Source organism: Agromyces sp. CCNWLW203, from assembly GCF_036576125.1.
In the GTDB taxonomy this organism is placed as follows: Bacteria; Actinomycetota; Actinomycetes; order Actinomycetales; family Microbacteriaceae; genus Agromyces.
Map to the genome: position 1 here is coordinate 511,245 of NZ_JAZHYX010000001.1, position 57,416 is coordinate 568,660.

At 71.2% G+C, this 57,416-nt stretch carries 50 protein-coding genes (2 of these 50 cut by a window edge); 25 read left to right on the forward strand and 25 right to left on the reverse strand.

The features are described 5' to 3' along the window. Positions 1 to 436, forward strand: partial view of a dGTP triphosphohydrolase gene (gene dgt, locus VPH61_RS02315; protein WP_332061905.1) — the final stretch only. The gene continues 1,082 nt to the left of window position 1, outside the view; only the last 436 of its 1,518 coding nucleotides appear in the window; its start codon lies beyond the left edge, outside the window; its stop codon occupies positions 434 to 436. Here dgt and VPH61_RS02320 read toward each other — a convergent pair. Continuing rightward, positions 364 to 3,447, reverse strand: a complete 3,084-nt coding sequence (locus VPH61_RS02320) for a hypothetical protein (RefSeq protein WP_332061906.1) — start codon at positions 3,445 to 3,447, stop codon at positions 364 to 366. The genes dgt and VPH61_RS02320 overlap by 73 nt on opposite strands. 136 nt (positions 3,448 to 3,583) lie before the next feature. Further along, positions 3,584 to 4,729 (reverse strand): LPXTG cell wall anchor domain-containing protein, encoded by a 1,146-nt coding sequence (locus VPH61_RS02325; RefSeq protein WP_332061907.1) that lies wholly within the window; start codon positions 4,727 to 4,729, stop codon positions 3,584 to 3,586. A 190-nt stretch (positions 4,730 to 4,919) separates the two neighbouring features. On the opposite strand from VPH61_RS02325, the gene VPH61_RS02330 reads away from it, so the two are divergent. Continuing rightward, positions 4,920 to 6,137 (forward strand): pyridoxal phosphate-dependent aminotransferase, encoded by a 1,218-nt coding sequence (locus VPH61_RS02330; RefSeq protein WP_332061908.1) that lies wholly within the window; start codon positions 4,920 to 4,922, stop codon positions 6,135 to 6,137. Positions 6,138 to 6,220: 83 nt separating this feature from the next. On the opposite strand, the gene VPH61_RS02335 is transcribed toward VPH61_RS02330, so the two are convergent. Continuing rightward, a complete protein-coding gene (locus VPH61_RS02335) occupies positions 6,221 to 7,120 on the reverse strand; it encodes a LysR family transcriptional regulator ArgP (protein ID WP_332061909.1) in 900 nt (299 codons plus the stop codon). A 71-nt stretch (positions 7,121 to 7,191) separates the two neighbouring features. Here VPH61_RS02335 and VPH61_RS02340 point away from each other — a divergent pair, with 71 nt between their 5' ends. From VPH61_RS02340 to VPH61_RS02370, 7 genes are all read left to right on the forward strand, one after another. After that, positions 7,192 to 7,926 carry a LysE/ArgO family amino acid transporter gene (locus VPH61_RS02340; protein WP_332061910.1) on the forward strand — a complete coding sequence of 245 codons (735 nt, stop codon included), beginning with the start codon at positions 7,192 to 7,194 and terminating at the stop codon, positions 7,924 to 7,926. Between the two features lie 104 nt (positions 7,927 to 8,030). Beyond that, entirely contained in the window at positions 8,031 to 8,933 is a 903-nt protein-coding gene (locus VPH61_RS02345; RefSeq protein ID WP_332061911.1) for a YciI family protein, read from the forward strand. A gap of 80 nt (positions 8,934 to 9,013) precedes the next feature. After that, a complete protein-coding gene (locus VPH61_RS02350; RefSeq protein WP_332062518.1) occupies positions 9,014 to 10,291 on the forward strand; it encodes an RNA polymerase sigma factor in 1,278 nt (425 codons plus the stop codon). An 85-nt stretch (positions 10,292 to 10,376) separates the two neighbouring features. Then, entirely contained in the window at positions 10,377 to 11,297 is a 921-nt protein-coding gene (locus VPH61_RS02355) for an ABC transporter ATP-binding protein (RefSeq protein ID WP_332061912.1), read from the forward strand. Further along, positions 11,294 to 12,103, forward strand: a complete 810-nt coding sequence (locus tag VPH61_RS02360) for an ABC transporter permease (protein ID WP_332061913.1) — start codon at positions 11,294 to 11,296, stop codon at positions 12,101 to 12,103. The genes VPH61_RS02355 and VPH61_RS02360 overlap by 4 nt, the downstream gene beginning before the upstream one ends. Positions 12,104 to 12,124: 21 nt before the next feature. After that, positions 12,125 to 13,384 carry a sensor histidine kinase gene (locus VPH61_RS02365; protein WP_332061914.1) on the forward strand — a complete coding sequence of 420 codons (1,260 nt, stop codon included), beginning with the start codon at positions 12,125 to 12,127 and terminating at the stop codon, positions 13,382 to 13,384. Then, complete coding sequence (locus VPH61_RS02370; RefSeq protein WP_332061915.1) at positions 13,381 to 14,019, forward strand: response regulator transcription factor; 639 nt, start codon at positions 13,381 to 13,383, stop codon at positions 14,017 to 14,019. The genes VPH61_RS02365 and VPH61_RS02370 overlap by 4 nt, the downstream gene beginning before the upstream one ends. A 99-nt stretch (positions 14,020 to 14,118) precedes the next feature. Here the strand turns inward: VPH61_RS02370 and VPH61_RS02375 are convergent, their stop codons facing one another. Next, complete coding sequence (locus VPH61_RS02375; RefSeq protein ID WP_332061916.1) at positions 14,119 to 15,276, reverse strand: hypothetical protein; 1,158 nt, start codon at positions 15,274 to 15,276, stop codon at positions 14,119 to 14,121. 129 nt (positions 15,277 to 15,405) lie between these two features. Between VPH61_RS02375 and VPH61_RS02380 the strand changes: the two genes are divergently transcribed. From VPH61_RS02380 to VPH61_RS02400, 5 genes are all read left to right on the forward strand, one after another. Further along, a complete protein-coding gene (locus tag VPH61_RS02380; RefSeq protein ID WP_332061917.1) occupies positions 15,406 to 16,437 on the forward strand; it encodes a sensor histidine kinase in 1,032 nt (343 codons plus the stop codon). Beyond that, a complete protein-coding gene (locus VPH61_RS02385; protein WP_332061918.1) occupies positions 16,434 to 17,090 on the forward strand; it encodes a response regulator transcription factor in 657 nt (218 codons plus the stop codon). The genes VPH61_RS02380 and VPH61_RS02385 overlap by 4 nt, the downstream gene beginning before the upstream one ends. Positions 17,091 to 17,270: 180 nt before the next feature. Further along, positions 17,271 to 18,974 (forward strand): long-chain-fatty-acid--CoA ligase, encoded by a 1,704-nt coding sequence (locus VPH61_RS02390; protein ID WP_332061919.1) that lies wholly within the window; start codon positions 17,271 to 17,273, stop codon positions 18,972 to 18,974. Between the two features lie 127 nt (positions 18,975 to 19,101). Further along, positions 19,102 to 19,476 (forward strand): ArsR/SmtB family transcription factor, encoded by a 375-nt coding sequence (locus VPH61_RS02395; protein ID WP_332061920.1) that lies wholly within the window; start codon positions 19,102 to 19,104, stop codon positions 19,474 to 19,476. Then, complete coding sequence (locus VPH61_RS02400; RefSeq protein WP_332061921.1) at positions 19,473 to 20,180, forward strand: NADPH-dependent F420 reductase; 708 nt, start codon at positions 19,473 to 19,475, stop codon at positions 20,178 to 20,180. The genes VPH61_RS02395 and VPH61_RS02400 overlap by 4 nt, the downstream gene beginning before the upstream one ends. Positions 20,181 to 20,207: 27 nt before the next feature. Here VPH61_RS02400 and VPH61_RS02405 read toward each other — a convergent pair whose 3' ends face one another. Further along, on the reverse strand, positions 20,208 to 20,669 hold the full coding sequence (locus tag VPH61_RS02405; protein WP_332061922.1) for a winged helix-turn-helix transcriptional regulator: 462 nt from the start codon (positions 20,667 to 20,669) through the stop codon (positions 20,208 to 20,210). Between the two features lie 76 nt (positions 20,670 to 20,745). Here VPH61_RS02405 and VPH61_RS02410 point away from each other — a divergent pair, with 76 nt between their 5' ends. Together VPH61_RS02410 and VPH61_RS02415 are read left to right on the forward strand one after the other, a co-directional pair. After that, positions 20,746 to 21,147, forward strand: a complete 402-nt coding sequence (locus VPH61_RS02410) for a nuclear transport factor 2 family protein (RefSeq protein WP_332061923.1) — start codon at positions 20,746 to 20,748, stop codon at positions 21,145 to 21,147. A gap of 103 nt (positions 21,148 to 21,250) precedes the next feature. Next, the gene (locus VPH61_RS02415; protein WP_332061924.1) at positions 21,251 to 22,921 is read left to right on the forward strand and encodes a phosphatase PAP2 family protein; all 1,671 of its coding nucleotides are present in this window, start codon (positions 21,251 to 21,253) and stop codon (positions 22,919 to 22,921) included. Here VPH61_RS02415 and VPH61_RS02420 read toward each other — a convergent pair. Together VPH61_RS02420 and VPH61_RS02425 are read right to left on the reverse strand one after the other, a co-directional pair. Further along, positions 22,887 to 23,555 carry a response regulator transcription factor gene (locus VPH61_RS02420; protein ID WP_332061925.1) on the reverse strand — a complete coding sequence of 223 codons (669 nt, stop codon included), beginning with the start codon at positions 23,553 to 23,555 and terminating at the stop codon, positions 22,887 to 22,889. The genes VPH61_RS02415 and VPH61_RS02420 overlap by 35 nt on opposite strands. Further along, complete coding sequence (locus VPH61_RS02425; protein ID WP_332061926.1) at positions 23,548 to 24,813, reverse strand: ATP-binding protein; 1,266 nt, start codon at positions 24,811 to 24,813, stop codon at positions 23,548 to 23,550. The genes VPH61_RS02420 and VPH61_RS02425 overlap by 8 nt, the downstream gene beginning before the upstream one ends. A 115-nt stretch (positions 24,814 to 24,928) precedes the next feature. On the opposite strand from VPH61_RS02425, the gene VPH61_RS02430 reads away from it, so the two are divergent. Further along, positions 24,929 to 26,614 (forward strand): PspC domain-containing protein, encoded by a 1,686-nt coding sequence (locus VPH61_RS02430; RefSeq protein ID WP_332061927.1) that lies wholly within the window; start codon positions 24,929 to 24,931, stop codon positions 26,612 to 26,614. Between the two features lie 2 nt (positions 26,615 to 26,616). Next, positions 26,617 to 27,093, forward strand: a complete 477-nt coding sequence (locus VPH61_RS02435) for a hypothetical protein (protein WP_332061928.1) — start codon at positions 26,617 to 26,619, stop codon at positions 27,091 to 27,093. 112 nt (positions 27,094 to 27,205) lie between these two features. Here the strand turns inward: VPH61_RS02435 and VPH61_RS02440 are convergent, their stop codons facing one another. The 10 genes from VPH61_RS02440 to gabT form a co-directional block, all read right to left on the reverse strand. Continuing rightward, positions 27,206 to 28,453, reverse strand: a complete 1,248-nt coding sequence (locus tag VPH61_RS02440) for a UDP-N-acetylmuramate dehydrogenase (protein ID WP_332061929.1) — start codon at positions 28,451 to 28,453, stop codon at positions 27,206 to 27,208. A 1-nt stretch (position 28,454) separates the two neighbouring features. Further along, positions 28,455 to 28,880: a MaoC family dehydratase gene (locus VPH61_RS02445; RefSeq protein WP_332061930.1), complete on the reverse strand. Its 426-nt coding sequence runs from the start codon at positions 28,878 to 28,880 to the stop codon at positions 28,455 to 28,457. After that, a complete protein-coding gene (locus VPH61_RS02450) occupies positions 28,880 to 29,326 on the reverse strand; it encodes a MaoC family dehydratase N-terminal domain-containing protein (RefSeq protein WP_332061931.1) in 447 nt (148 codons plus the stop codon). The genes VPH61_RS02445 and VPH61_RS02450 overlap by 1 nt, the downstream gene beginning before the upstream one ends. A gap of 127 nt (positions 29,327 to 29,453) precedes the next feature. Beyond that, complete coding sequence (locus VPH61_RS02455; RefSeq protein ID WP_332061932.1) at positions 29,454 to 30,077, reverse strand: DUF937 domain-containing protein; 624 nt, start codon at positions 30,075 to 30,077, stop codon at positions 29,454 to 29,456. Positions 30,078 to 30,455: 378 nt separating this feature from the next. Then, positions 30,456 to 32,015, reverse strand: coding sequence for an APC family permease (locus VPH61_RS02460; protein WP_332061933.1), 1,560 nt, complete (start codon positions 32,013 to 32,015; stop codon positions 30,456 to 30,458). An 11-nt stretch (positions 32,016 to 32,026) separates the two neighbouring features. Further along, positions 32,027 to 32,896, reverse strand: a complete 870-nt coding sequence (locus VPH61_RS02465; RefSeq protein WP_332061934.1) for a universal stress protein — start codon at positions 32,894 to 32,896, stop codon at positions 32,027 to 32,029. Beyond that, positions 32,896 to 34,260, reverse strand: coding sequence for a flavin monoamine oxidase family protein (locus VPH61_RS02470; protein WP_332061935.1), 1,365 nt, complete (start codon positions 34,258 to 34,260; stop codon positions 32,896 to 32,898). Before VPH61_RS02470 ends, VPH61_RS02465 begins: the two co-directional genes overlap by 1 nt. 113 nt (positions 34,261 to 34,373) lie before the next feature. Beyond that, positions 34,374 to 35,843 carry an NAD-dependent succinate-semialdehyde dehydrogenase gene (locus VPH61_RS02475; protein ID WP_332061936.1) on the reverse strand — a complete coding sequence of 490 codons (1,470 nt, stop codon included), beginning with the start codon at positions 35,841 to 35,843 and terminating at the stop codon, positions 34,374 to 34,376. Between the two features lie 61 nt (positions 35,844 to 35,904). Beyond that, entirely contained in the window at positions 35,905 to 37,269 is a 1,365-nt protein-coding gene (locus tag VPH61_RS02480) for a Glu/Leu/Phe/Val family dehydrogenase (protein WP_332061937.1), read from the reverse strand. Further along, positions 37,266 to 38,624, reverse strand: coding sequence for a 4-aminobutyrate--2-oxoglutarate transaminase (gabT, locus tag VPH61_RS02485; RefSeq protein ID WP_332061938.1), 1,359 nt, complete (start codon positions 38,622 to 38,624; stop codon positions 37,266 to 37,268). The genes VPH61_RS02480 and gabT overlap by 4 nt, the downstream gene beginning before the upstream one ends. Before the next feature lie 168 nt (positions 38,625 to 38,792). On the opposite strand from gabT, the gene VPH61_RS02490 reads away from it, so the two are divergent. Next, positions 38,793 to 40,337, forward strand: coding sequence for a PucR family transcriptional regulator (locus VPH61_RS02490; protein ID WP_332061939.1), 1,545 nt, complete (start codon positions 38,793 to 38,795; stop codon positions 40,335 to 40,337). A gap of 32 nt (positions 40,338 to 40,369) precedes the next feature. On the opposite strand, the gene VPH61_RS02495 is transcribed toward VPH61_RS02490, so the two are convergent. After that, positions 40,370 to 41,788, reverse strand: a complete 1,419-nt coding sequence (locus VPH61_RS02495; protein WP_332061940.1) for a GH1 family beta-glucosidase — start codon at positions 41,786 to 41,788, stop codon at positions 40,370 to 40,372. A 210-nt stretch (positions 41,789 to 41,998) separates the two neighbouring features. On the opposite strand from VPH61_RS02495, the gene VPH61_RS02500 reads away from it, so the two are divergent. Both VPH61_RS02500 and VPH61_RS02505 read left to right on the forward strand, forming a co-directional pair. Then, complete coding sequence (locus tag VPH61_RS02500) at positions 41,999 to 42,196, forward strand: DUF1918 domain-containing protein (protein WP_332061941.1); 198 nt, start codon at positions 41,999 to 42,001, stop codon at positions 42,194 to 42,196. A 64-nt stretch (positions 42,197 to 42,260) separates the two neighbouring features. Beyond that, entirely contained in the window at positions 42,261 to 43,028 is a 768-nt protein-coding gene (locus VPH61_RS02505) for an SGNH/GDSL hydrolase family protein (RefSeq protein WP_332061942.1), read from the forward strand. 54 nt (positions 43,029 to 43,082) lie between these two features. On the opposite strand, the gene VPH61_RS02510 is transcribed toward VPH61_RS02505, so the two are convergent. From VPH61_RS02510 to VPH61_RS02530, 5 genes are all read right to left on the reverse strand, one after another. Further along, positions 43,083 to 43,580 (reverse strand): FBP domain-containing protein, encoded by a 498-nt coding sequence (locus VPH61_RS02510; protein ID WP_332061943.1) that lies wholly within the window; start codon positions 43,578 to 43,580, stop codon positions 43,083 to 43,085. Between the two features lie 74 nt (positions 43,581 to 43,654). Then, positions 43,655 to 44,590, reverse strand: coding sequence for a bile acid:sodium symporter family protein (locus tag VPH61_RS02515; RefSeq protein ID WP_332061944.1), 936 nt, complete (start codon positions 44,588 to 44,590; stop codon positions 43,655 to 43,657). 118 nt (positions 44,591 to 44,708) lie between these two features. Next, positions 44,709 to 45,593 (reverse strand): hypothetical protein, encoded by an 885-nt coding sequence (locus VPH61_RS02520; protein WP_332061945.1) that lies wholly within the window; start codon positions 45,591 to 45,593, stop codon positions 44,709 to 44,711. Positions 45,594 to 45,666: 73 nt separating this feature from the next. After that, entirely contained in the window at positions 45,667 to 47,067 is a 1,401-nt protein-coding gene (locus VPH61_RS02525; protein ID WP_332061946.1) for an aminotransferase class V-fold PLP-dependent enzyme, read from the reverse strand. A gap of 112 nt (positions 47,068 to 47,179) precedes the next feature. Beyond that, positions 47,180 to 48,664, reverse strand: a complete 1,485-nt coding sequence (locus tag VPH61_RS02530; RefSeq protein WP_332061947.1) for an NtaA/DmoA family FMN-dependent monooxygenase — start codon at positions 48,662 to 48,664, stop codon at positions 47,180 to 47,182. Positions 48,665 to 48,977: 313 nt separating this feature from the next. Here VPH61_RS02530 and VPH61_RS02535 point away from each other — a divergent pair, with 313 nt between their 5' ends. Beyond that, entirely contained in the window at positions 48,978 to 50,618 is a 1,641-nt protein-coding gene (locus VPH61_RS02535; protein ID WP_332062519.1) for a stealth family protein, read from the forward strand. 15 nt (positions 50,619 to 50,633) lie between these two features. On the opposite strand, the gene cls is transcribed toward VPH61_RS02535, so the two are convergent. Beyond that, positions 50,634 to 52,106 carry a cardiolipin synthase gene (cls, locus tag VPH61_RS02540; protein ID WP_332061948.1) on the reverse strand — a complete coding sequence of 491 codons (1,473 nt, stop codon included), beginning with the start codon at positions 52,104 to 52,106 and terminating at the stop codon, positions 50,634 to 50,636. Positions 52,107 to 52,223: 117 nt separating this feature from the next. After that, positions 52,224 to 53,180 (reverse strand): phosphodiesterase, encoded by a 957-nt coding sequence (locus VPH61_RS02545; protein ID WP_332061949.1) that lies wholly within the window; start codon positions 53,178 to 53,180, stop codon positions 52,224 to 52,226. 193 nt (positions 53,181 to 53,373) lie between these two features. Here VPH61_RS02545 and VPH61_RS02550 point away from each other — a divergent pair, with 193 nt between their 5' ends. The 3 genes from VPH61_RS02550 to VPH61_RS02560 all read left to right on the forward strand — a co-directional run. Further along, entirely contained in the window at positions 53,374 to 54,450 is a 1,077-nt protein-coding gene (locus tag VPH61_RS02550; protein ID WP_332061950.1) for an alpha/beta hydrolase, read from the forward strand. A gap of 130 nt (positions 54,451 to 54,580) precedes the next feature. Then, a complete protein-coding gene (locus VPH61_RS02555) occupies positions 54,581 to 56,209 on the forward strand; it encodes a glycosyltransferase (RefSeq protein ID WP_332061951.1) in 1,629 nt (542 codons plus the stop codon). A gap of 236 nt (positions 56,210 to 56,445) precedes the next feature. Beyond that, positions 56,446 to 57,416 carry the 5' portion of a magnesium and cobalt transport protein CorA gene (locus tag VPH61_RS02560; protein WP_332061952.1) on the forward strand. 34 nt of this gene lie beyond the right edge of the window, so the window shows 971 of its 1,005 coding nt (coding positions 1-971); the start codon lies at positions 56,446 to 56,448; its stop codon lies off the right edge, out of view.

The window sequence follows — 57,416 nt, forward strand, 5'->3', positions numbered from 1 at the left end:
GCCGCCCGACGTCGTGCGCTCGGGCCTCGTGACCCTCGACCGACGGGCGTGGCACGAGGTCGAGATCCTGAAGTTCGTGCACCGGCACTTCATCCTCGACCGCGCCGACATCGTCATGTACCAGCGCGGGCTCAGCCGGGTGCTCGCCCGAGCGGTCAAGGGCCTCACGGCATGGGCGACCGACGAGCACGACCGCGACCGCGTGCCGCAGCGCCTCAAGGAGCTCGTCGAGATCGCGACCGACGGGTACGCGGTGCTCCGGCACGAGCGCCCCGACGGCGTCCCGATCCCCGCCGCGGGCGATGTGCGTCGCCTCGGGGTCGGCCGCGGCGTGATCGACTACGTCGCCTCGCTGTCGGACGATCAGGCGCTCGCGGTCTCCGAAGCGCTCGACGGGCGGCCCGACAAGCTGTGGGACATCGGCCAGAACCTCTGACCGAGTGCGATGCAGATCGCGCCCACCGCCACGAGCACGCCACCGGCGATCGCGACCCACCACGCGGTGTCTGCGGGGATGTCGAGGTAGACGCTGATGCCGAGGATGCGCGAGAGCCCCCACGGCAGCAGGGCCATCTCGTCGTTCCACCGGCTGAGCGCCGCCTCGAGGCCGATCAGGCCGATCAGCGAGCCGAACACGGCGAGCACGACGCCGACGCCCGCGATGACCGCGCCGGTCGCCCAGAGCGCTCCTCGCTCGACGGCGATCGCCCAGGCCGCAGCGACCACGACCCATCCGAATGCGGCGAACGCGACGGCGACGTACACCGAGCGACCGAGCGGATTCGTCCAGAACTCGAACCAGTAGCCGCCCGGGCCGGTCGGCGCGAGCACGACGAGCAGCAGCGCGACGCGGAGCACCGCCGCTCCCCCGATCGCGGCGATCACCGGCCACGCCGAGCGGCGGCCGAGGGCGAGCCAGAGCACGCCCGCGAACACCGCCCAGGCGCCGAGGGTGACGAGCAGGTGCGAGGGCGCCAGGAACCAGGTCTGGATGCCGCGGCTCGCCGCGAGGAACGCGGCCGGCACCGCCGCGAGCAGCACGCGGTCGAGCACACCGAGTCCGTCGACGACCTCGCGGGCGCGCCATGGCCTGGTGCCGGCCACCCAGAGGGCGCGAGCGGCGCGGGCGCCGGGCCATCGGGCCTTCGCACGACCGGCCACGATGCCGTAGACCAGCCATGCGACGAGCAGCACGAGCGCGATCCTCGCCGCCCACGCCATCGGCAGGTCGCGCACGGCCCGCTCGACGCCGAGCTCGGCCGCCGTGAGGTTGTATGCGGGCAGGTACGGGTCGCCGGCGTAGGCCGCCTCATGAGCGGCAGCGGATGCCTCGAACGCCCGCCTCGCGGCATCCCACCGCTCGTAGGCCACCTGATCGCCGGTGTCGTGCCACTCGGCCTGCCGCAGGAACATCTCGCGGTAGTCGCCGAGCATCGCGTAGGTGTTGGCCTGGTAGTCGAGGGTGTCGAGGAAGGCCGTGCGCAGTGCGGGGTCGCGCCAGCTCGCGGCATCCGTCGCCTCGATCACCGTCTGCATGCGTTCGACCGCGGCGATCGCGCGGTCGCCGCCCGCGATCGCCTCGTCGAGCTCGCCACGGCTGATCTCGTAGATCACGTTCAGCACGGCGCTGTCGCCGGTGAGGATGTCCCATTCGAAGATCCACATCATGGGCGGCGGCTCGAGGCCGATCGCGAAGACCCGGCGGTCGGCGAAGGGGCCGATGTAGAGCCCGTCGGTGATGGCCGCGCGCGACTGGGCCATCGCCTCGCCGATCGCCTGCACGGTCGCCGGGTCGCCCGAGAACCAGCGCCGGGCCCAGTCGGCAGTGATGGCGGCCGGGTCGGCGTCGGGGTCGCGCGCGAGGCGTACGGCGAGCTCGGTGTTGAGCTCGTAGAGCTGCCAGAAGCCCGCCTTCAGCTCGAGCGAGAGCGGGCCGGCACGCCACGGGCCGCCGTCCTGGGTCCAGGTCCAGATGCCCTCGACCTGCGGGTTCGCTTCGATGAAGCGTTGCAGGGCCTCGCGGTAGAGCACGCCGAGGTCGTTCGGGAAGGCGCCGAAGTTCTCGAACTCCCGGCGGCTCTGGAACTCGACGATGCGGCGCTGCTCGCCGATCTCGAGGGTGTGGTTGAGCGGCAGGTGGCTGTAGAAGTCGCCGAGGGTGTACTTCGTCGAGACGATGAGCGCCTCGGAGTCGATGCCGCCGAGCACCGCCTCGTACGACGCGTCGTTCGTGTGCATGTCGCCGACGGCGCCGACCCCGACGCTCCAGGTTCGGAAGATCAACTCGCGGTCGGCGTGCTCGGCCTGCCCGGTGAGCGCGGTCAGCATCGCCCGCACCGAATCGACGCTCGTGACCGCGAGCTCGGAGTAGTAGTCCCAGCCGGGCAGGTCGTACACCCGGCCCGCCTCGCCGATGCGGATGAGCACGCCGTCGAGGTAGGGCATCTCGGCGTACAGCTCGTCAAGGCCTGCCGTGTAGACGTCCCAGAACTCGGGGACGTCGGTGGCGAGGCTGCCGAAGCGATCGACGAGATACTCCTCGAGCGGCGTCGTGAGCGTCAGCATGTCGGTGCGGAAGTACACATCGAGGCCCGCGTCGTGCGCGTACTCCCACATCGGTCCGAACGCCTCGCGCATCGCCTGCGCGCGAGCGACGTGCGAGTCGTCGGCGTCGTAGACCTCGGCGCCGTCGCCGACGCCAGAGAAGGTGAGGTACTCGATGAAGCCGGGGATCGCGATCGCGTTGTAGCCCTCGGCGAGCGCGTGGCGCACGTACGCCTCGAAGTCGGTGCGGGCGACCGCGAGCGCGGTCTCGTCGATGTAGGGCGCCTCGGCGAGGATGACGTCGACGAAGGCCTTCGAATTGTGCGAGTAGTCGTCGCCGGCCACCCACGCCGACTCGTCGGCCGTCACGCCGACCGCCCCGAGATCGATCATGCGGAACCCGAGGCGGGACTCGACGGTCTGGCCGAGTCGCTCCGTCACGGCTCGGCGGTCGCGCACGGCGGCGGCGAGGTCGTAGACGCCGAGCACGGCGCCGGCCTCGGATGCCGCGACCACGCGCAGCGCGTCGGGCGTGCCCTCGAGGCGGTAGGACTCGTCGAGGTCGTGCTCGCCCGCGTTCGAACTCTCGGTGTCGGATTCGGTCTCGGCGATGACGACGTCGAGGGTCGCCGAGCCCACGGTCGCGTCGGCCTCGACGACCGCGTCGCGCAGCTCATCGACCGCGAGCTCCATGCGGAACGAGGGCGGTGCGGTGATCGCGGTGAACTCGGGCGGGAGAATCGAGGCTGTCTCGGGCGCGGCCGCGAGGACCTCGGTCGGGATGTCGGACGGTTCGCTGCGGATGCCGAGCTCGTCGGCGAGCACGACGGCGACGCCGGCGCCCAGCGCCACGAGCACCGTGAGCGCGACACCGGCGAGGAGACCCCGTCGGGTTCGCGCCATCACGAGGGCAGCGTAGCAAGAGTGGGACGTTTGTCCCAGAGAAATCTCACGCCACGATGCATCCGCTCGATGAAATGGAACGGGGCCGTGCGAATGCCGCATGGCATCCGCACGGCCCCGAAGCCGTCGTTCAGCGTCAGGCCGAAGCACCGGCCCGACGACGGAGGACGAGCACCGCACCGGCCGCGAGCAGCAGCGCGCCGCCGAGGAGGGGCAGGGTGCCGTCGAAGCCGGTCTCGGCGAGGGCCGCGCCGGTGACGGTCGAGCTGCCGCCCGGCGTCGCGGCGGCGACGACGGTGAAGGTCACGAAGTACAGCCCGCCCTCGTTCTGTCCCTGCGACGCGAGCACGAGGGTGTGCTGCCCCGGCGCGAGCGCCGCGAGGGCCTCGGGCGAGAGCGTCACGGTGACATCGCCGAAGGAGTCGGCCTTGAAAACCCCGACGGGCACGGGCGTCGAGTAGGCGAAGGCGTCGAAGAAGCGGAGGCCGAACGAGACATCCCCGTCGACGACGAGGTGGCCGGCGGCGCCCTGCGTGAACGAGCCGCCTTCGACGACCGTGAAGTTGTTGTCGGCGATGACCTCGGCGAGCTGCTCGGAGTCGACGAAGGGAGCCTCGCCCAACGGTTCCTCCACGGGAGCGGGGACGAACTGCGTGCTCAGCGAGTCCCACTGGACGTAGTAAGCAGTTCCTGTCTCGCCGGCATCGACGAACAGTCCGTAACCGAGAAGGTCGACGTCGTCAGCGGCCTCCGAAGATCCCTCGATCGCGGTGAGCAGGCTCTCCAGCGTGTCGGTGGTGTTCGCCGGGATGGTGTCGGAGACGGACCTGCTCGTCGTCCACTGGTCGCCGAGAGCGACCGACTGAGCAGCGGTGGTGGCCGGCCGAAGTGTCGTGAACTGCGGTTCACCCGCTGCGGTGTCGAAGAAGAGCGGGATCTGGAAGTAGGCGTTGTCGCTTCCCCAGGTGATGCCGGTGGAGATCAACTCGCGGAGGTCGCCGTTGTCGGCGGCTTCGTCGAAGCCGTTGAGGATCTGCACCTTGCCGGTGAGTTCGAGGCCGTAATCGCCGTCGACGAAGGAGCCTCCTGTGGCGCCGTTGTGCCAGCCGACGTACGTCGATTCGTCGGCGCGGATGTCGTCGGCGCCGACGTAGGCGATCTCGGTCGGGTCGTCGAAGGCGGCGGCCTGCGCCGGCGCGGCGCCCGCGAGCGCGAGTCCACCGCCGACGGCGAGGGCCGTGGTGAGGGCGGCGAGTCGGGTCGTGCGTCGTTCAGGGGGCATCGAGGGTCCTGTCTGTGGGTGGGGATGCAGGCGCATACCGCACCACGAGGCGCGCCCCCGGGCGCGCCTCGTTTCGTATGCATGCGTTCGGTGAGCATATCCGGAGGATAGTGTCCGGATAACCCCCTGTTCGAGGGGTGCGCGCTTCGCCCCCTGTCACACGGCATACCCCACGCCGTAGGCTGGTCGCGTGACCGAACACCCGCGCCTCTCCGCCCGAATCGCCGCCATCGCCGAGTCCGCGACCCTGAAGGTCGATGCGAAGGCGAAGGCCCTCCAGGCCGAGGGACGCCCGGTCATCTCGTACGCTGCGGGCGAGCCCGACTTCTCGACGCCCGAGTACATCGTCGAGGCCGCGCTCGCCGCCACGCACGACCCGAAGAACTACCGCTACACGCCCGCGGCCGGCCTGCCCGAGCTGCGCGAGGCGATCGCCGCGAAGACGCTCCGCGACTCGGGGCTCGAAGTCTCCCCCGGTCAGGTCGTCGTCACGAACGGCGGCAAGCAGGCGGTCTACCAGGCGTTCCAGACGCTGCTCGACCCGGGCGACGAGGTGCTCGTGCCGACGCCGTACTGGACCACGTATCCCGAGGCGATCAAGCTCGCCGGCGGCCGTCAGGTCGACGTCTTCGCCGGCTCCGACCAGGGCTACCTCGTCACCGTCGAACAGCTCGAGGCCGCACGTACCGACCGCACGAAGGTGCTGCTCTTCGTCTCGCCGTCGAACCCGACCGGCGCCGTGTACTCGGCTGAGCAGACGCGCGCGATCGGCGAGTGGGCGCTCGAGCACGGCATCTGGGTCGTCGCCGACGAGATCTACCAGAACCTGACCTACGCCGAGGAGCCCGGCGGTGTGCCGCCGCGCGCCGTCTCGATCGTCGAGGCCGTGCCCGGGCTCGTGAACCAGACGATCCTCGTCAACGGCGTCGCGAAGACCTACGCGATGACGGGATGGCGCCTCGGCTGGATGGTCGGCCCCGCCGACGTGATCAAGGGCGCCGCGAACCTGCAGTCGCACCTCTCGTCGAACGTGTCGAACATCTCGCAGCGCGCGGCGATCGCCGCCCTGAACGGACCGCAGGACGCGGTCGAAGAGATGCGGCAGGCGTTCGACCGCCGCCGCCGCACGATCGTCGCCGAGCTCTCCAAGATCGACGGCATGACCGTGCCCGTGCCGCAGGGCGCCTTCTACGTCTACCCCGACGTCTCGGGGCTGCTCGGCCGTGAGTGGGGCGGCGTCACGCCGACCACCTCGCTCGAGCTCGCCGACCTGATCCTCGACCAGGCCGAGGTCGCTGCGGTGCCCGGCGAGGCGTTCGGCCCCTCGGGCTACCTGCGCCTCAGCTACGCGCTCGGAGACGCCCCGCTGCTCGAGGGCGTGCAGCGCCTGCAGCGCCTCTTCTCCTAGCCGTGGGTTGAGGAGGCGCGCCAGCGCCGTCTCGAAACCCACCCCGCGCACGCCGGTTTCGAGACGCTCGCTGCGCTCGCTCCTCAACCAGCGGGATTCATGAGCGCGGAGCGCGCCTCGGCGGCGAGTTCGTCGGCGACGGCGACGAGCAGGCTCGAGCGCAGGTTCCATTGCTGCCAGTGGAGCGGCACGTCGATCGGCGGGCCGTCGAGTCGCACGAGCGCACCTCGCTCGAGTTCCTCAGCCGATTGGAACGCGGGCAGCATGCCCCATCCGAGTCCGAGCTTGACGGCGGTGGCGAAGTCGCTCGAGGCCGGCACGAAGTGACGGGGAGGCTCGTCGGGGTCGATGCCCTGCGACGACAGGTGCTCCCGCTGCAGGTCGTCGCGTCGGTCGAAGTCGACGAGCGGTGCGGCCGCGAGCGCGGCGCGCGACTGCCGCGCGAGCCCCCAGCGCTCGGCGAACGCGGGCGTCGCCACGGCCTCGTAACGCATGACCCCGAGGGGGCGCACGAGGCATCCGGCCACCGGTGCCGACTGCGAGGTCACCGCGCCCAGCACCGTGCCCGACTCGAGCAGGCCCGCCGTGAAGTCCTGGTCGTCGCGGTGCAGGTCGAAGACGACGGGGTGCCGCTCCCCCACCCGGGCGAGGGCGGGCAGGAACCACGTCGCGAGCGAGTCGGCATTGACCGCGAGGGCGAGCGAGAGCGGCCGAGCGGATGCCTCGTCGAGCCCGAACTCCGCGAGGGCGTCATGTTCGAGCAGCGCGACCTGACGCGCGAGCCGAACGATCGGCGCACCGGCCTCGGTCGCGCGAGCCGGCTTCGATCGCACGACGAGCACCCGGCCGAGCTGCTGCTCGAGCGCCTTCACGCGCTGCGAGACCGCCGACGGGGTGATGCGCAACCGCCGCGCCGCCGCGTCGAAGGTGCCCTCGTCGATGACGACGGCGAGCGTGCGGGCGAGGTCGAGTGGAATCTCCATCTGAAGCAATGCTAATGCCGATGAAGAATCCTGAGCTGGAGTAAACCCTCCCACGCATCTACATTCGTCTCGTGCCCTTCTCCTCAGTGCTCGCCGGGTTCGGCCTCGGCCTCTCGCTCATCGTCGCCATCGGCGCGCAGAACGTGTTCGTGCTGCGGCAGGGCATCCGCCGCGAGCACGTGTTCGCCGTCGCCGCGATCTGCGCGCTGAGCGACCTCGCACTCATCATGGTCGGCGTCTCGGGCATCGGCGCCGTGCTCACGGCTGTGCCGTGGCTCGTCGACGTGATCCGCTGGGCGGGCGCCGCGTTCCTCGTCGCCTACGGGCTGCTCGCCGCGCGGCGAGCGATCCGTCCGAGCGGCGAGGCGCTCGAGGTCGAGGTCGCCGAACACGAGGTCGAGTCGGCCGAAGCGGATGTCTCGGGGCTCGTGGGGGCCGGGGTCGGGACACCTGCGGCACTCACGAACCCCGCGGCATCCGCTTCGGCCGCGACCTCGACGCTCACCCGGCGCAGCACCGGCCTCGCCGCCGCCGTGCTGACCTGCCTCGCGCTGACGTGGCTGAACCCGCACGTCTACCTCGACACGGTGTTCCTGCTCGGCTCGGTCGCGAACACGCACGGCGACGGCCGGTGGGCCTTCGCGGCAGGTGCGGGCGCCGCGAGCCTCGTCTGGTTCTTCGGTCTCGCCTACGGCGCGCGGCTGCTCGGCGGCGTGCTCTCGAGCCCGCGCGCATGGCGCGTGCTCGACGCGATCATCGCCGTCGTCATGGTCGGGCTCGGCGTCATGCTCGTGCTGCCGCACTGACCGAGGCGCCGAAAGCGGATCCCTCCGATCACCGCGCAGGTGTCGAGAACGGCTGTCGCCGTTCGTCGTACTTGCGTAGCGTGACCGAGAGAGAGGATTCCACCATGGAATACGCACTGTTCTACGCCGAGGGCGACGAGCCCATCGCCTACGTGCCGGCGGCCGACGACATCGGGGCCTGGGTCGACGACCTCGAGCGCCGGGGTGCGTCCGAGTACGGCGAGCGGCTGCGGCCAGACGAGGATGCCACGACCGTGCGGATCCGCGACGGGCAGCTGCTCGTGACCGACGGACCGTTCACGGAGTCGAAGGAATCGATCGGCGGCTTCGACATCATCGACGTCGAAGACCTCGACGAGGCGATCGAGATCGCGTCGAGGCATCCGGCCGCCGCCTTCGGCAGGGTCGAGGTGCGCCCGTTCATGCAGTGGCCGGACGCCGACCCCGAGGCTCGCGTGGTTCCCACGGGATTCCGCGAGCGTGCGGCAGTCGGCCGCCGGTACATCATGCTCGTGGTCGCCGAGTCGAAGGGGCGCCGCGCGGTCATCGGCGACGACGGCGGCGAGCCGGCGCCGACCGACGACGCGACGACCGAAGACGTGACGACCGACGCCCCGGAGACCAGCGACGACCCCGACGCCTGGGTCGACGAAATGGACGCCAGGGGAACCCGCTTGTTCGGCGAGGTGCTGCGCGGCCCCGAGGACGCGACGTTCGTGAGCCGCCGCGCCGGCGAGGTGCTCGTCAGCGACGGCCCGTTCGCCGAGTCGAAGGAGTGGATCGCGGGCTTCGACGTGCTCGAGGTGCAGGGTCTCGCCGAGGCGATCGAGGTGGCGTCGAAGCATCCGATGGCCAGGGGCGGCACGCTCGAGCTGCGCCCGCTCTGGCCGTTCGACGTGCACGACGACCATGTCGCGCGCACCGAGCGGGAGGCCGCCGAACGCGGCGTGCGGGTCGAGCCGGTCGCCGGCGTCGCGCTCGCCCAGGTGGCAGGGGCGGGCAGCTGAGTCGCGAACGCACGACGGCCGAGGGGCCGACGGCCGAGGGCCGGGTCGACGACGGACTCGGCCCCGAGGTCGCGGCCGCCCTGCACTCCGCCTTCGAGACCGAGTGGGCGAGGGTCGTCGCGACGCTCATCCGCGTCACCGGTGATTGGGATGTCGCTGAGGACGCGACCTCGGGGGCGTTCGAGCGCGCGGCGACCGCATGGGTGCGCGACGGCGTGCCGTCGAAACCGGGAGCCTGGCTCACCACGGCCGCGCGCAACCTCGCACTCGACCGGCTCCGGCGGCGCGGTGTCGAGTCGGGCAAGGTGCGGGAATGGATATCGATGGAAGCACTCGAGGGGCGAGGCGGCGGACCGCCCGACCCGGCCGACGTCGCGATCGCACGCGACGAGCCTGCCTGGGACGATCGCCTCCGGCTCATCTTCACCTGCACCCACCCGGCGCTGCCGATGGAGTCACGGGTCGCCCTCACCCTGCGCACGGTCGCCGGCCTGCAGACGAACGAGATCGCGCGTGCCTTCTTCGTGCCCGAGTCGACGATGGCGCAGCGCCTCGTGCGTGCGAAGCGGAAGATCCGGCACGCGGGCATCCCGTATCGCGTGCCGCCGCCCGAGGCCCTACCGGATCGGCTCGACGGAGTGCTCGCCGTGCTGTACCTCGTCGCCAACGAGGGCTACGTGGCCTCGTCGGGCGACCGCCTGCAGCGGGTCGACCTGGCCGTCGAGGCGATCCGGCTCACGCGGCTCGTCGTCGGCCTGCTCCCCGAGGCCCACGAGCCCCGCGCCCTGCTCGCACTCATGCTCCTGCAGCACGCACGCGCGTCGACGCGCGTCGATACCGACGGCGAGCTCGTGCCCCTCGAGGAGCAGGATCGCGATCAGTGGGACCGCCCGCTCATCGCCGAGGGTCTCGCGTTGCTCGGCGAGGCGCCGGTCGCGAGAGGCGAGCGCGGCCCCTACCGGGTGCAAGCGGAGATCCAGGCCGTGCACGTTCGCGCACGCACGCCGCAGGAGACCGACTGGGCGGCGATCGTGCGGCGCTACGACGAGCTCGCGCTGCTCATGAAGGGTGCGTCGCCGTTCGTCGAACTCGCCCGGGCGATCGCGATCGGCATGGCGGGCGGCCCCGACGCCGGCCTCGCGGCGCTCGCAGCCCTCGAGTCGTCGGATCGCCTCGCCGGCTACCACCTGCTGCCGGCTGCGCAGGCCGACCTCCTGCGCCGATCCGGGCGAGCGGATGCCGCGGCCGCACGCTACCGCGAGGCGATTCCGCTCGCACCGACGACGCCCGAGCGGCGTTTCCTCGAACACCGCCTGGCCGAGGTCGAGGCATCCGACGCCCCGCGGCCCGAACACTGAGCACGCGCCATCCACCGATCGGTGGACGCCGGGATCGAACCTTCGGGGGCTGCCGCTGCGTGCGCAGTCGCGAGAGGCTTTCGGTATGAACACCACACGCACGGATGCCGCGGTGCGGGTCCGCGGGCTTCGCAAGGTCTACGGCGGGGTGACCGCCGTTGACGACCTCCACCTCGACATCGCCCACGGCGAGACGTTCGCCCTGCTCGGCCCGAACGGCGCCGGCAAGTCGACCACGGTCGAGATCCTCGAGGGCTACCGGCTCCGCACCTCGGGCGAGGTGAGCGTGCTGGGCATCGACCCGGCGCGCGGCGGCCTCGACTGGAAGTCACGCATCGGCATGGTGCTGCAGTCGACGGGCGAGACGGGGCTCCTGACCGTGACCGAGATGCTGCGGCACTTCGCCTCGCTCTACCCGAACCCACGCGACATCGACGAGGTCATCGCCGCCGTCGGGCTCGAGGCGAAGGCGAAGACCCGCGTCGCGAAGCTCTCGGGCGGCCAGCAGCGCCGCGTCGACGTCGCGCTCGGCATCGTGGGCCGGCCCGAGCTGCTCTTCCTCGACGAGCCGACCACGGGCTTCGACCCCGAGGCGCGGCGGCAGTTCTGGGGGCTCATCCGGTCGCTGAAGGCCGAGGGCACGACCATCCTGCTCACGACCCATTACCTCGACGAGGCGGCGCAGCTGGCCGATCGCGCCGGCGTCATCGCCGGGGGCCGGCTCGTCGACGTCGGCGCCATCGACGAGATCGGCGGTGCGGAAGCGCGCACGCCCGTCGTGCGCTGGCGCGACGCTGCCGGCACCACGCATGAGGTGCGCACCGTCGAGCCGGGGATGCACGTGGCATCCGTCGTCGCCGCACTCGGCCGCGAACCGGACGGCCTCGAAGTGATCCGCCCGACCCTCGAGGACATCTACCTGGGGCTCGTGCGCGACGCCTCGACGGGTTCGGCAAGCGAACTCGACGACACCGAACTCGACGACACCGAGGAGGCACTCGCATGACCACCAGCCTGATGACCCAGGGCACGTCGCGCATCGGCGTCGAGACGAAGACCTACTTCCGGGCCGCCGACACCCTGTTCTTCACCTTCCTCTTCCCGTTCGTGATGCTCGCGATCTTCTCGGCCGCCTTCAGCGCCGCGGGCGAGGTCGGTCCCCCCGGGGCCGAGGTCTCGATGGGGGCCCTCTACCTGCCGGCGATGCTCGCCGCCGGCATCTTCCTGTCGGGCGTGCAGAACCTCGCCATCGACATCGCCATGGAGAAGTCGAACGGCACGCTCAAGCGGCTGGGCGGCACGCCCCTCTCCCCCGTCGGCTACTTCGCCGGCAAGATCGGCCAGGTCTTCGTCACCGGCACGCTGCAGGCCGGTCTCCTGATCCTCGCCGGGTGGCTCGTGCTCGGCATCGAGCTGCCGACCGATCCGGCGAAGTGGGTCACGTTCGCCTGGGTGTTCGTGCTCGGCCTCACGACCTGCGCACTGCTCGGCATCGCCCTCTCGGCGCTGCCGCGCTCGGGCAAGAGCGCCGCAGCGGTCGTCATCCCGGTCGGGCTGATCCTCCAGTTCATCTCGGGCGTGTACCTGCAGTGGAACATGCTGCCCGACTGGCTCCAGAACTTCGCGAGCCTGTTCCCGCTCAAGTGGATAGCCCAGGGCATGCGCTCGGTGTTCCTGCCCGAGGGCTGGGAATCGCTCGAGCAGAACGGCTCGTGGAACCTCCCCGGCGTCGCGATCGCGCTCGGCATCTGGCTCGTCGTCGGCTTCGTGCTCTCGCGAATCACCTTCCGGTGGATCCGGCGCGATGCCTAGCCCGCGTGGCACACTCGCAACATGCTGAACAGGCGATGGTGGGATGTCGCGGCGATCGCCGTGGCATCCATCCTCGTGCTCTTCACCCTGGCCGACCCGCCGCCGTACGGACCGAACGACTGGGGCGTCTGGGCGACGACGGGCGCGTTCCTCGTCTTCTACTACGCCTACGCACGGGCCCACGTCGGGATCGATCGGCTCGGCCCGCACCTGGTGGTCACGATCGGGTTCGCGGTGCTCGTCGGCGTCGGCGCCGCGTTCGAACCCTCCTTCGCGATCATCCAGGTGTTCGTCTACCCCTTCATCTGGACCACGGCGCCGTCGATCCGCAGCGCGCTCGTGTCGAACGTGCTCATCGGCGCCGCACTCGCGGCCGGCTACGTCGTGCACTTCGGCCCGAGCGGCATCGTCGCCGGCGTCATCAGCGCGGCGGTCTCGGTCGGCTTCAGCATCGCCCTCGGGCTCTGGATCTCGAACATCGCCCGGTACGGCGAAGAGCGAGGCCGCCTGCTCGAGGAACTGCAGGCGACGCAGGGCCAGCTCGCCGCGATGCACCGCGACGCCGGGGTCGTCGAGGAGCGCGCCCGGCTCGCCCGCGAGATCCACGACACGATCGCGCAGAGCCTGACCGGGCTCGTCATGGTGGCGCAGCGCACGGGCACACGGCTCGACGGGATCGAGGGCGAGGCCGCGGCATCCGCTCACGCCGACGTCGAGCTCATGGAGCAGATGGCGCGCGAGGCGCTCACCGAGGCGCGCGGCCTCGTCGCCTCGCTCGCACCGGTCGAGCCGGGCGCGGGGCTCGGCGACGCGCTCGCTCGACTCGCGGCGAGCTTCGAGCGCGAGACCGGCGTCGTCGTGACGGTCGCGACGAGCGCCACGGGCCTCAGTCGCGAGCACGAGGTCGTGCTGCTGCGCTCGGCGCAGGAGGGCCTCGCGAACGTGCGCAAGCACGCGAGCGCGCGGCACGCGGCGGTTACCGTGGAGTCCGTCGGCGACGAGGTGGTGCTCACGGTCTCCGACGACGGTGTCGGCCCCGGAGCGGCGGCGCCCGGCAGTTCGGGCTTCGGGCTCACCGGCATCCGCGACCGCACCTCGCTCGTCGGCGGCTCCTTCACGATCGAACCGGGCGACGGCGGCGGCACGGTGCTGCGCGTCGGCGTTCCCCGGGCGGATGCCGCGGCAGACCCCGCCACGCCCGACTCGAGCACACCCGCCGGTCGAGGAGCGCCCGACGCAGGAGGACGCGTCTCGAGACCCACCACCGAGGAGACGCCATGACCGCCGCGATCCGCATCGTCGTCGCCGACGACCACCCGATCGTGCGCGCCGGCATCGTCGGCCTCCTCGAGTCGGAGCCGGGGCTCGAGGTCGTCGGCGAGGCCGCCGACGGCGCCGAGGCGGTGGCCGTCGCGACATCCGCTCGCCCCGACCTCGTGCTCATGGACCTGCGGATGCCGCAGCTCGACGGCGCAGCGGCGACCGCGCGCATCCTCGCCGACGTGCCGGGCACTCGCGTGCTCGTGCTGACGACGTACGAGACCGACGACCACATCCTCGCCGCGATCGAGGCGGGCGCGAGCGGCTACCTGCTGAAGGCGGCGCCGCAGGCCGAGATCGTGGCGGGCATCCGCGCCGTCGCGGCCGGTGAGACCGTGCTCGCCCCGTCGATCGCGGCGAAGCTCGTCTCGAGAGTGCGCGCCGATGCGTCATCGCTCGCGCAGCCCTCGCTCTCGCCGCGCGAGCTGCAGGTGCTGCGACTCGTCGCCGAGGGTCGTTCGAACCCCGAGATCGCCCGGGCGCTCTTCATCGGCGATGCGACGGTGAAGACGCATCTGCTGCACGTGTTCGAGAAGCTCGGAGTCAACGACCGCACGCGCGCGGTGACCCGCGCGATGGAGCTCGGCCTCCTCTGAGCGTCGTCGCTCACCCGTGACGCCGGCCACGACGCGGACGCCGGCCCGAGACGCTGGCGTCCGCGTCCCTCGAGGGCGCTCGCCCGCGCCCGCCGTCGACTACGCATCGATCGTGCTCGGATGCGAGCCGATGCGGGGCGCCGGCCCGCCCGCCGAGCCGGCGTCGAGGGCTCCCCCGTGACGATCGCTCGGCGCCTCGGCGACCCCGAGACCGCACGCCTCGCACAGCCCCCGCCGGCGGCGACGGTAGGCGAGGGCGCTCACGAAGAGCGCGGCGCCCCAGACCGAGAAGAACACCTCGGGCAGATTGAACGCCCAGGTCTCGGGGGTGATCCCGTCGATGAGCACGATTCGCAGGTACATGAACGACGCTGCGGTCACCAGGACGGAAACGAGCATCGCGGGCACCACGGCCAGCATCGGCGGCACACGCCGGCCGCCGAGGCCGATCATCCATCGCGGGAACACCTCGCCCCAGCGCTGGATCAGACCGAGCGTCAGCACCGCCCCGATGATCCCGAACGATGCGAGGGCGGCGCCCGCGACCCACAGGCCCTCGTCTTTCCCCTCCTGGTAGGCATCCGGGTCCATGCCGAGCGAGAAGCCGAGGGCCCATGCCCACCGGGTGGCGCAGTAGACCAGCGGCGCGGCGACCGCGATCCAGGTGGCGCGGCGTCCCCAGCGATCCACGAAGGATCGCTTCTCGGCACCTGCGCGCCCGCAGATGCGGCAGGAGTCGGTGACCCGACGGCGGTAGGCGACCGCGGTCAGCGCCCAGCCGATTCCCGCGAGCAGGCAGATCAGCAGGTTCATCCGCGGCACCAAGTAGAGATCGCTCCATCCGCTCCCGTCCGGCCAGACTCCGAGGAGCTTGCCGATCGCCAGGATGGGTGTGTACGCGACCACGATCAACGTCCGATAGTCCTGGATGCCGATCGTCAACAGGATCGCCAGCAGCCAGGCGTAGGCCGGCAGCAGACCCCGCGCCCACCGGCCGGCCACGCCCCGAGCCATCAGTATCGCGACCACCGCGCCCGTGAGACCGATTGCGGCGATGACCGGCCCGGCGACGTCGGGCGTGGCCTGCCCCAGGAGTGAGACCTTGACCGCGGCGCCCGGCTCGGCCATGAGCTCGGGGTCACCCGTGCCGAACGGGAAGCCGCTGCCGCCGAACGCCCACCACACGCCGAGCGCTCCGTACGCGGCCGACCATGCAGCCATGACGTATCCGATCCAGGCAGTCCAGGTTCTTCTCATGATTCGAGCCTCGACCGATCGGGTTCCGCAGACCATATGCCGTTCGACACATGATCGGCGACACCTGACCCCGTATTCATGCCGATCGACACAGTGTCGTGTGGCACGGAACCCATAGGCTCGACTTCCATGGACCGACGAGGCGTGGCCGCGAACGCCGTCGTTGTGGGCACGGCCGCCGCCGGGTCGATCTCGATCATGATCACCGCACTGGTGCGGGCCGGCCTGCTCCCGAGCGGCGCGAGCGAGAGCGGCGGGCCCTGGCGGCTCGCCGAACCGCTCGTGCTCGCGGGCCTGGTGTTCGTCGTCGTGCGCTGGGCGAGCCCACGAACGGCGGTCGTCTCAGGGTCGCTGGCCGCCGCCGGTTCGGCACTGTGGGTGCAACGCTACCTGCCGGATGGGCCCGCCCTCGATGCGGTGTTCGCGAGTGCGGTGTGGCTGATCCCGTCACTCGCGGCCGGAACGGTCGGGTGGTACCTCTGCTGGGCCGGTGCCGAGCGCACGCGCGCGATCGCTCTGGCGAGGTCCGAGCAGCGGCTGCGACTGGCGCTGGACCTGCACGACTTCGTCGCCCACGACATCAGCGAAATCGTCGCGCGGGCGCAGGCCGGTGCCGCGGTGCTGCCGCTCGGCGACCCGCGGGTGGCGGAACTGCTCGAGCAGATCGAGGCGGCCGGGCTGCGAGCGCTCGAGTCCATGGACCAGACCGTGCACGCGCTGGACGACGGCCCCGTGCGCATCACCCGCGGCGGCATCGACGACCTCGACGAACTCGTGCGGAGGTTCGCAGCGGCCGGTGACGTGAAGGCCGTCGTCGAGCGGCGACTGACCCACGACGTGGATGCGACGATCGGCGCCGAGGCCTATCGCGCAGTGGTCGAGGCGCTCACGAATGTGCGCCGGCACGCCGTCGGAGCGACGAGCGTGACCGTGGCGCTCGAGGAAGTGGCCGACCGCTTGCTCGTCTCGATCGCCGACGATGGTGCCGAACGATCGGGCACCGCTCGCCGAGCCGCGGGCGGACTGGGCCTGGCGGCGATGACCGACCGGGCGAGGCAGCTCGGCGGCAGTGTCGAGGTCGGGCCTCGCCCGCTGCGAGGCTGGCAGGTGACCGTCGACCTGCCACTGTTTCGCAACGCCGACCGAGGGGCGATCACGTGACGATCCGGCTCGTGATCGCCGACGACCAGCGCGGCATTCGGGACGCCTTCCGCATGGTGCTGGACGCCCAGCCCGACATGACCGTCGTCGGTGAGGCCCCCGACGGCACTGCCGCCCTCGACCTGGCACGGCGGCTGCAACCGGATGTGGTGCTTGCCGACATCCGCATGCCGGGGCTCGACGGACTGGAACTCACCTTGGCGCTCGCCGGCCCTCAGGTCACTGAGCGCATTCGCGTGATCGTGGTCACCACGTTCGATCTCGACGAATACGTCTACACCGCGCTGCGCAACGGCGCGTGCGGGTTCCTCCTCAAACGCTCCGGACCCGCACTGCTCGTCGAGGCGATCCGCGCCGCCATGGCCGGCGACACCCTGATCAGCCCGCAGCTGACCGTTCGGCTGCTCCGCCATGTGGTGGCCCCGACGACTCCTGACCGCGACGGTCCGCCGCTCAGCGACCGCGAGCTCGAGGTGGTGCGACTCGTCGCGCAGGGCAGGACCAATGCCGAGATCGCCGATGACCTCTTCATCAGCGCCGGAACGGTGAAGAACCACGTGGCCAACATCGGACGCAAGCTGCAGGCCTCCAATCGCGTCGCGATCGCCGCCTGGGCATGGTCGACGGGGCAGGCGGAGGCCGGCAGAGTCTGATCGGATCGTCGCTTCGGTCGTCGGCGAGCGGAAGGCAGCTGACCGAGCCGGTGCGCGCAGACGACTCGGTTCAGGCACAGCGGATGCCACCTACGCTGGAGGTGGCATCCGCACAACGCCTGCGAGGGCGGCCGGCCACACGGGTGGCCGGAGTGCGCGTGAGATCCGAGGGGATGACGCATGCACCCGTATGACGACCGACCGTGGCTGGCCCACTACGCCGACGGCGTGCCGCCGTCGATCGAGGAACCGACCCAGACCCTCGTCGACATGATCGACGACGCGGTCGGGCGGTTCAAGCGACGCACGGCCCTCGAGTTCTTCGGCGCCGAGACGAGCTACCGCGAGCTCGGCGAGCAGATCGCCTCCGCCGCCGAGGGACTGCGCCGACTCGGCGTGGTCGCGGGCGACCGAGTCGCGCTCGTGCTGCCGAACTGCCCGCAGCACGTCGCCGCGTTCTACGCCGTGCTGCGCCTCGGCGCGATCGTCGTCGAGCACAACCCGCTCTACACGCCGCCCGAGCTGCGGCACCAGTTCGAAGACCACGGCGCTCGCGTCGCGATCGTCTGGAACAGCGTGGCCGACACGGTCGCCGAGTTCCCCAGCGACATCCGCCCGGCCCACATCGTCTCGGTCGACCTGACCCGCGCACTTCCCTTCGGCAAGCGGATGGCGCTGCGCCTGCCGATCCCGAAGGCCCGGCGCTCGCGCGCCGCCCTCACGACGACACCGCGCGCCCGCGGGCTCGTCGAATGGGAACGCCTCACCTCGCGGCGGGCGCTCGCCCAGCGGCATCCGCGCCCCTCGCTCGACGACACGGCCGTGCTGCAGTACACGAGCGGCACCACCGGCACGCCGAAGGGCGCTGTGCTCAGCCACCGGAACCTGCGCGCCAATGCGATGCAGGGCCGCGCCTGGGTGCCGGGTCTCGCCGAGGGCGAGGAGGTGTTCTACGGGGTGCTGCCGCTCTTCCACGCCTACGGCATGACGCTCTGCCTGACCTTCGCGATGTCGATCGGTGCGCGACTCGTGCTGTTCCCGAAGTTCGACTCGGGCCTCGTGCTCGCCGCCGCGCGACACTCACCGCCGACGTTCCTGCCCGCGGTGCCGCCGATCTACGACCAGCTCGTGCACGCGGCGGCAGGTCATCCGCGCGCCCTCGAGCGCATCCGCTTCGCCATCTCGGGCGCGATGAGCCTGCCGATCGCGACGGTCGACCGCTGGGAGAGCGCGACCGGCGGCCTCCTCGTCGAGGGCTACGGCATGACCGAGTCCTCGCCGATCTCGGTCGGCAACCCGATGGGGCCGACCCGTCGGCCCGGCACCGTCGGCGTGCCGTTCCCGAGCACCGAGATCCGCGTGGTCGATCCTTCCGATCCGGCCGAGGACCGGCCGGCGGGCGAAGCCGGCGAACTGCTCGTGCGCGGGCCGCAGGTCTTCCAGGGCTACTGGCGGCGCCCGGCCGAGACCGCCGAGACGCTGCTGCCGGGCGGATGGCTCCGCACGGGTGACATCGTGCGCGTCTCCGACGACGGGTTCGTCACGATCGTCGACCGCGTGAAGGAGCTCATCATCACGGGCGGGTTCAACGTGTCGCCGTCGGAGGTCGAAGCCGCGCTGCTCGCCCACCCCGATGTGCGCGGCGCAGCGGTCGTCGGGCTCCCGCGCGCCGACGGCGGCGAGACCGTGGCAGCCGGGGTCGAGCTCCGCGAGGGCGCGGTCTTCGACGAGACCGCCCTCCGCGAGTTCTGCCGTGCGAGTCTCACGCCCTACAAGGTGCCGCGCCGCATCGAGCTCTTCGACGAGCTGCCGCGCTCGCTCATCGGCAAGGTGCTGCGGCGCGCGGTGCGCGATGAGCTGCTCGAGCGTCGCTCGGCTTCATAACAGCGCTCGACGCGCGGTGTTCGCTCGTCCGTCGCGGTTCCCGGTTATGTACGCATTTTCATGTACATAGGCTAATGTACACATCAACATGTACATGTGAACGGATCGAGCAACGAGAGGAACCGACATGGCGAGCCGGCTGGCACGTCCGTTGACGATCCCCGACGAGCACGAGATCGACCTCTTCGAGGTGATGGCGGCCCTCTCCGATCCGGTACGGCGGGCGATCCTGGCGAGCATCGCAGGGTCTCCGGGCGCTTCCTGCAGCACCTCCGACTTCGGGGTCACCAAGTCGGCGCTCACCCGGCATTGGCGCGTCCTGCGCGAGTCCGGGCTCATCCGACAGGAAGTCGATGGCACCCGCCACCGCAATTGGCTCCGCCGAGAAGAGGTCGATCGCCGCTTTCCGGGCCTCCTCGACCTCGTGTTCGAGCAATCGGAGCAGGCAGCCGAGTCGCAGACGGGCCACCAACGACCACTACCCGCAAGGACCTCCCAATGAAGCGCATCGGAATCATCGGCAGCGGAGCGATCGGCACTGCGATCGCTCGTCTCGCCGTCGCAGCAGACCTCGACGTCGCCATCGCCAACTCCCGAGGGCCCGAGTCGTTGACCGACCTCATCGGCGAACTCGGGTCACGCGCCCAGGCGGTCGAAGTCGGGGAGGCAGCGACCTTCGGCGACATCGCGGTGCTGTCGATTCCGCTGGGCGCCTATTCCAAGCTTCCGAACGGCCTGCTCGACGGTGTGACCACCCTCTCCACAGGGAACTACTACCCGTATCGCGAGGGGCGCATCCCGCAGCTCGACGCACTGCAGCTCGCAACGGCCGAGTACGAGCTCGAACTTCTTCCGGGGGCCCGCCTCGTCAAGGCGTTCAACAACATCGTGGCGCACCACATCCCGCTCCTCGCGCACTCGCATCCGCGCACTGCACTGCCCGTCGCCGGCGACGACGCTGAAGCGAAACGTCGGGTCGCGAGCCTCGTCGAACTCCTCGGCTTCGATGTCGTCGACGCCGGAACACTTGCGGAGTCGTGGCGATTCGAACCGGATTCCGGCGCGTACACCGCCATCTATGCAGCCAGCGGAAGCGGCTTCGAATCGGACTTCCTCGCGGACCGGGGCGCTCCGCTCCCTGCCTCCCGCCTTCGCGAACTGCTTGCCGCGTCGCACCGGCCGGATGTCGCGGCTCGCCGCTTCTGAAGCCGGGACGCCGACTCGGCTGCAGCGTCAGCCGCCGGTGCCGTCGGCGTCGTCGATTCGTCGGTCGTAGACGTCGCGGGCGTCGAGCACCTCTTCGATGTGCTGCTCGGCCCAGAGGCCGAGTGCGGTCAGGGGTTCGCGAAGCGTGAGTCCCAACGGCGTCAGCTCGTACTCCACCCGAGGGGGCATCTCGTCGTAGGCGGTTCGCGTGAGCACGCCGTCGCGTTCGAGGTCGCGCAGGGTCTCGGCAAGCACCTTGCCGCTGATTCCGCCGACGGCCTGGCGGATCGCGCCGAATCGGGCGGGGCCGTCGCTCAACGCGATGACGATCATCGCCGTCCACTTGTTCGCGATCTTCGCCAGCGAAGTGCGGGACGGACAGGTGGGGAGCATGACGTTCCAGACCGGTGGCGCCATCTCTGCCGGCGTCGTGGGTGCTGCCTGCGGTGACGTCGCTGCTTCGGTGCCCACGCGCTCCACGATCGCCATGCTCGCCTCCAGTTACGTTGAGGTAACAAGTTACCATCTGAAACCATGGCTCCTACCAGCCCACGAAGGAGACATGATGACCGAACAGACCCCCGCGGCAGTCGCGGCAACCTACTTCGACGCCCTCGGGCGCGGCGACATCCCCACAGTGATGGCGCAGTTCAGCGACGCCGTCGTCTGGCACCAGCCCGGCGCCAACCGGTTCTCGGGCGACCACCACGGCGTCGCCGGCGTCGGCGCCCTGCTCGGCGGCATGATGGAGGCGAGCGAGGGCAGCTTCCAGCTCGCCGTCACCGGGCCATCGATGGTCAACGGCGAACTCGTCGCGGTGCCGGTGCGGTTCACCGGCCGACGAGCAGGTGCGTCGATGGACATGTCGGGCATCGACCTGCTCACGGTTCGCGACGGCAGGATCGTCGAGGTGCACCTGTTCTCAGAGGACAGCGACGCCGAAGACGCATTCTGGGGCCGGGGCTAGTCTCTCTCGCCGTGCGTATCGGGGCCGGCCGCGAAGTCGGCCCCGATTCCGCACGTTTGGCAACCCGTCGACGGCCCGGAATCGGCGCGCCTACGATGACCGCGTGGTGTTCCGCAACCTCCGAGTCGCCGTACAGCGTACGAGAATCCTGCCCGCCTGGGTCCGGCGAGCGGATGCCGCGGCCGCGCGTGCCGTGAGCGCCCGCCGTACGCATCCACTGGCCGACCGGTTCTGGTCACGGATCTCGGGCTTCGCCGACCGCGGCGTGCTGTGGTGGAGCATCGCGGGCGTGCTCGCGGTCATCGGACGCCGCCGCACGGCCGCCCGCGGCCTCGGCTCCCTACTCGTCGCGAGCGCGCTCACCAACGTGATCGCCAAGCGGGTCTTCGGCGGCGACCGCCCGTTGCTCGCCGACGTGCCGATCGGCCGCCACCTGCCGAAGCCGCCCATCACCCCGTCGTTCCCGTCTGGACACTCGGCGAGCGCAGCTGCCTTCGCCACGGGAATCGCGATCGAGTCGCCCCGGCTCGGCGCAGTCCTCGCCCCGGCTGCGCTCGGCGTCGGCTACTCGCGGCTGCACACCGGCGCTCACTGGCTCTCCGACGTCGTCGGCGGGCTCGCCCTCGGCGCCGGGGTCGCGGGGCTGAGTGCACTCGTGGCGCGGCCGGGGCCGGCTCCCCTCGATGCGTGGGTCGCGAGCGGCGACGACCGAGCCCTACCGGCCTCCCCCGACGGCAGCGGCGTGTTCATCGCCGTGAACCGCGCATCGGGCACGAGCGTGCTGCGCGGCGACCCGGTGCGGGTGCTCGAACGGCGGCTGCCGCTCGCCGAGCTGCACGTGCTCGACGGCGCCGGTGGCGACGACCGCGGCGCCAACGCCGGCCGCGCGAGCGACGACGACGGCCACGACAGCGACGACGACCCGGCCGCCGCGGTGCGCGCGGCCCTCGCCCGTGAGCACCCGCCGCGCATCGTCGGCATCTGCGGGGGCGACGGCTCCGTCGCCGCCGTGGCGCACGAGGCCCGCGCGGCCGGCGTGCCGCTGCTCGTCGTGCCCGGCGGAACGTTCAACCACTTCGCGCGGGCGGTGGGCGCGGCATCCGTCGACCTCGCCGTCGACGCCCTGCAGCGAGGCGAGGGCGTGCGGGCGGATGTCGCCGAGCTGCGGTTCGCCGGCGGCCCGCCGATCACGGTGCTGAACACCGCCTCGGTCGGCCTCTACCCCGACTTCGTCGCCGAGCGGGAGCGACGTGAAGGTCGGTGGGGCAAGTGGCTTGCGGCCGTCATCGCAGCAGCGCGGGTGCTGCGCCGCTCCGCGCCGGTCACCGTCATCGTCGAGGGCCGCCGCGCCCGGGTCTGGACCCTCTACGTCGGGGTCGGCCCGAACGATCCGGGCATCCCGGCCCCGATGCAGCGGCGTCGTCTCGACGGCGGCGTGCTCGATGTGCGCGTGCTGCACGCCGGCTCGCGAGTGCGGGCCGCCGGAGCGCTCGCCTTCGGCCGGCGCACGAGTGCGGTGCTCCGTAGCGCACGGCTGCTGCCGAAGCGACTCGAGTCGTACACGACGGAGGCGATCGAGGTGCTCGTGCGACCCAGGCGCGGCCAGCCGCCCGGGTTCGCGCACGACGGCGAGGTCTCGATCGACGCCACCGCCGAGGCATCCGCTCGCACTGCGGCGCCCGGCTATCGCACGAGCGTGCGGATCGTTCCCGCAGCGCTCGACGTCTATCGCCCGGCTGCTACAGCAGGCGCCGAGCGTTCGCCCAGGCGGTGAGCTCGTGCCGGCTCGAGAGCTGGAGCTTGCGCAGCACCGCCGAGACGTGCGTCTCGACCGTCTTCGTCGAGATGAAGAGCTCAGCCGCGACCTCCTTGTAGGCATAGCCGCGCGCGATCAGGCGCATGACCTCCTGCTCCCGCGCCGAGAGCCGGTCGAGCTCGTCGCTCGCCGCCGCGGTCTCACCCACGGCGGCGCCGAACGCGTCGAGCACGAAGCCCGCGAGCTTCGGCGAGAACACCGCGTCGCCGCCGGCCACGGCGTGCACGGCCCGACTGACGTCGGCGCCCGAGGAGCCCTTCGTGATGTACCCGCGGGCACCGGCGCGGATGACGCCGACGACGTCTTCGGCCTTGTCCGAGACCGAGAGCGCGAGAAAGCGCGTCGAGGGCACGGATGCCGCGGCGCGCCGGATCACCTCGGCGCCGCCGCTCGTGCCCGCCGGCACCGCGACCCCGGGCAGGTGCACGTCGAGGAGCACGACATCGGGCGCGGCATCCGTCACCACCGCGACGGCGGACTCGACGTCGTGCGCCTCGCCGACGACCTCGATCGTGTCGTCGAGGTCGGCCTTCAGTCCCGACCGGAAGATGGAGTGGTCGTCGACGATCACGACCCGCACGCGCTCAGCCACGGTGGCCCTCCGCGCGTTCGGCGGCCGGGAACCGCAGCCGCACCTCGGTGCCCACGCCGCCGACGCCCGGGCGCACCTCGCCCGACCCGCCCGCACGGCGCATGCGACCGATGATCGACTCGCGCACCCCGAGCCGGTCGCCCGACACGTCGGCGAGCGCGAAGCCCGGGCCGCGATCGCGCACGAAGACCTCGACGGAGTCGGGCGTCGACTCGACGTAGACCGAGATCTCGCCGCCCGCGTGCCTGGCCGCGTTCAGCATCGCCTCGCGGGCGGCCGCCGCCATCTCGCCGCTCGCGCGCTCGCGCGACTCGCCCACGACCACGACGTCGACCGTCACCGCGTAGTCGATCTCGAGCGCTGCCCCGAAGTCGCGGAGGTCGGTGCCGAGGTCGCTGTCGGCGGGGGTGTCACCGGCGAAGAGCCAGTCGCGGAGCTCACGCTCCTGGGCTCTCGCGATGCGGGCGACCTCGCTCGTCGCACCCGCGCGATTCTGGATGAGCGCGAGCGTCTGCAACACCGAGTCGTGCAGGTGCGCGGCGATCTCGCTGCGCTGCTCCTCGCGGATGCGCTTCGTGCGCTCGGCCGTGAGGTCGCGCCACGCGGTCACGAGCGTCGGCGCGTAGACGAGCGCGATGCCGAGCACGGCGGCGAGCGCGGCCGCGAACGTGGGCACCGGGTACCAGTTGGCGTTCGGGCCGAAGACGAGCGCGAGGGCCGTGATCGCGAGCAGCGCCGTCGCGACGATGCGGATGGCGAGCTCCTGGCGCGGCCCGCGGTCGGGATCCGGCCGATCGATGAAGGTCGCCCAGGCACCTGACGCCACCGCGAGGCAGACACCGGCGAACACCGCGAGCAGCCACGACTCGAGCCCGCTGCCGCCGGCGTCGACCACACGACCGCTCGTGACCCATGCGGCGAGCAGCGAGACGGCGGAGCCGACCATGAGCAGCCACGCCACCGGGGCGCGCCGCGTAGGCCGCTCGTCGCCCGGCGCCCACGGCGAGAACACCCAGAGCCACAGGTAGAGCAGGAGCCCGGCGCCGCTCGCGAGGCTCGTGACGACGAACGCGGCCCGCACGACCCAGACCGGCCAGCCGAGATGGGAGGCGAGCCCGGCCGAGACGCCCGTGGCGATGCACGCACGCGGCCGCGTCAGGCGAGGGGCGGATGCCGCGGCATCCGCTGACCCCGATGGCGCGTGGTCGGCGGGCACGGACGCCGCGGCATCCGTCACCTGCTCTGCACGTGACTCCATGCTTGCAATCCAAGCAGACGACGCCGCGATCGCCCCGGCCCGGGCACCCGGCTCAGGGTCGAATCAGGGATTCACCCCATGGCGGGGCAACCGCCCACCCTGCCAGCATCGAAGCATGGAGACGAACCCGACCGCCCCCGAGGCGGACCCAGTGCAGGACGACGTGAAGGGGGACTCCGCGGCGTCCGGCCCGAACGCCCACGGGGCGGCGGGATCGCCTCCATCCTCCGGTGAGCCCGGCGCGGCAGGACCCGGCGATCGGCCGGATGCCGCGCCGGGCACCAGCGCTGGAACCGGCGCCGGCCTCTACGCCTGGCTCCGCAACCTCGGCGTGCCGCGACGCGCCGGCTGGCTCGGCGGCGTCTGCGCCGGCGTCGCCGCCCGGCTCGGCATCGACCCGCTCATCGTGCGTGGCATCGTCGTCGTCGTCGCGCTGCTCGGCGCGCCGTTCGTGCTGCTCTACGCGATCGCGTGGGTGCTGCTGCCCGACGCCGAGGGCGAGATCCACTTCGAGCGGCTGACCCGCGGCATCGTCGACCCGGCGATCGTCGGCATCGCGGTCATGGGCGTCATCGGGTTCATCCCGCTCGTGCAGGGCGGATGGCTCGGCTGGCGCTGGTGGCCCGAATGGCCGTCGCTCCACGACCCGATCTTCGGCTTCGACCTCGGCGTGCCGCTTCGCGTGCTGTGGGTGCTCATCCTCGTCGGCGGCGTCATCGCCCTCGTCGTCTGGCTCGCGCAGCGGGCCTCCCGAAACTCCCCGAGCGGCGGCGGCGCGCGAATGGCTTCCGCGGCCACCGCCGCCGCTCCGGGGTCCCCCTCGACGGTCGCCTTCGCAGCAGCGGATGCTGCGGCCACCGCACCTGCGGGCACCGCCCCTGCCGCCGCACCCGCGGCCGGCTCGACGGTGCCGACCACCGAACCACCCGTGCCCGCTGAGGGCGCCGACGCCGCGGCGATCGCCGAGTGGCGCGCCCAGCACGAGGCGTGGCGCGTCTCGCACGCCGAGTGGAAGTCGGGCCAGGATCAGGCCGAACGTGCCGCCCGGGCACAGGCCGCCGCCGAGAACAAGGCGAAGGCCCGCGAGCTCACGGCCCAGGCCGACGCTGCCCGCGCCGCACGTCGTGCGAGCCGGCCGAGGGCGAGCGCCGCGTTCGTGTTCACCGTGCTCGGCCTCGCGCTCATCGCCGGTGCGATCGCAGCGATCTGGGCGCTCGCGTCGCCGAGCATCGCCGGGTTCGCGATCCCGATCGCCATCGCGGTCGCGACCCTCCTGCTCTCGATCGGCATGATCGTCGCGGCGCTCCGGCGCCGACGCAGTGGCGGCCTCGCCTTCATGACGATGCTCTCCGCGATCGCGATGACGGTGGCCGTGTTCGTCGCATCGCTCACGCCGCAGGGCACACTCGTGCCCCCGGGGTACAGCGTCTCGCTCGACCGCTCGCAGCGGCTCGTGCAGCCGTTCGGCGACGCGTTCATCCACTCCAATCAGTGGTGGCGCGACGTGGCGCCCGTCGTCGAGCTGCAGCAGGGCACCGGCAACACGTGGATCACGGTCGAGCCCGACACCGAGCTCGTGCTCGACGCGAGCGAAGCCGGTGAGATCGAGATCGTCGTCTGGTCACCCGACTACTCGTCGAGCTCCGTGCCGCAGATCGGCGGACTCGATCGCGGGGCGCTCCTGCTCGGCGGCGAGGGCGGCGTGCGCGAGTACCGGGCGGGCGACGAGCCCGTCGACGCGAAGATCGTGCTCGAGCAGGGCTCCGGCATGGTGCACATCGAGATCCGCGAAGGGGAATGACCATGACCACGAACCCGAACGACGCCTCGAAGTCCTCGACCGATCCGGATGACGCGATCACCGCGATCCTCGCCGGCCCTGGCACTCCCGGTGCTGATGCTGGTACTCGTACGGCGCTGACGCCTCCCGCTGCGAGCGACCTCCCGGCTACTCCTGGCGCGTCCGCGACTCCGGAGCCGCCGCTGCCCCCCGTGCCGCCCGTACCGCTGGCGTCACCGGTGTCATCCGTGTCGCCCGTTTCACCGGCACGACCGACCGTGCGCTGGGGCGCCCTCGTCTGGGCGCTGCTCTTCGGCGCCACGGCCGCGACGACCCTCTGGGTCCTCGTCGATTCCGCGCGACGCGACCTCGTCGGCGACTGGCTGGTGACGCTGAGTCCGCTCACCGCGACCCTCGTGGCCGTCATCATCGTGGGCGTCGTGCTCGCCCTCTTCGGCATCGTCGGACTCATCCGCCGTGCGGAGCGCGCCCGAAGCTGACGCTCACGCGCACATCCCGCCCATGTGCCGCGAATCGACCTTCCGCAACGAGCGAAGGTCGATTCGCGTCACTTCATGGGCGGCGGAGGAGCCGGCCGGGCGGGACCGTCCGTCAGAGCTCGACGCCGATGAGCACGGGCTCTGGTCGCAGCACGATGCCGAACTCGGCCTGCACGCGTCCCTGCACGAACCGTGCGAGCGTCGCGACCTCTTCGGCCGTTGCGCCGCCGCGGTTCGTCAGGGCCAGCGTGTGCTTCGACGAGATGGCCGCACGCGAGCCGGGCAGTGCGAAGCCGCGACGGATGCCCGAGTGCTCGATCAGCCAGGCCGCCGAGAGCTTCACGAGTGATTCGGCCTCGACCCGCTCGGCCACGGCGACGTCGTCGCCGAACTCCTCGATCTCCGCCTGGTGCGCGAGGAAGGCATCGAGCGGCGACGCCGACATCGAGGCGAGCGATCCGAGCGGGGTGATCTCGTCGGGCACCTCGGGCTCGACGTACCAGCGAGGCGCCGTCGCCGGGAGGGTTCGGGCCACGTGCTCCCCCACGATCGGGTTCGTGAAGAACGAACCCGCGCTCACCGAATCGGCGTCGGCCGGGTCGAGCACCATGCCCTTCGAAGCGCGGAGCGCGAGCACGCTCTCGCGTACTGCGGCGATCGCAACCCGGTCGCCCTGCTGCACGTGCAGCGCGTCGGCGAGCTGCCCGTAGGCGATCGGCTGCCCGAGCGCCTCGCCCAGCACCGCTCGTTCGGCGGCGGTGTCGTGCAGCTCGAGTTCGACGGTCACGACGATGCCGGCGAGTCCCTGCTTCAGCACCGAGGTGCGGTAGCCGAGCTCGAGTTCGGCGGCCGTCATGCGGCGCGGTGCGTCGGCGCCCTCGTCGAGGAACTCGATCGCGACGAGCGTCGAGGCGAGCTCCTGTCCGTACGCGCCGATGTTCTGCACTGGCGCGGCGCCGACCGAGCCGGGAATGCCCGAGAGCGCCTCGATGCCCGAGTACCCGTGCTCGACGGTCCATGCCACGAGGTCGTCCCACGACTCGCCGGCCTGCACGCGCAGGCGAACGGCGCCGTCTTCCACCGTTGGTCGAAGAGACGCGCCAGCGCCGTCTCGAGACCCCGGCCCGGAGGGCAGCACCTCGATGCCGCGGGTCGCGACCCGGATCACGGTGCCCTCGAACCCCTCATCGCCCACGAGCAGGTTCGAGCCGCCGCCGAGCACGAGCCACGCGTCATCCGTCGCCCAGGTCTCGGTCGCGAGGTCGACGAGGTCGCGCTGCGTCGTCGCCGTCACCAGTCGGCCGATCGGCCCGCCGACCTGCAGCGTCGTGAGATCTGCGAAACGGATGTCGCCGCTCATGTCAGCCCAGTGCGACGCGGACTTGCGCCTTGCCGAGCACCGTGTCGTCGCCGAGCTTGACCGTGAGATCGATGCGGGCGACCGTCGCGGCCTCGTCGAGCTGGCCGACCTTCGCGGCGACGGTGACGGTCGCTCCGCTCTGCGGGTCGACCACGACGGGGCGGGTGAAGCGAACCTGGTAGTCGGCGATGCGGCCGGGGTCGCCGGCCCAGTCGACGACGGGCTGCACGGCGAGTCCCATGGTGAGCATGCCGTGGGCGAGCACGCCCGGCAGGCCGACCTCGGCGGCGACGTCGTCGCGGTAATGGATCGGGTTGAAGTCGCCCGAGGCACCGGCGTACCGCACGAGCGAGTCGCGGGTCAGCGGGTACGACCGCTCGGCGACGATGTCGCCGACGGTGAGGGATGCGAAGTCGGGGGCGGCCATCAGTCTTCTCCTCGCACGACGAGCTGCGACACGGCGGTGACCACGTGGGCGCCTTCGGCATCGACGATGACGGACTCGGCGACGACGATCGAGTGGGCGCCGAGCGTCTTCACACTCGAGACCGTGAGCGTCGCGGTCAGCAGGTCGCCGGCGACCACCGGGCGCGTGTAGCTGAAGCGCTGGTCGCCGTGCACGACGCGCGAGAAGTCGATGCCCGCATCGGGCTCGGCGAGAAGCTGTGCGAGCGTCCGCTCCTGCACGACGATCGGGAACGTCGGGGGCGCGACGACATCGGCGTAGCCCGCCGCACGCGCGGCCTCGGGGTCGAGGTTGATGGGGTTCGTCGCGAACACGGCGCGGGCGAACTCGCGCACCTTCTCACGACCGACGAGGTAGGGCTCGGTGGGCGGGAGGGTCCGTCCCTGGAGCTCGGGGTTCACTGGCACCCCGCCAGTCTATGCGGGGGTGCGAGACCTCGTGGGTTGAGGAGCGAGCGCAGCGAGTGTCTCGAAGCCCACCCCTGAGCGCGGTTTCGAGACGGCGCCGGCGCGCCTCCTCAACCCACGGGAAGCGTCAGCGCTTGCCGCCGCCGAGGAGCCCGCCGAGCAGGTCGCCGAGGCCACCGCCCGAGCCCGAGCCCGAGCCGCCGCCGAGGAGGCCGCCCACGAGTCCGCCGAGGTCGATGCCACCGCCCCCGCCGGTGCCCGACGACCCGGAGCCTCCGCCCAGGAGCCCGCCGAGCAGGTCGCCGATGCCGCCGCCGCTCGACTCGTTCGATGCTGCAGCGGGTTCGGCCTGCTTCTTGGTGAACTGCGCGGCGAGGAAGCTCAGCACGATCGGCGCGAGGATCGGCAGCAGCTTGCCGATGAGGTCGCCCGCTCCGCCCTCCTTCTTGTCGAGCGCCGTGACGACCTTGTCGGTGTTGTCGCCGAAGACGTTCTTCACGATCTTCTTGCCGTCCTCCTCGTCGACGTCGGCGAGGTTTACCCCGCCCTCGATGAGCTTCGGGTCGTGCTTCGCGACGGCCTTCTCGAGCGACGCGGCACCGGCGGGGTCGGCGGCGTTCGCGCCGAGGCCCGCAAGCAGCGCGGGCAATGCGTCGTCGACGGCCTGCTTCGCGGTCGCCTCGTCGACGCCGAGCTTGGCGGCGATGTCGCCGATCGGGAGGTTGGCGACGATGTCGTCGAGAGCAGCCATTCGGGTTCCCCATTCCGGCGCCCGCGGTCGGGGCGTCCACGGTTACCGTATCGATACGGGATGCCCGGGGGAAAGTGGCATCCGCTCACTTGCGTCACCCTCGCTACGCCGATGCCTCGTCGAGCGGGTCGGGCAGATAGGCCGTGATGTCGAGCGGCTGCGTCGGCGGCAGCTCGAGGTCGGCGGGGTCGATGCGCTGGTGCACGTTCATGGGGTCGTCCCTTCGTCGGCATGCTCTACAGGAATGTCCGGCATCGGGTGATTCGTTGCGTTGACGCGCGAGATTGTTCGAAGTCGTTGCCGACGTGCCGGCGCACGACGAAACGAGGCCGCCCCCTGGTGTCGCAGGGGGCGGCCTCGTCGGTACTGAACCTCGGCTCAGTCCTCTGCGACCGCGCGAGACAGCGTCTCGCCGCGGAAGAAGGCCGGGCGCTTGCGCCACTGCCACAGCATGACGACTACGCCGCCGAGCAGCACGACCATGCCGAGGATGAAGACGAGGCCGACGCCGGCGACGTTCGAGCCGCTGCCGTACGACGGGTCCATGCTGTCGACGAGCGTCGTCACGAACAGCACTGCGAGGATGACTCCGCCGATGAGCGGCGCGAACAGCGTGAGGAAGGCGTTCCGCACAGAGACGAACCACACCTTGCGGAAGAACCACACGCACGCGAACGCCGTGATGCCGTAGTAGAAGCAGATCATCATGCCGAGGGCCGTGATCGTGTCCCACAAGACGTTCTCGCTCACGAAGCGCATGACGGCGTAGAACACCGATGCCACGACCGCGGAGACGATCGTCGCATACCCCGGCGTGAAGAACCGCGGGGAGACCCGGGCGAACTTCTCAGGCAATGCGCCGTAGTGCCCCATGGCGAGCAGGGTGCGCGCGGGCCCGACGAACGTCGACTGCAGGCTCGACGCCGAGCTCGTGAGTACGGCGAGCGAGACGAGCACCGCGAGCGGGCCGAGGATGGGGCCGGCGAGGTGGAAGAACACGTTGTCCTGGATGTCGGGGTTGCCAAGGCCGTACTCCCCTGTGCCCACGCCCGCATAGGCGATGAGCGACACGGCGATGAGCAGGTAGAGCACCACGATCGCGACGACCGTGATCGTCGCGGCCCTGCCGGGTGTCTTCTCCGAGCCGCGCGTCTCCTCGTTCATCGTGAGTGTCACGTCCCAGCCCCAGAAGATGAAGATCGAGAGTGAGAGGCCGGCGACGACCGCCGAGAACGAGCCGACGGCGAACGGGTTGAACCACGACCACTCGATCGGCGTGGCGTCGAAGGCGTTGCCGTTCGCGACCTCGACGAGCGCCGCCACCGAGAACACGATGAGCACGAGCACTTGGAAGCCCACGAGCCAGTACTGCAGCTTCTGCGTGGTCTGCATGTCGCGGTACGAGATCCACGTCGCGCCGAGCATGAAGAGCAGGCACGTCACGACGTTGATGAGCGGGTTGGCGGCGAGCGACGCGATGTCGGGGTTGCCCGTGACCTGCGAGATCAGGAGGTACAGGAAGTCGACCGCAATGCCCGCGAGATTCGAGAGCACGAGGATCGTTGCAGCGACAAGCCCCCAGCCGGCCATCCAGCCGATCCACGGGCCGAAGGCGCGCGTCGCCCAGGTGAACGAGGTGCCCGAATCGGGCATGCGGCGATTGAGCTCGCGGTAGCCGAGGGCGACGAGCAGCATCGGGATGAAGCCGACGAGGATGATCGCGGGCACCTGCACGCCGACCTCCGACACCGTCGGGCCGAGGGCGGCCGTCAGGGTGTACGCGGGTGCGATGCACGAGATGCCGATGACGATCGCGCCGATGAGGCCGACCGAACCAGCGGAGAGACCCTTCTTGGAGAGGCCGCCCTCCTTGCCGTCGATGGCGGCGCTCGCCGTGGTCAGCGGAGCATGCTGCTGGGTGGGTTCTTGCTGCGTCATTGCATGTTCCTTCAGGAGGTGGAGCGCGGCACGACGATCATCGGCACCGGCAGCTCGCGGAGCATCTTCGATGCCGTCGAGCCAAGGAAGAGGCGGCTGGGGGTTGCGAGGCGGCTGGACCCCACGAGCACGACCTCGCCCGCGTGCCACTCGAGCCCGCTGACCGCCTGCTCGATCGTGTCACCGGCGGCGACGACCGCGGTGGCCGTCGTTCCGGCGGGCAGCGCGCGTCGCGCCGCCTCGAGCACGTCGTCGGCGTGGGCGGTGCTCGCAAGCGAGGCGAGCTCCTCGTCCATGCCGGCCGGGAGGTCGATCGAGACGAGCGACACGAGCCGGAGCGGCGCGTGCATGAGGCGGGCGAGGCGCACGGAGATGTCGAGCACCGACCCCGCCCCGGAGCGCGTGCCGACCGCCCCCGTGATGCGGGTCACACCGAGCGAGACCGGGACCTCGCGGGAGCCCGCGGGTGCGAGCGCCACGGGCACGTCGGACGCGTGCAGCAGGTCGTTGGCCACGGACCCGATGCGGGAGCGGCCCAGCAGGCCGCCGCGCGCCGCGCCGACGACGATGAGCGAGGCGTCGAACTCGTGCGCCGCGGCCACGAGGCCCTCGGCGAACGACTCGGCGTAGCGGATGTGCAGCGCCTGCTCGACTCCGTCTCCCAGGCGAGCGGATGCCTCGGCCAGCCAGCCCCGCGAGCGCTCCTTCAGGTGGCGTTCGTACCCCGTGTCGGGGGGAACGACGGCGCCGCGGGCCTCGATCGGGAGCACCATCACGACTTCGAGGAGCGCCTCGCTGGCGGCCGCGAGTCGCCCGCCGAGAGCGAGCGCGTCGGCGCCGGATTCGTTCGCCGTGTAGCCGACGACGATGCGGGTGACCATCAGCTCGCGCCGAGGATCTCGTCGGCGACCTCGCGGCCGACGCGGATCGCGCCGTCGACGTGCTGGTAGCCCTTGCCCGCCATGTCGGAGCAGGAGAAGTGGATGGGACCGACGGGAGGGCGGAGGTCCGCGCCGTAGCGAGCGAGCCCGCCCATGTCGAAGCTCGCCGCGTACGCGCCGCGGGTCCACTCCTCCGAGCCCCAGTCGCTCTCGTAGTACACGACCGGGTTCAGGGCCTCGGGGCCGTAGTAGTGCGACAGCGACTCGAGGATCCGGGCCTTGCGCTCCTCGGCGGAGACGCTGAAGACGCCGTCGGCCTCCTCGTCGGAGACGAAGCCGACGAGCGTGCCGCGGGGGTCGTCGTGGTTCGTGTTGTCGTAGGCCTCGTGCACGAGTTCGTAGGGGCTGAACGCGGTGCCCGAGAGCCCGAGGTCGCGCCAGAACGGCGTCTCGTAGACGGCGTGCACCTTGATGACGAAGCCCATCGAGAGGTGCTGGTGCATCTGGTGCTGGCGGCGGGGCAGCGGCGGCTCGTACGAGATGCGGCTGATGAGGATCGGCGGCAGCGCGAGCACGACGTGCTTCGCGTGCACCTCGAGCGAGTCGGTGACCGCGACGACGCCGGCAGCGGGGGCATCCGGCGTCCAGCGGATGGTGCGCACGGCCTGACCGGTGCGCACGGCGTCGCCGAGGCGCTCCGCAAGGAGCAGCGGCACCTGCTGGAGGCCGCCGACGACGCGCTTGTCGAGGATGAAGTCGGCGTCGACGAGGTTCGAGAACGAACCGGCGGATGCCGCCATGAGCAGTGCCTGCAGCGCCGAGAACGCGTGCGCGGGCTTCGTCAGCATGGCGCCCGCGATGAACATGCCGATGTTGAGCTTGGCCTCTTCGTCGTCGGTCTGAGTGCCGAGCCACTCGGCGAACGAGACCTCGTCGAGCTCCTTGGCGCGCGGGTGGGCCCACGGGGCGTCGGGGTCGATCTCGGCGACGAGCGCATCGAGCTTCTCGATGAGGCCGACGATCTCGCCTTCGGTCTTGGCGGGCACGGGGAAGATGTCACCCTCGAAGAGCCGGCGCTCGCCGTTCTCGGCGATGTAGACGTTCTCGCCCTCGCGGAAACGCTCGTAGGTGTCGAGACCGAGTTCGGCGAGCGTCTCGATGAGGGCGTCCTGGTCGGGAGAGACCCACTGCCCGCCGATCTCGAGCATCGCGCCGTCGATGTCGTCGGTCCAGAGGCGGCCGCCGATGCGGTCGCGTGCTTCGAGCACGACGACGGACTTGCCGGCGGCCTTCAGCTTGGTGGCGGCGGTGAGGCCCGAGGCCCCGGCGCCGACGATGACGACGTCGCAGTCGATGCGTTCCATGATGTGCATACTTCCTTCGATTGTCCTGCTGGTCGAGTAGGCCCCCAGGGGCCGTATCGAGACCTGGGCAAGCGGATGCCGCGGCGCGAGCTGCGGCATCCGCTCGGGTGGTGTCAGCTCACGGGGATGAGCGTGTACTTCGTGTCGAGGTACTCGTGGATGCCTTCGAGCCCGCCCTCGCGGCCGATGCCCGACTGCTTGATGCCGCCGAACGGGGCTGCCGCGTTCGAGACGAGGCCGGTGTTCAGGCCCATCATTCCCGTGGCGAGGCGGTTGATCATGCGGTGACCGCGCGCGAGGTCCTGCGTGAAGACGTAGGAGACGAGGCCGTACTCGGTGTTGTTGGCGAGGCTCACTGCCTCGTCTTCGGTCGAGAAGGTCGTGATGCCGAGCACCGGGCCGAAGATCTCCTCGCGGAGCAGCCGGGCGTCGGCCGAGACCGAGCCGAGCACGGTCGGGGCGTAGAAGGTGCCCTCGCCCTCGATCACGGTGCCGCCGGCGAGCACCGTGGCGCCCTTGGCCACGGCGTCGCTGACGAGCTCGTCGGTCGAGGCGACCGCCTTCGCGTCGATCAGCGGGCCGATGGCGATGCCGTCTTCGGTGCCGCGGCCGACGCGCATGGCCTGCACGCGCTCGGCGACGCGCTTGCCGAACTCGTGGGCGATCGACTCGTGCACGATGAAGCGGTTGGCGGCGGTGCAGGCCTGCCCGATGTTGCGGAACTTGGCGAGCATCGCGCCGTCGACGGCCTTGTCGAGGTCGGCGTCCTCGAAGATGACGAACGGCGCGTTGCCGCCGAGTTCCATCGACGTGCGGAGGATGCCCTGTGCCGCCTCCTTCATGAGGCTGCGACCGACCTCGGTCGAGCCCGTGAAGCTGAGCTTCCGCAGCCGCGGGTCGGCGATGATCGGGCCGGAGACCTTCGACGAGGTCGACGTCGCGATGACGTTGACGACGCCGGCCGGCAGGCCCACCTCTTCGAGGAGCGCCGCGAAGGCGAGGGTCGTGAGCGGCGTGAGTGCCGGCGGCTTGATGACGACGGTGCAGCCTGCGGCGAGCGCGGGCGCGATCTTGCGGGTCGCCATCGCGAGCGGGAAGTTCCACGGCGTGATGAAGAACGACGGGCCGACCGGACGCTGCGACACGATCATGTTGCCGGTGCCCTCGGGGTTCAGCCCGTAGCGGCCCGAGATGCGCACGGCCTCTTCACTGAACCAGCGCAGGAACTCGCCGCCGTAGGCGACCTCGCCGCGCGCCTCGGCGAGCGGCTTGCCCATCTCGAGCGTCATGAGGAGGGCGAAGTCCTCCTTGCGCTCCTGCAGCAGGTCGAACGCCCGGCGCAGCAGCTCGCCGCGCTCGCGCGGAGCCGTCGCGGCCCATGCGTCCTGCGCGGCGACGGCGGCGTCGAGCGCCTTGGTGCCATCGGCGACGGATGCGTCGGCGATCTCCTTGATCGTCGCACCGGTCGCGGGGTCGATCACGGCGAGGGTCTTGCCGCCCTCGGCGTCGACCCATTCGCCGCCGATGAAGAGCCCGCCGTTGATGCGGTCGAGCACGGTCGCTTCCTGAGTTGCGGTCGTCATGCGTGTGGTTTCCGTTCGATGATTCGGGGTGACGGTGTCGAAAGCGGTGCGGATGCCGCGATCAGGGGTAGAGCCCGCGCAGCTTGTGCGCTTCGGCGACGCGTTCGACGGCGAGCGCCGTCGCGGCGGTGCGAAGCGAGAGCCCCCGCGCCTCGGCGTAGCCCAGCACGTGCTGCCACGCACTGAGCATCCGCTCCTCCAGTCTGGACTCCACCTCGTCGACGCGCCACCAGTAGGCCTGGTTCGCCTGCACCCACTCGAAGTACGAGACGATGACGCCGCCCGCGTTCGCGAGGATGTCGGGCACGACGAGCACGCCGTTCTCGCGGAGGATGCGGTCGGCGCCGGGCGTCGTCGGGCCGTTCGCGCCCTCGACGATGACGGTTGCCGCAACCGTCGCCGCGTTGCCTTCGTGCAGCACGCCCTCGACGGCGGCCGGCACGAGCAAGTCGACGTCGAGCGTGAGGAGCTGTGCCCCGTCGATCGCCTCGGCGCCGGGGAAGCCGACGACCGAACCGGTCGCGCGCACGTGGCCCGAGAGCGCCTCGATGTCGAGGCCAGCGGCGTTGAACACCGCGCCGTACTGGTCGCTGACCCCGGAGACGGTGACGCCGGCCTCGGAGAGGAACCGCGCGGCATCCGCACCGACCTTGCCGAAGCCCTGCACCGCAGCGGTCGCACGCGACGGCTCGATGCCGCGGTGGCGGAGCGCGGCGAGCGCGATGTGGGTCACCCCACGCGAGGTCGCGCTCGCCCGCCCCTGCGAACCGCCGAGCGCGATGGGCTTGCCGGTCACGATGCCGGGCACCGTGTAGCCGCTGGTCACGGAGTAGGTGTCCATGATCCAGGCCATCGTCTGCTCGTCGGTGCCGATGTCGGGCGCGGGGATGTCGCGCTCCGGGCCGATGATCGGCAGGATCTCGCTCGTGTAGCGGCGGGTCACGCGCTCGAGCTCGGCCTTGGAGTGCTCGCGGGGGTCGATCGCGATGCCGCCCTTCGCGCCGCCGTACGGCACGTCGAGCAGGGCGCACTTCCAGGTCATCCACATCGCGAGCGCCCGCACCTCGTCGATGTTGACGTTCGGTGCGTAGCGCAGGCCGCCCTTGGCCGGGCCGCGTGAGAAGTTGTGCTGCACGCGGTGGCCGAGGTACAGCCGGCTCTCACCCGAGTCCATGCGCAGCGGCACGGCGACCGTGAGCTCACGACGAGGGGTCGCGAGCATCTGGTGCAGGCCGTCGGTGTAGCCGAGCAGGCCCACCGCCTCGGCGAGCTGCGAGCGCGCGTCGGTGAGCGGGGTCGCGATGTGGGCGTCAGCCGCAGCTGCGCCCTGAGCCGCCCCTGCGCCCTGAGCCTGTCGAAGGGCAGCGGATGCCGCGGCATCCGTCGTTGCGGTCGACGCCGTCGTCGCCGCGAGGAGGTCGGTCATGCGTTCTTCAGTCCTTCCGCGACGACCGAGAGGCCGTCGATGAGCAGTTCGTCGGAGATGGTGAGCGGGGGCAGGAAGCGGATGACGTTGCCGTAGGTGCCGCAGGTCAGCACGACGACGCCGTTGGCGTGCGCGTACTTCGCGACCGCGTTCGTGAGCGCGGCGTCGGGAGCGCCTGTGGCGGGGTCGACGAGCTCGATCGCGACCATGGCGCCGCGTCCGCGAACGTCGCCGATGCGGGGGTCGGCGGTGCGCAGTGCGTTCAGGCGGCCGATGAGCACGGAGCCGATCTCGCGGGCGCGCTCGAGGAGGCCGTCGGCCTCGTAGGTCTCGATCGTCGCGAGCGCTGCGGCGCAGGCGATGGGCGAACCCGCGTAGGTGCCGCCAAGGCCGCCGGCCATGGCGGAGTCCATGATCTCGGCGCGGCCGGTGACGGCCGAGAGGGGCAGACCGCCGGCGATGCCCTTGGCGGTGACGATGACGTCGGGCACGATGCCCTCGTGCTCGCTCGCGAACCAGGCGCCGGTGCGGGCGAATCCGGTCTGCACCTCGTCGGCGATGAAGACCACGTCGTTCGCGGCCGCCCACTCGACGAGCGCGGAGAGGAAGCCCTGGGCCGGGACGATGAAGCCGCCCTCGCCCTGGATGGGCTCGATGATGATCGCGGCGAGGTTCTCGGCGCCGACCTGCTTCTCGATGACGGAGATGGCCTTGGCCGCCGCCTCGGCGCCCGAGAGGCCGCCGTCGCGGAAGGGGTAGCTGAGCGGTGCGCGGTACACCTCGGACGCGAACGGACCGAAGCCGCTCTTGTACGGGATGTTCTTCGCGGTGAGGCCCATGGTGAGGTTCGTGCGGCCGTGGTACGCGTGGTCGAACGCGACGACGGCCTGCTTCTTCGTGAAGTGGCGGGCGATCTTGACCGCGTTCTCGACGGCCTCGGCGCCCGAGTTGAAGAGGGCGGTGCGCTTGACGTGTTCGCCGGGGGTGAGCTCGTTGAGCTTCTCGGCGACGGCGACGTAGCCCTCGTACGGCGAGACGGTGAAGCACGTGTGGGTGAAGGAGTTCAGCTGCGCGGTGACGGCCTCGACGACGCGGGGCGCGGAGTTGCCGACGCCGGTGACGGCGATGCCCGAGCCGAGGTCGATGAGCGAGTTGCCGTCGGCGTCGACGATGACGCCTCCGCCCGCTGCGACGACCGAGATGGGCAGGGTGTGCCCGACGCCCGCGGCGACGGCTGCCGCCTTGCGGGCCATGAGCTCCTGCGAGCGCGGACCGGGGATGGCGGTGACGAGACGGCGCTCCTGGGCGAGCGAGGGTCCTCCGGTCAGGGTGGCCGGGGTGTCGACGAGAGTCATGAGTGCTCCGATGCGAGGTGACGACGGTGGCGGATGCCGCCAATGCTAGGTCGGGCCGAGCGGATGCCACAGCGCCCGTGTGTACACTCAGGTGCACATTCTTCGACACGGCGTACACAATGCGTCCGCCGGCGCGGAACCGACTGAAGCCCCACCGAAGGAGCCCTCGTGCAGCCGACCGTGCAGACCCTGCTCGACCGCCCCGACCTCGCGCTCGGCCTCGTGACCCCTGCCGCCGAGCTGCCGGGCGGCGCCCTCGCGGTGCCGGTGGTCTGGGCGCACAGCTCCGACCTCGCTGACCCGACTCCGTTCCTCGACGCCGGCCACGTGCTGCTGACGACCGGCACGCAGTTCGGCGACGACGCCCCGACCGGCTTCGCCGCCGCGTACGTCGAGCGACTGCGTGCGACGGGTGTCGCGGCACTCGGCTTCGGCACCGAGGTGATCCGCGAGGGCACGCCCGAGTCGCTCGTCGAGGCGTGCGCCGCGCAAGGGCTGCCGCTCTTCGAGGTGCCCTACCGCGTGCCGTTCATCGCGATCGCCCGCACGGTCGCCGACCTCATCGCCGAAGACGCCTTCGCGCGGCAGGCGTGGGCGCTGAACGCCCAGCGTGCGATCTCACTCGCCGCACTCCGGCCCGATGGTCTCTCCGCTACCCTTGCCGAGCTCTCCCATCGGCTCGGCGCCTGGGTCGGGCTCATCGACGCCACAGGGGCGCTCGATCGCGAAGCGCCCGACGACGGGCTCGGCCAGCCGCTCCTCGGCGAGGTCGTCGGCGAGGCCCGCTCGATGCTCCGCCGTGGCCAACGCGCCAGTCGCACACTGCTCGCCGGCGAGTCGACCGAGACCCCGCAGCGGATGACGCTGCAGACGCTCGGCGGCGGCGGCGCGCTCCGCGGGGTGCTCGCGATCGGCGACTCCCCCGAGCTCGACCAGGCGGGCCGCGAGGTCGTCACCTCGGTGATCGCGCTCGCAGGGCTCGCGCTCGAGCAGAACCGCGACCTCGACCGAGCACGCGGTCACCTGCGTTCAGGGCTGCTCCGCGGCATCCTCGCCGGTGATCTGGCCCTCGCCGACCGCGTCGCGACCGAGATGTGGGGGCCGCTGCCGTCGACGCCGATGCGCATCGCCGTGACGGATGCCCCGCTCACCGCGGTCGACCGACTGACCGAGCTGCTCGAGCTGCGGGTCGAGGAGCGCGGCGGCCGACTCTTCTTCGGCCGCGACGACGAGCAGTTCGTGCTGTTGCTCGAGGAGGCCGACACGAACCTCGCCGATGAGATCGCCGCCGAGTTCGAGCTGCCCGTCGGGGTCTCCGATCCGGTCGGCACGGGCGGCATCGCGCTCGCTCACGAACAGGCGCTGCGCGCGGTCGAGCGCGCCCGCGAGTCGGGTTCGGGCGTCGTGCTGTTCGACGAGATCAGCCGGCAGGGCGTGCTCGCGTTTCTCGCCCGCACCGATGCCCGCGCCGTCGCGCTCGCGACGCTCGCTCCGCTCACCGAGCACGACGCCCAGAACGGCACGACGCTGCTCACGACCACCCGCACGTGGCTCGAGCACGGCGGCCAGTTCGACGCCACGGCGCAGGCGCTCGGCGTGCACCGGCACACCGTGCGGAGCCGCATCGCCCTCGCCGAGCGCCTGCTCGGCCGCGACCTCTCGGGTTTCCACGCCCGCGCCGACCTCTGGGCGGCCCTCCTCGCCGTCGACTGACGCGGGCAGCCACCGACGGCGGCTGGCGCGGGCTACCGCGAGTCGGCGATGCGGTCGCGGTACCAGGCGTACGAGTCCTTGGGGGTGCGCTCGCCGGTCTCGAAGTCGACGTGCACGAGGCCGAAGCGCTGCGTGTAGCCCTCGGCCCACTCGAAGTTGTCGAGGAGCGACCACAGGTAGTAACCCTGCACATCGACGCCTTGGTCGATCGCGCGTCGCACCGCCGTGATGTGGTCGTCGAGGTAGCCGATGCGCCGCTCGTCGTGCACGGCACGCGCCGCTCCCCCTCCGGCCTCTGCGGCCGCCCCGGCCGCCTCGCTCACGACCTCGTCGGGGAACGACGCCCCGTTCTCGGTGATGACGACGGGCGGCAGTCGGTCGCCGTAGTCGCGTGCGAACGAGACGAGCAGTTCGGTGAACGTCTCGGGCATGATCGGCCAGTCGAAGCCGGTGGTCGGCACGCCATCGAACTCCACGGGCTCGAACGGCAGCCCGGCCGCCGCGAACTCCGAGCCGTCGGATGCCGCGGCGACGCGCGTCGGGTTGTAGAAGTTGATGCCGTAGAAGTCGGTCGGCGCGCCGATCAGCTCGAGGTCGCCGTCTTCGAGACCCGGCATCGCCTCGAGGCCGAAGCCTGAAAGATCTGGGTACGCCCCGGTGAGCACGGGGTCGGCGAAGATGCGGTTGTAGATGAGGTCGAACGCGCCGGCGGCGAACCGGTCGGCCGCGGCATCCGTCGCCGGCACCATGAGGGTGTGGTTGTTGGTGATGCCGACCTCGGCGTCGCCTCGCGAGCGGATCGCAGCGACGGCGAGCCCGTGCGCGAGCAACTGGTGGTGGGCGGTCGACAGCGCGCCCATCATGAGGGCGTGGCCCGGCGCCTGGCTGCCGAGCGCGTAGCCCTGCAGGGTCGTCATCGCGGGCTCGTTGAGAGTGATCCAGCGCGCCACGCGATCGCCGAGACGATCGACCACGAGGCCGGCGTACTCGGCGAGCCGGTACGCCGTGTCGCGGTTCAGCCAGCCGCCGGCCGCCTCGAGCTCCTGCGGCAGGTCCCAGTGGTAGAGCGTCGGCACGGGCGCGATGCCTGCGGCGAGCAGCTCATCGACGAGGCGGTCGTAGTAGGCGAGCCCCGCCTCGTTCGCGGGCCCGGTGCCGCCGGGCTGCACGCGCGGCCACGAGATCGAGAAGCGGTAGTCGTCGGCGCCGAGCCCCGCGAGCAGTGCGACGTCGTCGCGGTAGCGGCGATAGCTGTCAGCGGCGACCTCGGCGTTCGAGCCGTCGATCACGAGCCCCGGCGTGCGGGTGAAGACGTCCCAGATCGACTCACCGCGGCCGCCCTCGCGCGTCGACCCCTCGACCTGGAAGGCTGCCGTGGCGGCGCCCCAGCGGAACCCGTGCGGCAACCTCAGCGCCTCGGCGGTGCGGTCGGGGGTGGCGGCTTCGGCCATGGGGAACCTCGCTGTTCGTCGGCTGGCGGCGGTGCTGCGAGCGGTGAGCGGATGCCGCGGCATCCGCTCTGCTCGAAGTGGGACACCTGACCCACTCCGGCCACCCTAGCCGTCTGTGCGCGCCGGGGGAAGGGTCTCCTCGAGGGCCGGCGCAGCCCTACCGCACGCACAGCCACCGGCGTACGCTGGAAGCACTCGAAGGAGGACGCGATGCACGCAACCGTCGGAGAACGCCTGATCATCCACGGCAAGCTGGTCGGCCAGGCCACCCGCCGCGGCGAGATCCTCGAGATCCGCGGCGAAGACGGCGGGCCGCCCTACCTCGTGCGCTTCGACGACGGCCACGAGACGCTGCTCTTCCCCGGCGCCGACTGCGAGATCGAGCACGACGAGCAGCACGCGAGCTGAGACCGCCGTTTGCGGCCACGCCGACGGCGGCCACTGCCTTGGCCGCCCGCGATAGCGTGGACGCATGTTCCACTCCTATGCGGCGATCGGCGACAGCTTCACCGAGGGCGTCGGCGACGAACTGCCCGACGGCTCCGTACGAGGGTGGGCCGACTTCGTGGCGATCGGCCTCGCCGCGGCGGCGCGCGAGCCCATCGGCTACGCGAACCTCGCGATCCGCGGCCGCAAGCTCGGCCCGATCATCGACGAGCAGCTCGACCCCGCGATCGCGCTGCGCCCCGAACTCCTGAGCTTCAACGGCGGCGGCAACGACATGCTGCGCCCCCGCATGGACGAGCAGGTCACGGCCTCGCGCTTCCGCGACGCGATCGAGCGCATCCGTGCCGAGGGCATCCACGTGCTCATGCTGAGCGGCGCGAACCCGACCGACCACCTGCCGATGGGCAAGGTGTTCGACGCCCGCGGCGCGCGTCTCACGGCGGCGCTCGTCGACCTCGCCGACCGCCCCGGCGTCACCTTCGTCGACAACTTCAACGACCTCGGCCTCCGCGACATCCGCTACTGGTCGCCCGACAAGCTGCACCTGAATGCCCTCGGCCACGCCCGCGTCGCGAGCAACGTGCTCACCGGGCTCGGCGTGCCTGTGCCCGCCGAGTGGGGCGTCGAGGAGGTCGCCGCGGCGCCCGCCGGCCCCAAGAGCCGCAACACCGCCGCGTACTACCGCGAGTTCGTGCTGCCGTGGATCGGCCGGCGCCTCACGGGCCGTTCGTCGGGTGACGGGCGCACGGCCAAGCGGCCGACGCTCGAGCCGGTTCCGGATGCCGCGGCCTGACGCCACCCGCAAGCCGGCCGTCGAACCGGCCCGATCCCTGAGCCGACGCCGAGCTCAGGCGACGCCGAGCACGTCGGCGACGAACGCCCGTGTGCGGCGAGCGAGCCCCTCGATGCGCTCGAGCTCGTGCGCGCTCGGCTGCACCTCCGACGGTGCCGGCGGCCGGCCGAGTCGCACGGTCTCCTGGCAGGCGAGGTCGGCGCAGATGTAGGTGCCGATGCTGTCGCCGCGTTCGCCCGCCGCACCCGCGCGGCGCGCCGAGAACAGCTCGACCTGGTCGCCGGGCTGATGCGTGTGGCAGAGGTTGCAGATGGCGGCGCGATGACGGGATCCGGTGCGATCGGCGGCCGTCAGCACGATGCCGGCGGGCATGCCCGCGAGTTCGGTGACGAGGTAGCCGCGCGACGGAATCCGGGGGTCGCGCCAGCCGAAGGCGTCGAGCGGCGCCCACTCGGTCACGAAGAAGCGCACGGGCAGCGAGAGCTGCTCGAGCTCGGCCGCGTTCGCGTTGCCGAAGAGCGCGCGAACATCGTTCTCGCCGAGCGGCTGCATGCGTCCCCCTCCGTGCCTGACCCGTCCAGTCTACGAATCCGCACGGGCCGCCGGCGCTCGGGCACGGCGAGGGGTCAGCTCGCGGCCTCCCCGGCGCCAGCTGTGCCGGCGGCTGCCGGCGGCGCTGCGGCTGCCGCGGCATCCGCTCGCTCGGGTGCCGGCCCCCGCCGTCGGATCAGGAAGCCGAAGCCCAGCGCGACGAAGAACATGAGCACGCCGTAGACCGCGGCCGGCAAGCTCATCTCGACGCTGCCGATGACGGTCTGCGCGATGACGATCGCGAGCGTCGCGTTGTGGATGCCGATCTCGAACGAGCTCGCGATCGACTGTGCCGGCCCCACTCGCAGCATGCGCGGCACGAGGTAGCCGACGCTCAGGCTCAGCACGCAGAAGATCACCGTGATGGCGGCGAGGCTGCCGAAGTTCTCGAGCAGCAGGTCGAGGTTCGAGACGATCGCGCCGACGATGACGACCACGAGGATCACGACGGAGGCGATGCGTACGGGCTTGTCCATGCGGTCGGCGAAGCCGGGGCGCCACCAGCGCACGAGCATGCCGACGATGACCGGCAGCAGCACGATGGCGAACACCTCGACCGTCTTCGCGAGCTGCAGGCCGAGGGTGTCGTCGCCGGGCAGGAAGTAGGCGATCGCGAGGTTCGTGATGAGCGGCAGCGTGAACACCGCGAGCACCGAGTTGATCGCCGTGAGCGAGATGTTCAGGGCGACGTCGCCGCGGAACAGGTGGCTGTAGAGGTTCGCGGTGGTGCCGCCGGGCGACGCGGCGAGCAGCATCATGCCGACCGCGAGCACCGGCGGAAGCTGGAAGACGAGCACGAGACCGAGACAGAGCGCCGGCAGCACGATCAACTGGCAGGCGAGGGCGATGATCACCGCCTTCGGATGCTTCGCCACGCGCGCGAAATCGCCCGGCGTGAGTGAGAGTCCGAGCCCGAACATGATGATGCCGAGGGCGACGGGGAGTCCGATGGTGGTCAACGCTGATCCCATGCGCCAAGTGTGGACCACGACGGGCCGGCGTTGAGTATCGATTCGGTGACGACCCGGAACGAATGGGCCCGCGCCCGGGCGCACCCGGATCACGCTCGGGCGTGACCCGGAGCGCCGACTACTGCGGGCCGGAGCGGGCGTCGAACCCCGACGACCACTCCTCGTACGTCATGGGCGCAGGGCCCTCGTCATCCGCGATCGGCACCCAGACCCATGCCCCGTCGGTCGAGGCCCGGGCGCTCGGCACGATCGACCATTCGACCGTGTCTGAGCGATCGGTCCAGCTCAGCGCGACAGCACTCGCCGGGTCGAGCCCCTCGGGGCGTGCCTCGCCGAGCTCGTCGTAACTGATGTACTGGCGGATGCCGGTGCGGCGGAACTCGGTCTCGCTCACGCAGTTCGCGCCCCAGCTGCTGCGGTGCTGCGTCTGGGCGATCATGCAGACCGCGTCGCCGTCGCGGAAGACCCACACGTCGTGATCGACGGCGCGGCCGATGCTGCGGAAGCTCGACACGGCGTCGGCCCCGAGCACCGCCACGAAGGCACGAGGGCCCGTGTCGACGTCGTCGCGGGCACGGTCGAAGACCTCGAGCCCGCGCGGCGGGGTGACGAGGTTCGCGACGGGCTCGGCGGCGAGCGTGACACCGATGCCGATCGCGATGCCGGCAGCGAGGATCCCGGCTGCTGCGAGCGCCGGGCGCCGCCGTGTGCGGAGTCGCGTCGACGTCGTCGATTCGGCGGCGCCCGCCGTGGCAGACGTCTTCTCAGCGAGGCCGGCACCCAGGTCGGTGCCGGTGCCGGTGCCGGTGCCGGCGGACGATGCGGCATTGACCTCGTCGGCCGCCCGGAGTCGCGCGAGCTCGTGTTCGACGACGAGCAGTTCGGTCGCGGCATCCGATTCACCGGCACTCGACGCGGCGCCCGACCCGCCGCCCGGCGCCCCGTAGACGACGCGCCGCAATTCGTCGCGGCGGGCCGTGAGACGTGCACGATCGCGGTCCAAGACAGCTCCCGTATCCACGGTACGCCGCGCGACCGGGACATGCACCCCTCTGAAGCCGCGGTGCTCGCCGGCGTCAGTCGTCGAAGCGCGGCCGCGGACGATCGTCGACCCGAGGGCACCAGCCCTCGGGCGACTGGTCGTAGGCGTGGGCCGGGCCGTCGGCGACGAGCCTGGCGAGCGCGTCGAGGAACCGGTCGACGTCGTCTGCCGAGCTGCCGGCGCCGAGGCTCGCGCGCAGGCCGTTCGACCGGGTCGCCATGCGCTCGAAGAACGGGTGCGCACAGAACCGGCCGGCCCGCACCGAGATGCCGTGTTCGGCGCCGAGCGCCGCGGCGAGGAGGCCGACGGAGCCGCGCTCGAGCTCGATCGTCGCGATGCCGAGGCGATCGACGGCGCCGTGCCCGCTGCCGTCGCTGCGCCGGCCCTCGACCCCGCTGTCGAACCCGCTGAGCACGCGCACGCCCGGCTGCGCGGCGAGCCCGTCGTGCAGTCGTCGGGTGAGCGCCTCCTCGTGCTCGCGCCGCGCGTCGTCGCCGAGTCGTTCGAGTTCGGCGAGCGCGCGGGCGATCGCGACGGCGCCGATGACGTTGGGAGTGCCCGCTTCGTGCCGCTCGACTCCGTGCTTCCAGTCGACGCCGTCGACTCGCACGGCGTCGACGGCTCCGCCGCCGGCGAGGTGGGCGGGAGCGGCATCGAGCCAGTCGGCCCGGCCCACGAGGGCTCCGGCACCGAAGGGAGCGTAGGCCTTGTGGCCAGAGAAGGCGAGGTAGTCGATGCCCCATGCCGCCACGTCGACCCGGCGGTGCGGCAGCAGTTGCGCCGCGTCGACGGCGATGCGCGCGCCGTGCGCGTGCGCGATCTCGGCGAGCCGGGCGACGGGCAGCACTTCGCCGGTCACGTTCGAGGCGCCCGTCACCGAGAGCAGTGCCGCCGGACATCGTGCGAGCTCGGCATCGAGCGCGTCGAGCGTCGCCTCGAGCGTCGGCAGGCCGACGACGACCCGGCGCGACCGCCACGGCAGCAGGTTCGCGTGGTGCTCGAGGTCGAGCACCACGGTGTCGCCGGGCACGGCGGAGGCGAGCAGGTTCAGTGCGTCGGTCGTGTTGCGCGTGAAGACGACGAGGTCGTCGTCGCGGGCTCCGACGTGGCGGGCAACCGCGAGCCGGGCGTCTTCGACGAGCGAGGTCGACAACTGCGACGGGTATCCCGAGCCGCGGTGCACGCTCGCGTAGTACGGCAGCACCCGTGTCACCCGCTGGGCAACGACCTCGAACGCGGGCGCCGACGCCGCGACGTCGAGGTTCACGTGCCGCACGACCCCGCCCCCGAGCACGGGCACCTCGAGGCCGGCGTCGGCCAGCACCGCGAGCGGGCCGGGGCCGGCGGCACGGGGCCGAGCCGCGGCATCCGTCGCCTGAGTCGCCGGCGCGCGGCGCACGGCCTCGCGCGTCGCGAACTGCTCGGTGACGGTCACGGTTGCTCCTCGATTGCGGGTGTGGCGATGAGGCTACGGATCGCGGGAATGACCCTCAACCGTTCTCGCCGCGCAGGGTCACACCACGACACATTGCGACACACAGTCGGCGTCAGCGCGACGGATGCCGCTGCGCCGACGCCAAACGATCGCGGGCGCCGCGTCCGCGCACGCTTCCATGCCCGCTCCTGCGACCGACGGCGAGCGCCGCGTCACCCGCATCACCCGTCGCGTGCACGCTCTCGGGCCGAGCGAGTCCGAGATGCTCGCGCAGCGTCTCGCCCTCGTATTCGGTCGGCAGGAGTCCGCGGCGTTGCAACTCGGGCACGACCTGGAACGCGAACGCCTCGAACTGCTGCGGCTGCACGGCCGAGAGCACGTTGAACCCGTCGACGGCCCCTGCGGCGCCCCATGCCTCGAACTCGGCGGCGATGTCGTCGGCGGTGCCGACGATCATCGAGGCGTTGACGGATGCCGCGACGACGAGGTGCCGCAGGGTCGGCGGCCGCTCGCCCGACGGGCTCCGCCCCGTTCGCTCGGCGACGATCTCGACGAGCTCCTGCCCGGCGGCGCTGAACTCGGCGACGAGCGCGGGGGTGACCGCGCGGTCGGGCGAGAGCCCGGCGAGATCGACCCCCACGAGCAGCGAGAGCTGCGCGAGCGAGCGGTTCGACGGGAACGCCGCGGGCGGGCCGCCCGGCCAGTCCTCGGCGATCTGCACGAGTTCGCTGAGCTCGTCGGCGATCGACTGGGCGTGCTCGCGCGTCTCCCCCACGATCGGCAGCACGGGTGCGATGACCTTCAGCGTGCGATCGTCGCGGCCCGACTCGAAGGCGAGCGATCGCAGTTCCTCGCGGATCGCGATCGCCTGCTCGCGATCGCCAACGGCGACGAGGGCGAGGTCGGCGCTCTGCGCAGCGAAGAGCCGCGAGCGCGGCGAGATGCCCGCGTGCACGATCGGCAGGTGGCCCTGCACGGGGCGCGGCACGTTGAGCGGACCGGTCACGCTGAGGTGCTCGCCATGGAAGTCGGTGGCGTGCAGCTTCTGCGGGTCGAGGTACACGCCGCTCGCGGCATCCGCGACGATCGCGTCGTCGTCGAAGGAGTCCCAGAGGCGACGCAGCACGATCTCGAACTCGACGGCCCGGTCGTAGCGCGACTCGTTCGCGGTGTGGAAGTCGACGCCGTGGTTGCCAGCGGCGCGCGGCTCGGCGCCCGTCACGAGGTTCAGGCCGGCCCGGCCGCCCGAGAGCAGGTCGGCCGACGCCGTCGCACGGGCGAGCGTGTACGGATCGGAGTAGCTCGTGTTCGCCGTCGCGATGAGCCCGATGCGGCTCGTGACGCCCGCGAGGTAGGTGATCGCCGCGATGGGGTCGACGCGGGCGACGAGATACGGGTCCTGGAATTCGAGGTCGTGCCCCGTGGCGAGCCAGTCGCCGAAGAAGAGGTAGTCGAGCCGTGCGGCCTCGGCCACCTCGGCCGCACGCCGCAGCACCGCCGCGTCGCCGCGCGGGTCGCGATGCGCGCCCGGGTAGCGCCATCCCGAGGGGTAGGCGCCGATCGCCCTGACCATCGCGCCGATGATGAGTCGTGTCATGTCGACCTCCTGAGTCGAAGGTAGAGAGCACGAGCGGATGCCGCGAGGCCCGCTGTCACACGTGTCAACGCGAGGTCATGCGGCGTCACCCAGAGCCTCGCGCGACGCACCCCCACCCACCCGCGATTCCGAGGAGATCAGGGCCGAAGGCCGTTACCCACCGGGCGCTGCGTACAATCAGAGCACCGCGCAACTCGCGCCCCGCCCACCCCCTGGAGGCCACTGCTTCGTGACGAGACCCGACCGCGATCGAACCCCTGACCGGCACGACGGACACGCGTTCGCGAGGAGGGAAGCGACGCCCGCCCCGCCGATGCGGCTCTCCGATGCGTCCGAACTCGTGCTCGTGGCATCCGCGGGCCGTGCGACCCGCTTCGATCGCGACGATCTCGTGCTGCGCAAGGGTCAGTACGCCTTGCGGAACGGCCACATGACGCCGCAGGAGTCGATGGTAGAAGACCTGCTCGCGCTCGGCGCGGCGCTCGACGCGGCCGGCATCCCGTTCCTGCTCGTGCGCGGCAACGACGACCGCCCGATCATCGCGGTCGACCGCGCCGAGCGCAAGGCCGTGGCACGCGCCTTCGCCGAGGCGTTCGCCGACGAGCCGTTCTACGCCACGACGCTCGCCCCGAAGCGCGCCGCCGAGACGCACCCCGTGCTGCTCGCCGACGGCCGGCTCTCCGCCGGACGCAAGCCCACGCTGCTCCGCGTCTACCGCCCTCGCGTCGAGCCGATCGGGCGCCTGCGCTACGGCAGCGAGACCGGCGTGCAGCTCGAGTTCTGGCGCTTCGGCGACGAGACGATCGAGGCTCCGGCCGAGAACGTGCTGATGCGCCGCACGCTGCAGCGTTCCGAGACGACCGACGACGTCGTGCACCTGCACGGCCGCGACTGGCCGACGCTCGAGCACATGTGGGAGCCGCTCGCGAGCGACGTCGACTTCGAGATCGACATGGTCTTCTCCTGGGTCGACGGCTCGAGCGACGAGTTCATCCGCGAGCGCGCCAAGCGCATGCAGAACTACGTCGTCGGCGAGGGCGACGACTCCGAGGCTCGCTTCCGGCAGATCGACGAGCTGAAGTACGCCCTGCGTTCGGTGCACCTCTTCGCACCGTGGGTGCGTCGCATCTTCATCGCGACCGACTCGGGCGCCCCCGCCTGGCTCGCGAAGCACCCGAAGGTGACGATCGTGCCGAGCGAGGCGATGTTCGCCGACACGTCGGTGCTGCCGACGCACAACTCGCACGCGGTCGAGAGCCAGCTGCACCACATCGACGGCCTCGCCGAGCACTTCCTCTACTCGAACGACGACATGTTCTTCGGCCGGCCGCTCAGCCCATCGCTGTTCTTCTCCCCGGGCGGCATCACGAAGTTCGTCGAGGCGGCGACCCGCATCGGCCTCGGGTCGACCCACCCAGGGCGCAGCGGGTTCGAGAACGCGGCCCGGGTGAACCGCGCGCTTCTGCGCGAGCGGTTCGGCAAGGTCACGACCCGGCACCTCGAGCACTGCGCCGCCCCGCTCCGCAAGAGCGTCATGGCCGAGCTCGAGGCCGCCTTCCCCGAGGACTTCCGGCGCACGGCCGCGAGCCGCTTCCGCTCGGCGACCGACATCTCGGTGACGAACTCGCTGTACCACTACTACGCGCTGCTCGCGGGACACGCCGTCGAGCAGACGAATGCCCGAGTCAAGTACGTCGAGACGACGCTGCGGCAGGCGCTGCCCGCGATGAACGAGCTGCTGAAGCACCGCGACCACGACATGTTCTGCCTGAACGACGGCAGCTTCCCCGAGATCTCGGTCGAGGAGCGCACGGCAGCCGTGATCGACTTCCTCGAGCGCTACTTCCCGTTCCCCGCTCCGTGGGAGAAGACGGCGACGGATGTCTCGGGGCAGGCCGACATCGCACGACAGGCGGGCGCCGCGGCATCCGTTGCCCCCGACCGCATCGCCTGAGGCGAGTCGCTGCAGCTACTGCAGCGCCGAGGTGAGGCGCGAGACGCCGTCGAGGAACGTCGCCGACGCGGGCTCGCGGTTCCACTCCTCGAGGGTGAGCTGGCGGCCCGCGTCGCGGTAGCCCTGCTCGACGGCGCGCATCTGGTCGACGAACGAGCGGCCGCGCACGAGCAGCGACACCTCGGAGTTCAGGCTGAACGAGCGGATGTCCATGTTGCTCGACCCGATGACGGCGACATCATCGTCGATCGAGAGGTGCTTCGAGTGCAGGATGTACGGGCCGGGGTAGAGCCAGATCTTCACGCCGGCCTGCAGCAGGTCTCGGTAGTACGAGCGCTGCGCATGCCAGACCGAGCCCTGGTCGCCGATCTCCGAGACGAAGAGCTGCACGTCGAGTCCGCGGTAGCAGGCGGAGGTGATCGCGTAGAGCATCGCCTCGTCGGGCACGAAGTACGGGCTCGTGATGATGGCCTGCCGCTGCGCGGAGTTGATGAGCGTGAGGAAGAGGCGCAGGCCGTTCTCGGTGTCGTACCCGGGGCCGCTCGGCACGACCTGGCAGACGAGGGCGTCGGATGACTCGTCGGCCGGCACCGCCGCGGCGGGCACGTTCTCTTCGTCACTCAGGATCTCGTCGGTCTCGAGGTACCAGTCCGACATGAACACGGTGTTGATCGCGGTCACGACGGGGCCGGTGACCCGCGTGACCAGCTCTTGCCACATGAGCCCGCGCTTGAGGTTCTTCGGGGAGTTGTAGCTGCGAGCGATGAGGTTCTGCGAGCCCATGAACCCGACGAGCCCGTCGACGACGACGAGCTTGCGGTGGTTGCGCAGGTCGGGTCGCTGGTACTGCCCCTTGAGCGGACGCACCGGCAGCATCGAGCTCCACTTCACGCCGATGCGGTCGAGTTCGGCGTACGTCGCGTCGTGGCCGACGGTGCGACCCGTCGAGACCGCGTCGAGCAGCACGCGCACGGTGACGCCGCGCTGCACCGCCCGCTCCATTGCCGCGAAGAATCCCCTCGTGGTGTCGTCGAACGAGACGATGTAGAACTCGACGTGCACGAAGCGGGTGGCGGTGTCGATCTCGGCGGCCATGGCGTCGATCGAGGCCTGGTAGTCGCCGATGAGCACCGCGGCGTTGCCGCCGACGGCGGGCAGCGCTCCGAGCGTGCGGTTCTGCTCGGTGAGCGTCGCGAACCACTCGGGCCACGTCGCACGATCGGGGGCGAGGTCGGCGCCCTCACTCCTCGCGGCGATCATCGCGTCGATCTCGCGCTGCTTCTCGCGCCGCTTCTTCGGCAGCTTCACACTGCCGATGAGGAGGAAGAAGAGAATGCCGACGAACGGGATCAGGAAGATCGCAAGCAGCCAGGCCATGGCGGCGGTGGGCTTGCGCCCCCGCGGCACGATGATGAGCGCGGCGATGCGGATGGCCCAATCGGCCAGGATCAGCACCACTCCGATGATCGCGGCGAGCTCCGTGCTCATACGCCACCTCCCCAGGTCGTCTGCTCGCCTCGCGCACGTGCAGTGCCCCTGCGGTCGGGAGAAGTCGTCTGAGTATGGCAGTTCGCCAGGATCCGGCGGAAGGACGCGCGGATGAACTCAGCCCGCGAGCACCGGAACGGGCATGGTGAACGGAGGATCCTTGGGCACCGGCGGGCTCGCGGCATCCGCGATGCCGATGCCCGAGGCCGCGAGGCGCCGCGCGCTCTCCTCGGCGTCGATCCAGTCGAGCGCGGCGTACGAGCCGAGCGGCACGACCGAGTGCAGCACCGTCGTCGGGTACACGTGCACGAGGTTGAAGGCGCGTGCACCGTCGCGGCCGCGCGTACCGCCGACGGGCACGTTGAGGTCTTGGGTGTAACAGCTGGCCGAGGCGACCGACACCGGCACGCCCGCGAACGTCGCGGTCGACGAGTAGTGCAGATGACCGGCGATGATCGAGCGGATGTCGCTGCCCTCGACGACCTCCGCGAGCCCGCCCTGATCGCGCAGCTCGACCGCGACGGCGAGATCGAGCACGCTCGGCACGGGCGGGTGGTGCATGGCGAGGATCGTGCCGTGGGGCGCCGGCATCGAGAGCTCTTCGGCGAGCCAGTCGAGCTGTTCGGGCGCGATCTCGCCGTGGTGGTGGCCGGGCACCGTCGAGTCGAGCGTGATGACGCGCAGGCCGTTGACGTCGTCGACCCGGTCGACCGGGCGCACCCCGCCCTCGGCGCTCACGCCCCGCTCGCCGAGGAGTCCCCTCCGGAACGCACCCCGCTCGTCGTGGTTGCCCATGACCCAGATCACCTGCGACCCGAGCCGCTCGGCGACGGGGTCGACGATGCGGCGGATGCGGTCGTAGGCGTCGGGCTCGCCCTTGTCGGCGAGGTCACCGGTGAAGACGATCGCCTCGGGCCGGCCGCCGGATGCCTCGAACTCCTCGAAGAGGGTCGCCAGGTGCCGCTCGCTCGCGACCCGGTCGTACAGCCTGCCGCCGCCGGCGAGCACGTGCGTGTCGCTGATGTGGAGCAGGAAGTGGTCCGGCCGGGGGTATTCGGCCGTACGGCTCGTCACGATTGGTCCCATCGATCGGTGGAGACGCGCAACCTCGGGCGTCTGGCATGGACACTAGCCGACCATGCCCGTCTGAACGGCGCATGAACGCGGCCTGTGTCGAAGCCCGACCCGCCGGGTGCCCGGTGCGTCCCGCCGCTCGGCCGCCGAATCTCCGACAGGATGTCCGAGAACGAGGTCCGAGGGGGAACGAGTGTCGTCGAAGCACGAACGCAATGCGCTGCCGTCGTGGGGCAACGAGCTGTGGCTGAGCCGGCGGCAGCGCCGGTTCATCGGCACGGTGGTCGTCGTCGCCGTCGTCGGCTTCCTGATCACCTGGCTGGTGACGCTCACGCCGTGGCCGTCGGCCATGGTGATCCGGGCGGTGTTCGAGAAGGGCGGCACCGACACCGCGGCCGAGATGGAGAAGTACGTCACCGATGCGCCCCTCACCGAGACGCTGGCCGTGCCGGTCGACGGCAATGCCGCCGACGACGCGGGAATGACCTTCGACGTGTTCTCGCCCGACGATGGCGACGTCGAGCCGCTGCCCACGATCGTGTGGGTGCACGGCGGCGCCTGGATCGCGGGCGATTCGACGAACGTCGACCCGTACCTGCGCATTCTCGCCGCCGAGGGCTACACGACGGTGGGCCTGAACTACACGCTCGGGCCCGAGGGCACCTATCCGACGGCCGTGCACCAGCTGAACGACGCGCTCGCGACCCTCGACGACCGCGCCGAGGAGTTCCGCATCGACCCCGACCGCATCGTGCTGGCCGGTGATTCCGCGGGCGCCCAGCTCGCGAGCCAGCTCGCCGCGCTCACGACGAATCCCGACTACGCCCGGCTCATGAGCATCGACCCGGCGCTCGACGCCGACCAACTCGTGGGCGTCGTGCTGAATTGCGGCGTCTACGATCTCGACGCGATGTCGGAGCTCACCGGCATCGGCGCGTGGGGCCTGAAGATCGCCCTCTGGGGATACACTGGCACGCAGGACTGGTCGCAGAAGTCGTCGGGCACCACGATGTCGACGATCGACTTCGTGACGGAGGACTTTCCGGCCACCTACATCTCGGGTGGCAACGGCGACGCATTGACCTGGATCCAGTCCCTGCCGATGGAAGCGCGTCTGGACGAGCTCGGCGTCGACGTCACCTCGCTGATCTGGCCCGCCGACCACGAGCCGGCGCTGCCGCACGAGTACCAGTTCCATCTGGACTACGAAGAGGCCCAAGCGGCGCTCGTCGAGACCCTCGAGTTCCTCGACGGCGTCACCGCGGGTTGAGGAGGCCGCCGTCGAGCGGGTTGAGGAGGCCGCCCGCGGCCGTCTCGAAACCCACCCCGAGCAACCCGGTTTCGAGACACTCGCTTCGCTCGCTCCTCAACCGACGAGGTCCCGCACGTAGGCTTGACGGATGAGTCGAGTGCGTCTGCCCGAGGGCCGGCACTTCGCGCTCACCTGGTCGATTCCCGATTCCTTCGGCGGCATGACCGACGCCATGCTCCGCAGATGCGGCGCGTTCAGGCGGGTCGCGGGCGTCGAGGTCGACGTGCTGACCTTCGATGCCCGGCCTGACACCCCCGACGTCGAGCGGATGCTGCGCGAGCGCGGGGTACTGGCGGCCGGGGTTCGCATCACGAACCTGTACGACTGGCTTCGGAGGCATCCGCTGCCCGGTGGCTCGCTGCAGATCGACCGTGACGCATTCACCCCGCTCGCGCTCGAAGACGCGACGGAGGCGACGGAGGCGATCGAGGTTCGCCGACGCGGGGACCTCGTGATGAGCCGAGCGCGGCTCGCTGCCGACGGCGAGACGCTGCAGACCGACCACTACCGAGCCGACGGCACCCTGCTCCTCAGCGACCGGCGCGACACCCGGCAGCGCGGCACGATCGGCGGACGATCGGTCGTGCTGTGCGATGCGAACGGCAGGCCGGTGCGGTCGTGGCGTCGCATGCGAAGCCTCTACCGGGCCTGGCTCGACGCACTCACCGCCGGCGAGCCGAGCTTCATCATCATCGACAGCAAGACGATGGCACCGCTCATGCTCGACTACCGGCGACCGCACGTCGTCACGGCGCACGTCGTGCACGCCTCGCACCGGTCGACGGCGACGTCCGCGACGACGGCGACGTCCGCGACTGCACCGGCAGCCGCGCCCGCGACCGATCCGCACCCGATCCGTCGCTCCCGGCGCGAGGCGCTCGAACGGCTCGACGACTTCGATCTCGTGGCGGTGCTCTCGCGGCGCCAGCGCGACGACCTCGAGCAGATCGTCGGGCGCCGCGACCACCTCGTCGTGATCCCGAATCCGCGCCCGCTCCCGGCGCCCGAGCCGTCGCGAGCTGCGCCAGGGCCGCGTGACCCCGCGCGCGGTGTCGTGCTCGCGGCCCTCACCCGCCGCAAGCGCGTGTCGCATGCGATCGCGGCCGCGCAGGGGGCGAATGCGCGCCCCGGCGTCGCCGTGCACCTCGACGTCTACGGCGACGGCGAGAGCCGGCCGGCGCTCGAACGACGCGTCACCGATGCAACGGCCGTCGAGTTCCACGGTTTCGACCCCGACGCGCGGCAGTGCCTCGCCGACGCATCATTCCTGCTGCTCACCTCGCACTCCGAGGGATTTCCGCTCGTGCTCGTCGAGGCGATGGCCGCCGGTTGCCTGCCGATCGCGTACGACATCCCCTATGGCCCCGCCGACCTCATCCGCGACGGACGCAACGGCTTCCTCGTGCCGCCCGGCGACGTCGAGGGCCTCGCCGACGCGATCGTTCGACTGCAGCGGATGCCGCCGCGACGCGTCGCCCGCATGCGCTCGTCTGCGGTGCGCACGGCCCGCCGGTTCGACGAGGAGCGGGTGACCCGCCTCTGGGCGCGGGAGCTGCACCGCGCCGCCGTGCGCCGGGAGGTTCGGCGCACCGGCCGATTCGGCCGTGCCCGCGCCGCGGCTGCGCGACTGCCGCTCCCTCGGCCGGTGCGCACGGCCGGGCTGACCGTCGTCGCGGCGATCGACCGCGCGACCCGGCGCTTCGGGCGCGTGGGCTAGACTCTGCCCTCGGGCTGCATGCGAGCGGCCCCTCAGACGAGAGGCGGTGAGGGCGATGGCCGATCATAGTACCGACGCCGCCACCGCTGCCGCGTCGTCTCGCCGTTCCCGCACGCGCTGAGCCTCTGCTCGCCCGCGCACGAACACGTTCCCGATCCGCAGCCGGCTGGCGGCGACATCCGCTCACCTGCCGAACCCCGGCGCGCTGCCGCGCGCCCTGCGAGAACGGATCGCTCATGTCACCTCTGGTCGACAACGGCGTCTACGTCGACGGCCGTCGCGTCGAGACGCCCACGAACCTCGACGACACCTACCGCCTCATGGACGACCATGACGGCCTCGCCTGGATCGGGCTGTACCGGCCGAGTCCGCGCGAAATCTCCTCGGTCGCGCGCGAGTTCGACCTGCACCCGCTCGCCGTCGAAGACGCGCTGACGGGTCACCAGCGGTCGAAGCTCGAACGCTACGGCGACACCCTCTTCGCGGTGCTGCGGCCCGCGCGGTATCGCGACGAGCTCGAGACGGTCGAGTTCGGCGAACTGCACCTGTTCGTCGGCCCCGACTTCGTCGTCACGATCCGCCACGCCGAGTCGCCCGACCTCGCGGCCGTGCGCCGCCGCATGGAGTCGAGCCCCGAGCTGCTCGCGATGGGTCCCGAGGCGGTGCTCTACGCGATCCTCGACGAGGTCGTCGACGAGTACGAGCCGGTCGTCGCCGGTCTCGAGAACGACATCGACGAGATCGAGGACCAGCTCTTCGGCGACAGCGACGACGATGCGCTCTCGCGGCGCATCTACGAGCTCTCGCGCGAGGTCATCAACTTCCAGCGCGCCGTGCAGCCGCTCGCGGCGATGCTCGAATGGCTGCGCCGCGGCTCCGAGAAGTACCGCGTCGACGTCGAGCTGCAGCGGTCGCTCCGCGATGTGCTCGACCACGCCATCCGCATCAACGAGCGGGTGGGGTCGTTCCGCGCCATCCTCGACAACGCCCTCACGGTGCACTCTGCCCTCGTGGCCCGCCGACAGACCGACACGAGCCTCAAGCAGAACGACGAGATCAAGAAGATCTCGTCGTGGGCGGCGATCATCTTCGCGCCGACCCTGATCGGCACGGTGTACGGCATGAACTTCGACTTCATGCCCGAGACCCACTGGGAGTGGGGATACCCGCTCGCGCTCGCGGCGATGGTGATGTTCGGCGTCGGCCT

Bases quoted from the DNA above. Each gene is read 5' to 3' on its own strand.
- VPH61_RS02320 (WP_332061906.1), bottom strand. From the start codon at position 3,447: ATGGCGCGAACCCGACGGGGTCTCCTCGCCGGTGTCGCGCTCACGGTG.
- VPH61_RS02325 (WP_332061907.1), bottom strand. From the start codon at position 4,729: ATGCCCCCTGAACGACGCACGACCCGACTCGCCGCCCTCACCACGGCC.
- VPH61_RS02335 (WP_332061909.1), bottom strand. From the start codon at position 7,120: ATGGAGATTCCACTCGACCTCGCCCGCACGCTCGCCGTCGTCATCGAC.
- VPH61_RS02345 (WP_332061911.1), top strand. From the start codon at position 8,031: ATGGAATACGCACTGTTCTACGCCGAGGGCGACGAGCCCATCGCCTAC.
- VPH61_RS02355 (WP_332061912.1), top strand. From the start codon at position 10,377: ATGAACACCACACGCACGGATGCCGCGGTGCGGGTCCGCGGGCTTCGC.
- VPH61_RS02360 (WP_332061913.1), top strand. From the start codon at position 11,294: ATGACCACCAGCCTGATGACCCAGGGCACGTCGCGCATCGGCGTCGAG.
- VPH61_RS02365 (WP_332061914.1), top strand. From the start codon at position 12,125: ATGCTGAACAGGCGATGGTGGGATGTCGCGGCGATCGCCGTGGCATCC.
- VPH61_RS02370 (WP_332061915.1), top strand. From the start codon at position 13,381: ATGACCGCCGCGATCCGCATCGTCGTCGCCGACGACCACCCGATCGTG.
- VPH61_RS02375 (WP_332061916.1), bottom strand. From the start codon at position 15,276: ATGAGAAGAACCTGGACTGCCTGGATCGGATACGTCATGGCTGCATGG.
- VPH61_RS02380 (WP_332061917.1), top strand. From the start codon at position 15,406: ATGGACCGACGAGGCGTGGCCGCGAACGCCGTCGTTGTGGGCACGGCC.
- VPH61_RS02390 (WP_332061919.1), top strand. From the start codon at position 17,271: ATGCACCCGTATGACGACCGACCGTGGCTGGCCCACTACGCCGACGGC.
- VPH61_RS02395 (WP_332061920.1), top strand. From the start codon at position 19,102: ATGGCGAGCCGGCTGGCACGTCCGTTGACGATCCCCGACGAGCACGAG.
- VPH61_RS02400 (WP_332061921.1), top strand. From the start codon at position 19,473: ATGAAGCGCATCGGAATCATCGGCAGCGGAGCGATCGGCACTGCGATC.
- VPH61_RS02405 (WP_332061922.1), bottom strand. From the start codon at position 20,669: ATGGCGATCGTGGAGCGCGTGGGCACCGAAGCAGCGACGTCACCGCAG.
- VPH61_RS02410 (WP_332061923.1), top strand. From the start codon at position 20,746: ATGACCGAACAGACCCCCGCGGCAGTCGCGGCAACCTACTTCGACGCC.
- VPH61_RS02425 (WP_332061926.1), bottom strand. From the start codon at position 24,813: ATGGAGTCACGTGCAGAGCAGGTGACGGATGCCGCGGCGTCCGTGCCC.
- VPH61_RS02430 (WP_332061927.1), top strand. From the start codon at position 24,929: ATGGAGACGAACCCGACCGCCCCCGAGGCGGACCCAGTGCAGGACGAC.
- VPH61_RS02435 (WP_332061928.1), top strand. From the start codon at position 26,617: ATGACCACGAACCCGAACGACGCCTCGAAGTCCTCGACCGATCCGGAT.
- VPH61_RS02440 (WP_332061929.1), bottom strand. From the start codon at position 28,453: ATGAGCGGCGACATCCGTTTCGCAGATCTCACGACGCTGCAGGTCGGC.
- VPH61_RS02445 (WP_332061930.1), bottom strand. From the start codon at position 28,880: ATGGCCGCCCCCGACTTCGCATCCCTCACCGTCGGCGACATCGTCGCC.
- VPH61_RS02455 (WP_332061932.1), bottom strand. From the start codon at position 30,077: ATGGCTGCTCTCGACGACATCGTCGCCAACCTCCCGATCGGCGACATC.
- VPH61_RS02460 (WP_332061933.1), bottom strand. From the start codon at position 32,015: ATGACGCAGCAAGAACCCACCCAGCAGCATGCTCCGCTGACCACGGCG.
- VPH61_RS02465 (WP_332061934.1), bottom strand. From the start codon at position 32,896: ATGGTCACCCGCATCGTCGTCGGCTACACGGCGAACGAATCCGGCGCC.
- VPH61_RS02470 (WP_332061935.1), bottom strand. From the start codon at position 34,260: ATGGAACGCATCGACTGCGACGTCGTCATCGTCGGCGCCGGGGCCTCG.
- VPH61_RS02475 (WP_332061936.1), bottom strand. From the start codon at position 35,843: ATGACGACCGCAACTCAGGAAGCGACCGTGCTCGACCGCATCAACGGC.
- VPH61_RS02480 (WP_332061937.1), bottom strand. From the start codon at position 37,269: ATGACCGACCTCCTCGCGGCGACGACGGCGTCGACCGCAACGACGGAT.
- gabT (WP_332061938.1), bottom strand. From the start codon at position 38,624: ATGACTCTCGTCGACACCCCGGCCACCCTGACCGGAGGACCCTCGCTC.
- VPH61_RS02495 (WP_332061940.1), bottom strand. From the start codon at position 41,788: ATGGCCGAAGCCGCCACCCCCGACCGCACCGCCGAGGCGCTGAGGTTG.
- VPH61_RS02500 (WP_332061941.1), top strand. From the start codon at position 41,999: ATGCACGCAACCGTCGGAGAACGCCTGATCATCCACGGCAAGCTGGTC.
- VPH61_RS02505 (WP_332061942.1), top strand. From the start codon at position 42,261: ATGTTCCACTCCTATGCGGCGATCGGCGACAGCTTCACCGAGGGCGTC.
- VPH61_RS02510 (WP_332061943.1), bottom strand. From the start codon at position 43,580: ATGCAGCCGCTCGGCGAGAACGATGTTCGCGCGCTCTTCGGCAACGCG.
- VPH61_RS02515 (WP_332061944.1), bottom strand. From the start codon at position 44,590: ATGGGATCAGCGTTGACCACCATCGGACTCCCCGTCGCCCTCGGCATC.
- VPH61_RS02530 (WP_332061947.1), bottom strand. From the start codon at position 48,664: ATGACACGACTCATCATCGGCGCGATGGTCAGGGCGATCGGCGCCTAC.
- VPH61_RS02535 (WP_332062519.1), top strand. From the start codon at position 48,978: ATGCGGCTCTCCGATGCGTCCGAACTCGTGCTCGTGGCATCCGCGGGC.
- cls (WP_332061948.1), bottom strand. From the start codon at position 52,106: ATGAGCACGGAGCTCGCCGCGATCATCGGAGTGGTGCTGATCCTGGCC.
- VPH61_RS02555 (WP_332061951.1), top strand. From the start codon at position 54,581: ATGAGTCGAGTGCGTCTGCCCGAGGGCCGGCACTTCGCGCTCACCTGG.